This window comes from Flavobacterium sp. F52, from assembly GCF_000278705.1.
GTDB lineage: Bacteria > Bacteroidota > Bacteroidia > Flavobacteriales > Flavobacteriaceae > Flavobacterium > Flavobacterium anhuiense.
The window spans coordinates 1-57,671 of the sequence record NZ_AKZQ01000043.1 but is presented as its reverse complement, the minus strand read 5'-3'; the positions used below and the strand labels follow the sequence as shown (position 1 = coordinate 57,671).

At 37.3% G+C, this 57,671-nt stretch carries 32 protein-coding genes (1 of these 32 running past the window's edge); 28 read left to right on the top strand and 4 right to left on the bottom strand.

The window, feature by feature from the left end:
* Positions 1–553 carry the 5' portion of a helix-turn-helix transcriptional regulator gene (locus FF52_RS22760; RefSeq protein WP_035692295.1) on the bottom strand. Its footprint begins 182 nt before the window's first position, so 553 of the gene's 735 nt are visible here — the first part of the coding sequence; the start codon lies at positions 551–553; the stop codon falls past the left edge of the window.
* A 289-nt stretch (positions 554–842) separates the two neighbouring features.
* On the opposite strand from FF52_RS22760, the gene FF52_RS22755 reads away from it, so the two are divergent.
* The 16 genes from FF52_RS22755 (at position 843) to FF52_RS22680 (ending at position 35,032) form a co-directional block, all read left to right on the top strand.
* Complete coding sequence (locus FF52_RS22755; RefSeq protein WP_008469285.1) at positions 843–3,011, top strand: alpha-N-acetylglucosaminidase; 2,169 nt, start codon at positions 843–845, stop codon at positions 3,009–3,011.
* 278 nt (positions 3,012–3,289) lie between these two features.
* A complete protein-coding gene (locus tag FF52_RS22750; protein ID WP_008469284.1) occupies positions 3,290–6,301 on the top strand; it encodes a SusC/RagA family TonB-linked outer membrane protein in 3,012 nt (1,003 codons plus the stop codon).
* Positions 6,302–6,320: 19 nt separating this feature from the next.
* The gene (locus FF52_RS22745; protein ID WP_035692310.1) at positions 6,321–7,934 is read left to right on the top strand and encodes a RagB/SusD family nutrient uptake outer membrane protein; all 1,614 of its coding nucleotides are present in this window, start codon (positions 6,321–6,323) and stop codon (positions 7,932–7,934) included.
* A 269-nt stretch (positions 7,935–8,203) separates the two neighbouring features.
* Positions 8,204–10,516, top strand: coding sequence for a GH92 family glycosyl hydrolase (locus FF52_RS22740; RefSeq protein ID WP_008469280.1), 2,313 nt, complete (start codon positions 8,204–8,206; stop codon positions 10,514–10,516).
* 21 nt (positions 10,517–10,537) lie between these two features.
* Positions 10,538–12,811, top strand: coding sequence for a GH92 family glycosyl hydrolase (locus FF52_RS22735; RefSeq protein WP_008469279.1), 2,274 nt, complete (start codon positions 10,538–10,540; stop codon positions 12,809–12,811).
* Between the two features lie 15 nt (positions 12,812–12,826).
* Complete coding sequence (locus tag FF52_RS22730) at positions 12,827–13,387, top strand: hypothetical protein (protein WP_008469277.1); 561 nt, start codon at positions 12,827–12,829, stop codon at positions 13,385–13,387.
* A gap of 228 nt (positions 13,388–13,615) precedes the next feature.
* Positions 13,616–15,451, top strand: coding sequence for a metallophosphoesterase family protein (locus FF52_RS22725; RefSeq protein WP_008469275.1), 1,836 nt, complete (start codon positions 13,616–13,618; stop codon positions 15,449–15,451).
* A gap of 52 nt (positions 15,452–15,503) precedes the next feature.
* Positions 15,504–19,535 carry a hybrid sensor histidine kinase/response regulator transcription factor gene (locus FF52_RS22720; RefSeq protein WP_035692293.1) on the top strand — a complete coding sequence of 1,344 codons (4,032 nt, stop codon included), beginning with the start codon at positions 15,504–15,506 and terminating at the stop codon, positions 19,533–19,535.
* A gap of 495 nt (positions 19,536–20,030) precedes the next feature.
* Positions 20,031–20,912: an inositol oxygenase family protein gene (locus tag FF52_RS22715; RefSeq protein WP_008469272.1), complete on the top strand. Its 882-nt coding sequence runs from the start codon at positions 20,031–20,033 to the stop codon at positions 20,910–20,912.
* 174 nt (positions 20,913–21,086) lie between these two features.
* The gene (locus tag FF52_RS22710) at positions 21,087–24,224 is read left to right on the top strand and encodes a glycoside hydrolase family 2 TIM barrel-domain containing protein (protein WP_008469271.1); all 3,138 of its coding nucleotides are present in this window, start codon (positions 21,087–21,089) and stop codon (positions 24,222–24,224) included.
* A gap of 104 nt (positions 24,225–24,328) precedes the next feature.
* Positions 24,329–25,471 (top strand): acyltransferase family protein, encoded by a 1,143-nt coding sequence (locus FF52_RS22705; protein WP_008469270.1) that lies wholly within the window; start codon positions 24,329–24,331, stop codon positions 25,469–25,471.
* 55 nt (positions 25,472–25,526) lie between these two features.
* A complete protein-coding gene (locus tag FF52_RS22700) occupies positions 25,527–27,164 on the top strand; it encodes a sodium/sugar symporter (protein WP_008469269.1) in 1,638 nt (545 codons plus the stop codon).
* 152 nt (positions 27,165–27,316) lie between these two features.
* A complete protein-coding gene (locus FF52_RS22695) occupies positions 27,317–28,846 on the top strand; it encodes a glycoside hydrolase family 28 protein (protein WP_008469267.1) in 1,530 nt (509 codons plus the stop codon).
* Positions 28,847–29,026: 180 nt separating this feature from the next.
* Positions 29,027–30,466, top strand: coding sequence for a glycoside hydrolase family 28 protein (locus tag FF52_RS22690; protein ID WP_008469265.1), 1,440 nt, complete (start codon positions 29,027–29,029; stop codon positions 30,464–30,466).
* An 89-nt stretch (positions 30,467–30,555) separates the two neighbouring features.
* Positions 30,556–32,535: an alpha-L-arabinofuranosidase C-terminal domain-containing protein gene (locus FF52_RS22685; RefSeq protein ID WP_008469264.1), complete on the top strand. Its 1,980-nt coding sequence runs from the start codon at positions 30,556–30,558 to the stop codon at positions 32,533–32,535.
* 25 nt (positions 32,536–32,560) lie between these two features.
* The gene (locus FF52_RS22680) at positions 32,561–35,032 is read left to right on the top strand and encodes a glycosyl hydrolase family 95 catalytic domain-containing protein (RefSeq protein ID WP_008469261.1); all 2,472 of its coding nucleotides are present in this window, start codon (positions 32,561–32,563) and stop codon (positions 35,030–35,032) included.
* A gap of 482 nt (positions 35,033–35,514) precedes the next feature.
* On the opposite strand, the gene FF52_RS22670 is transcribed toward FF52_RS22680, so the two are convergent.
* Both FF52_RS22670 and FF52_RS22665 read right to left on the bottom strand, forming a co-directional pair.
* Positions 35,515–36,327, bottom strand: a complete 813-nt coding sequence (locus FF52_RS22670) for a ferritin-like domain-containing protein (RefSeq protein ID WP_008469259.1) — start codon at positions 36,325–36,327, stop codon at positions 35,515–35,517.
* Positions 36,328–36,350: 23 nt separating this feature from the next.
* Positions 36,351–37,097: a ferritin-like domain-containing protein gene (locus FF52_RS22665; protein ID WP_008469258.1), complete on the bottom strand. Its 747-nt coding sequence runs from the start codon at positions 37,095–37,097 to the stop codon at positions 36,351–36,353.
* 276 nt (positions 37,098–37,373) lie between these two features.
* Between FF52_RS22665 and FF52_RS22660 the strand changes: the two genes are divergently transcribed.
* Positions 37,374–39,566, top strand: a complete 2,193-nt coding sequence (locus FF52_RS22660) for a hypothetical protein (RefSeq protein WP_008469257.1) — start codon at positions 37,374–37,376, stop codon at positions 39,564–39,566.
* A gap of 1 nt (position 39,567) precedes the next feature.
* Positions 39,568–40,770, top strand: a complete 1,203-nt coding sequence (locus FF52_RS23295; protein WP_008469256.1) for a Gfo/Idh/MocA family protein — start codon at positions 39,568–39,570, stop codon at positions 40,768–40,770.
* 98 nt (positions 40,771–40,868) lie between these two features.
* On the opposite strand, the gene FF52_RS22650 is transcribed toward FF52_RS23295, so the two are convergent.
* Positions 40,869–42,155, bottom strand: a complete 1,287-nt coding sequence (locus tag FF52_RS22650; protein ID WP_008469255.1) for a hypothetical protein — start codon at positions 42,153–42,155, stop codon at positions 40,869–40,871.
* 379 nt (positions 42,156–42,534) lie between these two features.
* Here FF52_RS22650 and FF52_RS22645 point away from each other — a divergent pair, with 379 nt between their 5' ends.
* The 10 genes from FF52_RS22645 to FF52_RS23285 all read left to right on the top strand — a co-directional run.
* Positions 42,535–44,148 (top strand): arylsulfatase, encoded by a 1,614-nt coding sequence (locus FF52_RS22645; protein ID WP_035692290.1) that lies wholly within the window; start codon positions 42,535–42,537, stop codon positions 44,146–44,148.
* 167 nt (positions 44,149–44,315) lie between these two features.
* The gene (locus tag FF52_RS22640; protein WP_008469252.1) at positions 44,316–45,131 is read left to right on the top strand and encodes a helix-turn-helix domain-containing protein; all 816 of its coding nucleotides are present in this window, start codon (positions 44,316–44,318) and stop codon (positions 45,129–45,131) included.
* Between the two features lie 72 nt (positions 45,132–45,203).
* Complete coding sequence (locus FF52_RS22635; protein ID WP_008469250.1) at positions 45,204–45,794, top strand: NAD(P)H-dependent oxidoreductase; 591 nt, start codon at positions 45,204–45,206, stop codon at positions 45,792–45,794.
* Positions 45,743–46,381, top strand: coding sequence for a DUF2652 domain-containing protein (locus FF52_RS22630; protein ID WP_083847523.1), 639 nt, complete (start codon positions 45,743–45,745; stop codon positions 46,379–46,381). The genes FF52_RS22635 and FF52_RS22630 overlap by 52 nt, the downstream gene beginning before the upstream one ends.
* Before the next feature lie 229 nt (positions 46,382–46,610).
* Positions 46,611–47,063: an Hsp20/alpha crystallin family protein gene (locus FF52_RS22625; protein ID WP_008469248.1), complete on the top strand. Its 453-nt coding sequence runs from the start codon at positions 46,611–46,613 to the stop codon at positions 47,061–47,063.
* A gap of 80 nt (positions 47,064–47,143) precedes the next feature.
* Positions 47,144–48,313 carry a cation:proton antiporter gene (locus FF52_RS22620; RefSeq protein WP_008469247.1) on the top strand — a complete coding sequence of 390 codons (1,170 nt, stop codon included), beginning with the start codon at positions 47,144–47,146 and terminating at the stop codon, positions 48,311–48,313.
* Positions 48,314–48,443: 130 nt separating this feature from the next.
* Positions 48,444–49,421: a fasciclin domain-containing protein gene (locus tag FF52_RS22615; RefSeq protein ID WP_008469246.1), complete on the top strand. Its 978-nt coding sequence runs from the start codon at positions 48,444–48,446 to the stop codon at positions 49,419–49,421.
* Between the two features lie 158 nt (positions 49,422–49,579).
* The gene (locus FF52_RS22610) at positions 49,580–50,032 is read left to right on the top strand and encodes a response regulator (protein ID WP_008469245.1); all 453 of its coding nucleotides are present in this window, start codon (positions 49,580–49,582) and stop codon (positions 50,030–50,032) included.
* 573 nt (positions 50,033–50,605) lie between these two features.
* Positions 50,606–54,301, top strand: a complete 3,696-nt coding sequence (locus tag FF52_RS23290; protein ID WP_008469244.1) for a family 10 glycosylhydrolase — start codon at positions 50,606–50,608, stop codon at positions 54,299–54,301.
* 129 nt (positions 54,302–54,430) lie between these two features.
* On the top strand, positions 54,431–57,671 hold a 3,241-nt coding region (locus FF52_RS23285; RefSeq protein ID WP_008469243.1), incomplete at its 3' end, for a PKD domain-containing protein.

Genomic DNA, 57,671 nt, shown 5'->3' with positions numbered 1-57,671 from the left:
TGTATTTTTTAAAATTACGCTCCAACTGTTTCACCGTTGTGCAATTCTTTTTAGCTAATTCGTAAATGCTGATTTGTCCGTTTGTTAAATCTATATCCCTAATAACAGATTGCAGAGGAATGTTTTTGTTGTTTATTCTATCCAAATAGAAGCGGTTAAAATAATCGAATGGTTTTTCAAATATCTTATCAGCATGAAATGAATTAGATTTTTCAAATTCAACAGTATTATTAATCAATATATTTTGCGGGTCGTAGCTATAGAAATTAGCAAAAGCGGCAGGTTTTAGACATGCGCCAGCTAAATGAGTATCCATATCAATTAAACTGTCTTTATAGGAATTCATAGCACCAACAGCGTAAGTTTTTCCGAATTCCAGATGTAGAGATCCGTTATCTGTCAAACAGTTGCTTCCTAAATTTATAATAATTCCACTGCATCCGTCTGGATAAACCCGTTCCCACTGCGCTTCGTATGGGTTTCCTTTTAGTTCCCAAAAGAAATGAATATAAGGTTCTAATTCCTTGCAGGGTTTTATTTTTATGTATTCCATACGCATCTATATTAGTTACAAAAGTAGCTAACCTTCAATTTGAACGAATAAAAAGACTGTTAAATATGTCTATGCTTTTGACCGATAAATCCATCTTATGGGATAGCATTATATATAATTTTATTTTCAGTTCAGATCTTACTTCGTTGTTATGGTTTTTTGGGTAAGACTGCTAATGTTAGTAAAATTTGTTAGGTTTTGTTTGTGCAGGGGAGATTAATAGTTATTTAATCTCCTTTGTTTTGTTAAGCCAAAGTGATTAAGACAATTTAATAAATATGTGATTTATATGAAAAGCGAGAATTTTAAAATTAAAAAGAGCAGTTCCCTAAAATTGGCTGTCATAGCTTTTATGCTATTGTTTTTTGGTCCAGTAAAAGGATATTGCCAAAATGAAGAAAAGACAAAAAGTGCTTTTGGAGTTATTGAAAGACTTGTGGGAAGTCGCGCCAACGAATTTCAGTTAAGTCTTGATGAAAACAAAAAAAGTAACTCGGAATGGTTTGAAATTGAGACAGAGAATAATTTGGTCAAGATAAAAGGTTCGACTAATACCGCAATCTGTTATGCCGCATACAATTTCTTAAGAGACATAGGAGCAGTTTTGACCAGTTGGGAGGGAAACAGAATTGATTTGCCTAAAACATGGCCGAAATATTCAAAAAAAGGAGAAACGCCTTTTCAGTACAGAGAATATCTGAATGCCTGTACTTTTGGCTATACAACTCCGTGGTGGGACTGGAAACGTTGGGAACAGGAAATTGATTGGATGGCATTGCACGGAATCAATCTGCCGACAGCAATGGAAGGTCAAGAAGCGGTTTGGCAGGAATTATGGAAAGAATATGGCTTAACCAGCTCGCAGTTAGAATCTCATTTTGCAGGACCAGCTTATCTTCCTTGGCAGCGTATGGGCAATATTAATAGTTTGGAAGGTCCATTGCCACAAGAATGGTTTGTTAAAAAAGAAGCACTTCAGAAGAAAATCTTAGAAAGAATGAAAGCGTTGGACATGCATCCTGTCGTACCGGCTTTTAGCGGTTATGTGCCAAAGGCTTTCGCCGAAAAGCATCCCGAAGCTAAAATCACAGAACTTAAATCATGGTCAGGCGGTGGATTTGCGAGTACTTTTCTATTAGATTCCAAAGATCCATTATTCAAACAAATTGGAAAGCGTTTTATTGAAATTTATACCAAAATGTATGGAAAGTCTAATTTTTATTTAGCCGATTCCTTCAATGAAATCGAGCCTCCTGTTTCTGAGCACAATAAATATGAAGAACTTTCCAATTATGGAAGCGCTGTTTATGAAACTATAGATGAAGCCGCTCCTGGTGCTGTTTGGGTTATGCAGGGATGGCTTTTTGGTGATAACAAAGAATTTTGGACTAAGGAAGCAACGAAGGCATTTTTAAGCAAAGTTCCAAATGAGAAAGTGATGGTTCAAGATTACGCCAACGATAGATATAAGGTGTGGGAAAATCAGGAAGCTTTTTATGGCAAACAATGGACATACGGGTATGTACATAATTACGGAGGATCAAACCCAGTTTATGGAGATTTGAATTTTTATAAAGATGAATTGGCAAGCTTGCTTAAAAATCCAAATAGAGGAAATATTGTAGGCTACGGAGCAATGCCAGAAGGATTAAACAATAATTCGATAGTTTACGAATATATATATGATCTGCCATGGACTAAAGCAGAACAGCCTTTAAATGATTGGATGGCTAAATATTTAAATGCAAGGTATGGACAGACTTCAGAATCTGTTTTTCATGCTTGGGAATTATTGCTCAAATCGGTTTATAATGTTAAATATTGGGAAACACGTTGGTGGAACGACTGGGCTGGAGCATATCTATTATTCAAACGTCCTACAGTGAAAATTACGGAGTTTAAAGGAAATCCGGGAGATAAAATCAAATTAAAAGAAGCTTTGGATATTTTAAAAAAAGAAGCTAAAAAGTACAATAAGAACAATCTTATTCAATACGATTTAATAGATGTTTCGAGACATTATAATTCACTTTCTATTGACGAAGAATTGATTGAATGCATAAAAGCGTATCAGGAGAAAAACATTGCAAAAGGAGATCAATTGTTTAAACAGATCGAAAAACAAGTTTTAGAAACAGATAAGATGATGTCTGGACAGCCTTTAAATAATTTAAATCAATGGGTGAAATCGGCCTCAGATTATGGAAGTTCACCAGAAGTTTCTTCATTGTATGCTAAAAATGCCAAAACATTAATTACCCTATGGGGTGGAGAAGGCCATTTGAATGACTATGCTTCAAGGTCATGGAAAGGAATGTACAAAGGATTTTACTGGCCAAGATGGAAAATGTTTTTGGAGGCTCTAAAAAAAGCAGCCGTTACTAATACTTCTTTTGATGAAAATAAAGAAAGAGAATCAATTAAAAATTGGGAAATTAATTGGACAGAAAGCAAATAAATTTATTCTTATGTGATAATAACTCGTATATATACATATTTTAACCCAATATTAATAACATAACATAAAGCCACACCATCAGTATGCAGAAGAAAAATTTCCGAAATCGATTTATTAGTCAGTTTTTCATTATATAATTGTATAAAAAAAACGTCGCTAAACCTTACTATCATTGACTTTATAGAAATTATCCATGTTTATGAATAACTTGTCCATTTGTTAACATTTCTTTAGCACTAATTTCGTCAATACTTTAACTAAAATAACCAACATTTACAATGGAAAAACTTAAACTATTATTATTAGCCTTTTTCTTTGGCTTCTCAATTAATACTTGGGCACAAAAGACAGAAGTGTCCGGTGTTGTATTGGATGACAAAGGTATTCCTATGCCAGCAGTTAATGTACTTGAGAAAGGTACAACTAATACTGTTACAACAGATTTTGACGGAAAATTTAAATTTACGGCTTCAAACAAAAATGCAACACTTGTGTTTTCATTTATGGGGTTTGAAGATCAAGCCGTAAAATTAGACGGGACAAAAAACAATTATTCGATTAAAATGATGTCTACCACAACCAACTTAGAGCAAGTTGTTGTTGTTGGTTACGGTAAAGGATCTCGTAAAAACTTAACCACTGCAGTTTCATCTGTTAAGGCTGAAGATTTGAACAGAGGAGCAATCAGCGACGTTGGACAGCTTTTGCAAGGAAAAGTTTCTGGTTTGAATATTTCTTCAAGCGGCGATCCAACAAAAACGGCTTCTGTGGTTTTGCGTGGAGCTTCAACGTTAAATAGTTCTCAAGGACCATTTTATGTAATTGACGGTATTCCTGGTGTAGACATTTCTGTGATTTCTCCAGATGATATTGCTACTATTGACGTTTTGAAAGATGCTGCAGCAACGGCAATTTATGGTAACCGTGCTGCAAATGGGGTTATTATGGTAACAACAAAAAAAGGAAGCAAGGGTAGAACGCAAGTGGCATACAATGGATATGTTGGATGGGAAGAAGTTTCAAACAATCTGGATATGATGAATGCAGATCAGTTGAGAGATTTTACAACAAAAAACAATCTAAACTTTACTCCAGAAAATGACAAAGGTGCCAACACGAACTGGCAAAAAGAAATTTTAAGACCTGGACGTGCCAAATCAAGCAGCCATAATCTTTCTATGAGTGGTGGAGGAGATCACGGAAGCTATACTGCAAGCATCACTTCGATTAATAAAGAAGGAGTTATGTTAAAAAGTGATTTCTCTCGTATTATTGCCCGCTTGTCTGTTGAGCAATATGCTTTTGATGATAAAGTTAAATTTGGTTTGAATGTTACTAATTCAAATACAAAATATCAAAATGTACCACAACGTAATACGGTACTTTTGCAAGCAGCAAGTTATCTTCCTGTGTCTCCAGTAAGAAATCCTGATGGAAGTTTATTTGAAAATTTTGTGAGCCCAGGATATTTTAACCCTGTAGCTTTAATTGAACATGGTACTGACGAAACTAGAACAGATAACCTTGTAGGGAATCTTACTGCAGAAGTAAAACTTCCTTTTGGAATTACGTATAATTTGAATTTAGCACATCAGAGATTAACGGCTTCACACGGAGAGTTTTATGACAGTTATTATTCTCAATACAATAGTGCGAACTTTTACAACAACCCAGATCCACCTTTGACAAAAACTTTGGTTAACTTTGGTGTAAATGGCTCTGCATTGAGAAATTCTTATGAAACTAGAAATAATATTATTGAGAGTTTCTTTACATGGGATAAAACATTTGGAGATCATAAAATAAAAGCTGTTTTGGGGTACTCATGGCAGGAAAATACTTTAGGAGATGGTTTTCAGGCTACAACGACAAACTTTCCTGTAGACAATGTTGGATACAATAACTTAGCTTTAAGTAATTACACTTCAGTTAATGGTTATGTAGTAAATTTTGGAGATAGCAAAGCCTATCAAAAAACACGTTTAATCTCATACTTCGGACGTTTAAACTATAATTATAAAGACAAATATCTTTTGCAAGGATCTCTAAGAAGAGACGGTGGATCTATGTTTGGTGCAAATAATCAATGGGGATATTTTCCATCTGTAGGAGGTGCATGGAGATTGGACAAGGAAAGTTTTATGCAGAACCAGAATATTTTTAGCGATTTGAAACTGCGTGCAAGCTGGGGGGTAACAGGAAATTCTTCTGGGTTTAATGCTTATACGGCTCAATTTATATCTGGAAGTTTAGGAACTTTTTATTATAACGGACAGCAGATTGGGGCTTATGGACCTAACCAGGCTGCAAATCCTGATTTGAAATGGGAAAAAACAGCGACAGCAAATATTGGACTTGATTTCTCTATTGCGAAAGGAAAAGTAACAGGTTCTGTTGATGTTTACAACAAGAAGACAACAGATATGATCTTCAACTATAATGTTAATCCAGTATTGGTGCCAGTAGGAACAATTGTAGCAAACGGAGGTACAATGTCTAACAAAGGTATTGAGCTTAGCTTAAGCACAACTCCAGTTAAAACAGCAAATTTCAGCTGGAATTCTAACCTGAACTTGGCTCATAACAAAAATGAGATCGTGAAATTAACTAGTCCGTTTTTTGTTGGAGGTGACTCTATCCGTCGTGTACAGCCAGACGGAGGCGGACAAACAGGAAGTACTTTGCAAATTTTTAAAGAAGGAAAACCTCTTGGACAGTTCTTTACCTTGAAATATGCAGGGAAAAATGCAGCTGGGGTTTCTCAGTATTATGACAAAAATGGAGATTTGACAACAACACCGCAAATCGGAGTAGATTATCATTATGCAGGAAGTGCACAGCCAAAATTATTGATGGGATGGGCAAATAATTTTCAATACAAAAAATTTGATTTAAGTATTTTCTTCAGAGGAGTTTTCGGGAATAAAATTTTCAACGCAACTCGTGCCGATTTGTTTAGACCAAGTACGGCAATGACCAATAATATTTTGGTTGATGCAGGAAATGAATCTCCAAATGATTTAAACTCATTTAAATATTCAGATCGTTTTATCGAAGACGGCAGCTATATAAGATTGGACAACATGACATTAGGATATAATTTTGGTAAAGTAGGCAGGTTCATAAGCAGTCTTCGCCTTTATCACACGGTAAATAATGTATTTGTGATTACTAAATATACTGGAATTGATCCTGAGGTAGAACAAGGAGGAACAGCTCCTGGTGTAGATTCAAATAACTTCTATCCAAAAACAAGAACGTATTTGTTCGGTTTAAATGTGACCTTCTAAAAATTAAATGCTAAAAATTATGAAAAAGATATTAAAATATTTAGGACTCCCAGTACTTATGGCTGGTTTAGTATGGTCTTGCAGTGACCTTGATGTGCCTATTACAACACAATTGACACCTGATGTGTTTCCTCAAAATTCAACGCAATACGTTCAGGCCACGGGTCCAGTTTATGTAGCTTTCAGAGGAGAATTTTCTTTTGCTTGGTGGTGGGCTCAATCTTTAAGTACAGATGAATCTATTTTGCCTGCAAGAGGAGGAAACTGGTTCGATAACAGAAATTATATTGCCATGCATTACCATGACTGGAATGCCGATAATGGTATCATTGGAAGTCTTTGGGACTGGACATCTAAAGTGATTGGAACATGCAATCAGACGATATCTATTTTAAGACAGACAATGCCAGAAGGAACAGAGAAAAAGACTCTGATTTCAGAGATCAAAACAATGCGTGCTATTTCTTATTTCATGTTAATGGATAGTTATGGAGATGTGCCTTTGGATACTTTGTATGGAGATTTTACTGCTCATGCTAAAACACCAAGAAAAGAAGTTTTTAATTTTATTGAAAAAGAATTAAAAAGTGCCGTTCCTAATTTGAATCCTGCATCTGGGGTTAGCACTTATGGACGACCAAACAAGCAGACTGCCAATGCAATGCTGGCTAAATTATATCTGAATGCTGAAGTGTACGCAGGAACCTCACGTTATACAGATTGTATTGCAGCTTGCGATGAGGTAATTAATTCAGGATTATATGCTGTTGAGCCAAGAGCAACTTACCTGCAGATGTTTTACCCAACCAATGGGCCGCAAATGAAAGAGTTTATTTTTGCAGTTCCTTATGATCCAGCAGCAGTTACAGTTGGCTACAACGGACAAATGTATCACGCACGTTATGATGTGCCACGTTCTGAGAGAGCTAAATTTGGTCTTTCTTTTACGCCAAGTGCGCCTAGAAGTACGCTTCCTGAATTTTATGCTTATTTTAATGATCCTAACGATATTCGTAACAAACAGTGGTTGAGTGGTCTTCAGTACATGAATGATGGCGTGACTCCAGTTATGGTTACAACAACAAAAAAAGGATATGACCAGTTTTACACAGGATCTGATGGAGGTGCGTCATATACTTATCAAGTAAATTTAACGCCAAATATTATACCTCGTCAGAGTGAAGCTTTATTTGATCTTGGAAACGATGAAATTGCTTGGAACATGGGGTATAGAAATATTAAATTTTACCCAGATGCTACTTCAACAAATCGTAACCAAAAGAATGATGTTCCTTTCTTACGCTATTCAGATGTGCTGTTAATGAAAGCAGAATCAATACTTCGCGGAGGCGCTGTAACTTTAGGTCAAAGCGCAGATGCATTGGTAAACATGGTTCGTTCTAACCGTACAACATCTGCACCTGTAAGCGGTGTTACTTTAGAAGAGCTTTACAAAGAAAGAAGCCGTGAGTTTGCTTGGGAAGCTTGGCATAGAAACGATATGATCCGTTTTGGAAAATATGAAGGATCATGGGGCTATAAAACTAATACAGATGTTTATCGTCGTGTATTCCCGATTCCAACCAATGCTATGGTTTTAAATCCAGCTTTAATTCAAAATGACGGATATTAAAAATAAGGGTTTTAAATAGGTACGCATTGTGTAACCCGATTTAATTTTGAAAGGAGAAGAGCGTAAAATTCTTCTCCTTTTTACTAAAAGTAACATTGGTTTTTGCTACTTATAATAACCAATTCATTTTTGTTTCATTTTTAGAATGCTTGCAAAGCCTAATCAAATGTGTTTTTTGAAGATAAATGAGAGATTAAGCTTTGTAACATTCTTTTAATTTTTAGAAAAATCATTATCAGCCCAATTTGTCCCATCAATACACAGCATAAATGAAACTAAGTAAAATCTATAAAATAGGACATATTGCCATAAGTTTGACTTTAGTTTTTTTATTGTCATGCAACGCTCAGAAAGCCATTTCCTTGCAAAAGAAACAAGTATCAGATATGGTTTATCCGTTGTTGGACACCGAAAATTCAAGATGGTTTTACTTTTCATCAGCAAGCCGCCCTTTTGGTATGGTTAATTTAAGTCCCGATACTGAAATTAAAGGCGATTGGGGAGGCGGATATAAATACACTACAGATACAGTTAAAGGTTTCAGCCACATTCACGAATGGCAGATGTCTGGTGTATCTATAATGCCAGTTACGATTTCTGACACGAATAAATCAACCGTTTTTAAAGATTTTTATTCCAAATTTAGCCATCAGACCGAAATCATAACACCAGGATACCATTCGTTGAAATTAGATAGATATCAGATTACAGCAGAATTGACCAGCACACCAAGAGTTGGATTTCATCAATATGCTTTTCCCAAAAATGCACAAAAAGCCATTCTTTTTAACCTCAATACGATTTTAGGCCCTTGCGAAAATACCAATGGGAAATTAGAAAAAAACAATGATTATGAACTTTCTGGATCATTAGTTTTAAGCACTAATTTCAGACGTCCAAAACCATTGACCGTATTTTTTAAAGTTAAAACCAATGAGCCAATTTCTTCTATAGAAAGAGATAATACGACAGGAAATTATTTAATACATTTTGGTGAAGCTAAAGATAAAATACTGATAAAAGTAGGCATTTCGTATACCTCTATAGAAAATGCCTCTATGAATATTGAAACTGAATTGCCTCATTGGAATTTTAACCAAACAGTTGCTGATTCAAGAAAAGAATGGAGTGCTTTATTAGGAAGAATAAAAATAGAAGGAGGCACTGAAAACGATCAAAGAAGATTTTATACTGATTTATGGCATGCCTTACAAGGAAGAAAAATGATTAGCGATGCAAATGGAGCTTATCCTGATAATACAGGAGAAAAATTTAGGGTGGGACAGCTGCCGGTAAATGCTGATGGAAAACCGAAATTCAACCATTATAATTCTGATGCCTTTTGGGGAGCCCAATGGACCATCAATAATCTTTGGGGATTGGTTTATCCTGAAATCATGGAAGAATTTGTGCATTCGCTAATGCAGTATTATAAAGATGGAGGTATTATTCCTCGGGGTCCTGCTGGCGGAAATGATACGTATGTAATGACAGGAGCATCGACAACTCCATTTATAGTGAGCGCAATCCAAAAAGGAATTGTAAAAGACAATCTTGAAGAGATTTATACTGCACTCAAAAAAAATCATATGCCAGGCGGTATTATGGGAAAAGCTGGATATGAACACAATACCAATATTGGAGGCGGACTAAAATATTATTTGCAAAAAGGATATGTGCCGTATCCGCTTCCTGATGGGGATTTTGGCAGCCACCAAGACGGAGCAAGCCAAACTTTAGAATATGCCTATCAGGATTGGACTTTGGCACAGCTGGCAAAAAAACTGAACCATGAAGATGATTATTTATATTTCATGAAAAGATCCGAGAATTATAAAAACATATTTGATTCGTCAATCGGTTGGATGCGTCCGAGAAATGCGCAAGGAGAATGGCGAGAAAATTATGATCCTTATCAGTATGAAAACGGATTTATTGAATCTAACGGAGCACAGTCAACTTGGCTTGTTCCTCATGATATTGAAGGTTTAGCATCATTAATGGGCGGAAAAGAAAAGGCGGTAGAAAAATTGAATATTCAATTTGAAACAGCTAAAAAACAAAATTATACCTCAGGAACTTCACATGACGCAGAATTGCATCCAGAATTCAGCAGGATTCCTGTAAATTTCGGAAATCAGCCATCAATCCAAACTTCCAATATATTTACTCTTTTAGGAAGAGCCGATTTAACGCAGTTCTGGACTAGAAACGTAGTGAAAACGACTTTCAGCGGATTATCTCCTGCAACTGGATATAACGGAGATGAAGACCAAGGTCTAATGGGAAGTTTAAACGTTTTGCTTAAAATAGGCTTGTTTCAAATGAATGGGGGAACAGACAAGGATGCAGTTTACCAAATAGGGAGCCCAATTTTCAACAAAATTACGATAGATTTGAATCCGGCATATTATTCAGGAAAGACATTTGTAATTAGAGCCCAGAATAATAGCTCAGAAAATGTATATATAAAAAATATCAGATACAATAATAAAGCAGTAGAAGACTTTACGCTTTCGCATCAACAGATTACAAATGGAGGTGAGTTAATCTTAGAAATGTCAGATCAGCCAAAATCTTAATACTAAAGAAATAATTAGGGAATGAAAAATACAAAGTCGCTCATTTTTTTAGCAGCAAGTTTTCTTCTTGCCATAAATAGCAGTGCTCAGCAGAATGTACATCAATATGTTGATCCAATGATAGGTTCAGAAGGCGTGGGAAGAGTTTTTATCGGGCCTTCTTGTCCTTATGGAATGGTAAAACCAAGTCCAGATTGTACTTCTAGTCCAAACAGCGGTTGGCTTCCAGAACCAAAAGAAGTGACAGGATTCAGTCAAGTGCATGTGAGTGGAACGGGTGGAGGACCAAAGTACGGCAACATCCTGATTATGCCTTTTTCTGGTGCTTTGGATAAAATGGATCAGACTTCTTTTAGAGCTGAAGAAAATGTAAAATTGGGTTACTACGAAACCATTTTCAAAGAAAATAACATTAAAACTGAAATTACGACTGGAGAGAAAGTTTCATTTTATAGAATTACCTATCCTAAAAAAAGTTCAAAAGAATTAAAGATAGACCCAGGATTTTTTCTGGGAGAAGAAAAAATTCCTGATGCTAGAGAAGCCCAGCAGTTTGTTGGCTCACAAATTGAAATAGTTTCAGATACAGAAGTGAGAGGCTATAGCAGAATTAGAGGCGGATGGAATAATGGAAGAGCTTACACGGTTTATTTCTGTGCCGTTTTCGATCAGCCAATAGCGAAATACGTGACTTTCAAAGACGGGAAATTCTATAATAATCAGAAAACCCAATTTGATTCGGGAAAGAAAACAGCCGCATTATTGTCTTTCGGAAATGGAGGAAAAGAAGAGCTGAACGTCAAAATCGGAATTTCGTTTTTGAGCGAATTAAAAGCGAAGAATAATATAGATGCTGAAATTCCGCATTGGGATTTTAATGTAGTATTGGGCGCACTGCAAAATAAATGGGAGAATTTATTAAGCCGTATTCAGCTTTCAAAAGACACTTCAGACGAGTATAAAAGAATGTTTTATACAGGTTTGTATCACACTATGATTATGCCTGTGGACAGAACAGGAGAGAATCCTTTATGGACAAATGATGAGCCGTATTACGATGATTTTTATACGATTTGGGACACATTTAGAACTTCAAGTCCGTTAATCACGCTAATTGATAGCAAACGAAAAGTAGATATCATCAACGCGATGCTTAATATTTACAAACGTGAAGGATATATGCCAGAAGGAAGAAGCGGAAATGATAATGGAAGAACTCAAGGCGGATCAAATGCTGAGGTGGTTATCGCTGATGCTTTTGTGAAAAACTTAAAAGGAATTGACTACGAATTGGCTTTGCAAGCCATGATTAAGGACGCTACGGTGCCTCCGGGAGGAAATGAAGAAAGAGAAGGACGCGGCGGACTTTTGGATTACCTTAAATTAGGTTACGTTCCTTATGGCACTGACCGCGCAGGAAACCGAACAATCGATTATTCGTACAACGATTATAATATTGCCACAGTGGCCAAAGGTTTAGGCAAAACAGAATTGTATAATCAATACATGAAACAAGCTGAAAGCTGGCAGAATTTATGGCGTGCCGATTACGAAAATAACGGAGCAAAAGGATTTATCATGCCAAAAGACAAAGACGGAAATTGGCTGGATGATGTCGTTTTTGGAGAATCCAAAATCCAGAAACCTACTTTTAAATATACGCCTGTTATTATCGAATCCCCTTGGTACGTTTGCCATTGGTGCGTGTTTTTCTACGAAGGAACTTCTTGGGAATATTCATTCAGTATTCCGCACGACGTTCCAGAACTGATCAAAAAATCAGGTGGTGAAAAAGCGTTTGAAAACCGTCTGGATATTTTCTTTGATCAAAATTTATATAATGTGGCCAATGAACCTTCATTTTTAACGCCTTGTTTGTACCATTGGATCGGAAAACCTTATTTGAGCAGTGACAGGATTAGAAGCATTATAAAGAATAATTTTAATACTTCGAGAGAAGGTTTGCCAGGAAATGATGATTCTGGCGCTATGTCTTCCTGGCTGGCTTTCCACATGATGGGATTATACCCAAATGCTGGACAGCCTTATTATCTGATTAATACGCCTTTAATTAAAGAAACAGCAATACAGTTGGAAAATGGCAAAAAGTTTACCATCTCAGCTAAAAAAATGACGGATAAAAACAGATACATAAAAAGTGCGCTACTAAATGGAAAACCATACAACAAAGCATGGATTACGTATGATGATATTAATAACGGTGGCGAATTGGTTTTAGAAATGGATTCAAAACCATCAGCTTGGGGAACGACAATTTTACCGCCAAATAAATAAAAAATGATAAACAGGATGAAAAATATATTTTTAATGCTTCTTTTCTGCATCGTTTATCAGAAAGGAATATCTCAGAATTACATTCCAACATTAAAAAATAATACCCAACTGCATTATGTCTGCAAACTGCACGGACAAACGAGAACTTTACAGCTCATAGCAGAAACAGCAACTGATAAATTAGCTTTTAAATTAGAAACCAGAGGCGTGAAAAGTAAAATAGTAATGCTTCCCGAAGCCGTAAAAAACGGAACTGAATTAAGTTTTAATCAAGGAGAATATGAGCCAGTTTTAAACTTAAAACCAACAGAAACGTTTTTTATGATTTCGCAGTCGGCTTATCAAGATTTAGTCAAAAAAGGTTCCTTTGTTTATAATAATACAACATATGTTCTAGATAAAAAAAATGCAGAAAGTGTTCAAATTGAAGGCAAACCAATTGATGCTCTGCATGTAAAAGCGAAGATTGATGAAACTGAAATGTGGATTGTAAAAAATCCAGATTTCCCCTTAATCTGTAAAATCACAAATAATCCATTAGGAATCAACCCAACGTTGGTAAAAGTTGTGGATTAATAAAGTAAACTGTGGGTGAAGCAGAACAAAATTTAACTTTAACACATAGAAACATAGATTATTTTACTGCTTTTGTTTAAGAGTAGCAAAAAAAAGCAAGCTTTAACACATAGCTATGTGTTTTCAAATAAGTGAAACGCCTTTTCTAAAGTTTACAAAGCTATGTTTCTATGTGTTAAAATTAATTTCACCCAAAGGGTTAAAGTTTCTGAGTTATAATAATAAACCATGGCATTTAAAAATTTCTGTTGGGTATTGATTTTTGCAGTTCTAATTTCTTGTAAAACAGAACAGCATTCGCACGATCAAAAAATAAAGATTGCTTTTATAGCCGATGCACATTTACAGGATATTTTTGCCAAATTTGAAGACAGCAATTATCAAGGCATTCAAAACCCTGTAACGGGCGAATACGCCAATATTAGGACCATGAATGCGCAACTGCATTCAACTCGAATTTTTAATGAAAACTACTTTGCTTTTTTAGAAGCGCTAAATGACATCGTAAAAAGGGGCATAAAACAGGTTGTGCTTCCAGGTGATTTTAGTGATGATGGACAGCCCGTTCATGTTCGCGGATTACGAAAAATTCTTAACGAATATTCTCAGAAATACGGCATTTCGTTTTATGTAACCACAGGAAATCACGATGTTGTAAGACCTTTTTTGCAAGATGCTGTTAAAACCGATTTTTTAGGAAAAGATGGAAAAGAACAGATTATTAGCAGTTCTGAAAACAATTTTAATGCAAGTAAAAGCGAGCTAGTTCCAATTATAACTGCCGATATAAAAAATTGGGGTTATAAAGAGACGATTGAAGAAATGCGTGATTTTGGTTTCTTTCCTAAAAAGACCGATTTGTATTGGGAAACACCTTTTTCAAACTACACTTACCAAGAATATAATTTTGAAGAAGCCCAAAAAGAATCCGCTTTAGAAAAAAGAACGTATACAATTAAAAACACCAATTTGTTTCTGCCAGATGCAAGTTATTTGGTCGAACCCATACAAGGAATCTGGCTTTTGGCTATAGATGCCAATGCGTATGTTCCGAATGAAAAATTATCAGGAAAACCAAATGATCCTCATGACTTTTCTGGAGCCAATACAGGGTACAATAATGTTCTGATTTATAAAAGCCATTTGCTAAAGTGGGTAAAAAAAGTGGCAGAGCAAGCAAAAGCAAAAGGAAAAATACTAATTGCTTTTAGCCATTACCCAATGGTGGAATTTAATAATAATGCTTCAGCTGAATTGAAACAGCTTTTCGGTGCCGATAAAATGCAATTACAGCGTGTTCCCAATGAAGATGTCGCACAGCAATTTGCAGATGCGGGAATTCAGGTTCATTTTGGGGGACACATGCACATAAACGATACAGGCGTTAGAACGACAGCAAAAGGAAACACGCTGTTTAATATTCAAACTCCATCGCTTGCCGCTTATATGCCAGCTTATAAAATTTTGACCATTGATTCAGATTCTGAACTCGAAGTTGAAACTGTTGTAATTGGAAAAGTACATAAATTCAATAGTCTATTTCCTTTTTATGAAGAAGAATACTCGCACTTAAAAGAAATAAAAAGTAAAGACGTTTGGGATAAAGAAATTCTAAAGGCAAAAGATTACGAAGAATTTACCAATTGGCATTTAAAAGAGTTGGTTCGTTTAAGATTCTTGCCCGAAGATTTTCCGACTGAATTTCTAAAATCTATTGTAAATCTATCAGGAAGAGATTTATTAGAAAAGAACAAAAATAAGGAAGAAGTGGCTAAAGATTTGAAAGTGAATTCTCTGACCCTTTCCGATTTTGAATCATGGAATGGTTTTGATATGATTTTCGATTTTTACCGTTTAAAAAGTGCTGACGAATTAGCATTTTCAAAAATTGGAAAAGAAAGATTAAAACAATATGAAGTCATATGCAGACAGTTAAAAAAAGCAGATGATCCCAAACTGATTTTATGGTCAGAAATATTTCATAAAACGATGAATGGAGAGCCTTCCGATCATTTTAAGATTGATTTGAAAAATGGTAAAATTCATAACTTATCTGTTAAATAATTTTAATATTTATTAAATCAAAAAGATTAAATTGCATTTATAATTTATTTTCATGAGATTAAAATTCCTTATAGTATTCTTATTATCTGCCAGTTTTTATTATTCGTATTCACAGAATATAAAATTTGCGCATTATAACGACAATAACGGACTGTCTCATAATTCGGTACGCCATATTGTACAGGATAAAAAAGGTTTTATGTGGTTTGGAACATTCTCTGGATTAAACCGTTTCGACGGTTATCAGTTCAAGAATTACATGAGTTCTACTCCTGGAAAAAATAAATTGTACAATGATGATATTACAGCTTTAGAATTAGACGAAGCTTCTAATAATTTGTGGATTGGAACCCGAAAAGGATTGACGCTTTTTAAAATGGACACCCATGTCTTCACGACTTTTTTTCATAAAAAAAACGATCCAAACAGTTTGCCTGATGATGAAGTGAGATCGGTTTATGCAGATAAATACAATAGAGTTTGGGTAGGCACAAAAACCAAAGGAGTTTATTTGTTTTTTCTGAAAGAGAACCGATTCGAGAAAATCCAGCTTAAAGGTTTTGATTATGTCAAAGAGATTTTTGAAGATAAAAAAGGCAATGTTTGGGTTGGTAGTTATGAAAAATCAGGTGTGGCCAAAATTACAATGGATGCAAAAGGGGCAATTGTTAGGATTATGACCTATACGCTCTCTGTACCAAATTCAAATGTCAAAAATCCATATCTTAATTTTATTTACGAAGATGCCAAATCGGATATTTTTATAGGAACTCGAGAAGGACTATACAAATTGGATAAAGCAAGAAATCAGTTCATTAATCTTTATATTGAGAATAAACAGATTCGAGGAGCTTTAGGTCCATATTTTCTATCTGTTGCAAAAGCCCCAGACGGGAAATATTGGGTAGGAACGTTAGGAGGATTGCTGGTTTGCAATGAATTGGAAGATATCCAAAAAGGAAATTATAAATGGTATTATTCTATTTTGTCAGATGATAGTTCGCTGGTTGATAATTTAATAGCATCACTTTATTTTGATAAATCTGGGGTACTATGGATTGGAACCGAAGATGGTCTGGATAAATATGATCCTTATGAAAATCAGTTTACTTTAAACAAAGACATATCGCGTTCTATTGGAAATCAGGCGCCAAGAATAAGAGGTTTTGCCAAAACATACGATGAAAAAGTAATTGTAGCGACTTATCATAACGGACTTTTTATTTCCAATACAAAAGGCTCAGTTCCTTTGCATAATACAGGAAAAGATATTGCCAGCATTTATTCCGATGATGGAAAGATATTTTACTGCGGTCTTTGGGGTGGAAATATTTTGGTGTACAATTATTTGACAAATTCTTCCAGAGAAATACATACGGGATTTGATAATTCGCCTGTTTTTGCTTTTTCTAAAATTGATGGAGAGTCTCTCATTGCGGGTTCATTTGGAGAAGGTGCTTTAATTTTAAATACTAAAACCCTGCAAGTGCAGACCTCAAGCAAGCTTTTGCCAAACTTTCAAATCAATGCGATTGACAGAGATGCCAAAAATAATATATGGTTTGCTACAGAAACGGGAGTGGTAAAATACAATATCAATTCAGGGAAAATAGAAACCTATTCATCGCTTTTTATCAAAGAAAAAGGAGTGCCGCATGATGAGAATGTAAGTGATGTTTTAGTTGACGTAAAAGGCAAGATATGGGCTTCAACACGTTTTGGACTATGTTTATACAATCCGAAAAAGAACGAATTTGAGCCGATAAAACAACTGAAAGAACTTTCAGGAAAATGGATTACCGATATCCTTTCAGATGCGAAAGGAAATTTATGGCTGAACATCAATAACAACAACATTGCTTTTGTTAGAGCAGATTTGAAAGATATCAGCATTTACCACGTAAACAGCGGTAACAGGCTCGATGTTTTCAGCTCCAGTGGCTTCTTTTATTTTAATAATTCGAATATTTTTCTGGGCGGTAAAAACGGAATCATTTCTTTTTCACCACCAGCAATGAAAAGAAACAAATGGTCGCCATTGCCCGTTATTTCCGAATTTAAGATTCAGAACGAAGAAGTTTTTCCAGAAATGGAAATCAATGGAGAAATTCCGCTTTCAAAAGATCTGAATTATGGTAAAGAAATTGAGCTGAGCCATAAAAACCGAAATTTTTCGATTCAGTTTTCGACTCCTTCCTTTGCAAATGAAAAATTGAATAGATTTCAGTATATGCTCGAAGGTTTTGACAAACATTGGATTACTGCTAACAGCACTTCAAGAATAGTGCAGTATACGAATTTGTATCCTGGTAATTACACTTTTAAAATACGATCAAGCAATAGTGACGGATATTGGAGTAAAACGGTTTCTTATAAAATAAAAATCCTGCCTCCGTTCTGGCTTACGCCGACTTCATTTTTAATGTTTTTTGCGATTCTGTTTGGAGTTTTCTATTTCATCAGAAGAGAGATTAAAAACCGAATAAGGCTAAAACAAGAACTGCTTACCGAAAAAGTAAATAGAGAACATGATATAAAACTCAATAATGAAAAGCTGCGTTTCTTTACGAATATTTCGCATGAACTAAGAACGCCATTAACATTAATTTTAGGGCCAGCAAAACAGCTTTTGGAAGAAAACAGCAATGCAACCGATTATGAAAAAAGCAGATATAATCTAATTTATCAAAATGCTAGCCGATTGTTGAATTTGGTAAATCAGGTTTTAGATTTTAGAAAAGCGCAATCAGGCGAATTAAAACTGAAAGTGACTAAAACAGATATTCTGTCATATTCTAAGAATATTTTCGATTCGTTTAAAGAAATGGCTTTTAACAAAAAGATTAAACTCAATTTTATCACAGAGGATCAGCAAATAATTGGATGGCTGGATAATGACAAGTATGATAAAATACTGTATAATCTTTTATCGAATGCTTTGAAGTTTACCAATAAAAACGGAAATGTTGATTTGTATGTAAGGCTTAAAGATGCCGTTGAAGATATTTTGGTAATTGAGGTAACTGATGACGGAATCGGGATTCCGCTAAAAAGCCAGAATAAAATTTTTAAACGTTTTTATCAGGCATCGAACAGTCAGGAAAATAACACCGGATCGGGAATTGGTTTATCGCTGGTGAAATCTTTGGTATCTATTCACAAAGGAGCTATTTCTGTTGAAAGCACACCGGGAAAAGGAAGTACATTTAGAGTTGAAATTCCAATAGACCGTGCTTCTTATGAAGATAAAGAAGTCTTTGAATATGCTCTTAAAAATGATAATCTAAGCATGCTTATTCCAGAAAAAGCAGCGAAGAAAATCATTCAAAATACAGATTTAAAAGAAAAAATCTTGGTTATTGAAGACAATAGTGAACTCAGAAAATATCTGGTTGATTATCTGTCTGATTATTACAAAGTTTATGATGCCGAAAATGGACAAGAAGGTTTGAAAATCTGCCGACAAATTAAGCCGATCTTATGTGTTACAGATGTCATGATGCCTGTTATGGACGGATTGGAATTTTGTAGAGAACTTAAAAATGATGAATTTATAAGTCATATTCCCGTTATAATGCTGACTGCACTTTCTGAAAATATGGATAAGGTAAAGGGTTACGACACTGGAGCTGATGGTTATCTGGTAAAACCTTTTGAGCCATTGTTGTTGAAAACTGTTATTGAGAATATGATCAAATCGAGATTGGAGCTCAAACAGAAATTTTCTGGAGAAGTGGAAAGCAAAGTAAGTATGCTGACACATTCGCCAGTAGATGAAGAATTTATGGAAAAAGTGACCAATCTGATCAATGATAATTTAAGTGAAGTAGATCTGTCTACCGATTTCTTGTGTGATAAATTGGGAGTAAGTTCGTCTAAACTCTACAGAAAAATTAAAGAACTTACCGACTTGGCTCCAAACGAATTTATTAGAACGATCCGTTTGAAAAAATCAGCAGAATTGCTTAAAACTAAAAAATATAATGTTTCAGAAGTAACCAATCTCGTTGGTTTCAATGACCCGTTATATTTCAGCAGATGCTTCAAAAAACAATTTGGTTTCCCGCCAAGTAAACTGATATAATTAAGTTTTTTCTGCCACGAATTCACGAATTTTTTTAGCTCATATTAGATCGGATTTTTGTTCTAATTGCTCTAATTTCTACAAATCGCTTATTTTCATTCCGAGGAGAACTTGAGTGATAGCGAATAGGTGAAGCAAATTTCCATAAGTAACTCCGCAAAGATTTTAACTCCATTAAAAACGTAGACCAAGATTTCAACCTTGGGTACAAAATATATTTCCATTTGCGGTATTCTGCGCTTAAGCAATTATAAATATTCATCTAAATAATTTAGAAAAAATCCGTGTAATTTTTACTTAAAAAAGAAGTAGCATCTGTCTTCAAATAAAAATTCGTGAATTCGTGGCGAAAAACACATTGCCATAGCTTTTCGTTTGTTTAGTATGAAAAAATCCTACAATAATCAATTTTATCCATGTTTTTGATGTATTAGTCCATTTTGAAAGAAGGATGTAATTCTATTTTTGTCTTGTAACTTTTAACTATTAAGCATTATGAAAAAGCATATAGATACAGATAATCCTTTAAAAAATTTAGATGAGTGGGAAGATGATTTGCTAATGCGATATCCTGATCCTTCTGAAAAAAATGTAAAAGAAAAGCAGAAAGAAGAGTTCAGGAATTATGTCGATTCAGAAAGGGTAGAAACAGTTAAAGAGTTTTATAGAATAAACCACACGTATCAAACCTATGATTTTGTTTGCAGTAAAGAACAGGAATTTCTGCAATTCAACAAAAAAGAAATGTCAATCTGGGAGGCTGTTGATTTTTTAAACACACTTGTAGACGACAGCGATCCAGATATTGATTTAGATCAGACGCAACATCTTTTACAGACTTCAGAAGCAATTAGAGCTGATGGCCATCCTGATTGGTTTGTCTTGACGGGTTTTATTCATGATTTGGGTAAAATATTATGCTTGTTTGGAGAACCCCAATGGGCAGTTGTGGGAGATACATTTCCTGTTGGATGTGCGTATTCGGATAAAATCGTGTATTCAGAATTTTTTAAAGAAAACCCAGATTATACAGATCCAAGATTCAATACCAAATTTGGAATCTACACAGAAAATTGTGGATTGGATAAGGTAAAGATGAGTTGGGGGCATGACGAATATTTATATCAGATTATGAAAGATTATCTGCCAGAACCAGCATTATACATGATTCGTTATCATTCATTCTATTCTCAGCACAAAGAAAATGCTTACGCACATTTAATGAATGAAAAAGACATTGAAATGTTTGACTGGGTTAGAAAGTTCAATCCGTACGATTTGTACACAAAAGCTCCAGTTAAGCCCGATGTACAAGCATTGCTTCCTTATTATAAAGAATTAGCGGCTAAATATCTGCCTGAGAAATTGAAGTTTTAAAAGGCCAGATAGATACATAGAAACATAGTTTTTTGAGCTAAAGATGTATTATAAGAACTAGTTTTCCACACATAGCTTGATATTTTATAATAAGTCAAACGCCTTTGAATAAAGAAAAAACTATGTCTCTATGTGTTTAAAAAAAATAATGTCAGCTATCTAAAACCAAAACAAATGCAGAAAACCAAAACCAAAATACTTTTATTCAGCCTGCTTATACTTTGTGGTGCAGCTGTTTTGGCACAGGAAAAAAATCGCAACGATTGGGAAAATCCTCTTGTGTTTCAAATCAACAGAGAACCCGCAAGAGCAGCTTTTCTTCCTTATGCAGATGAAACTTCCGTAATCATTGATAAATATGAAAATTCGCCTTGGTATTTTTCTTTGAATGGCAAATGGAAATTTTCATGGTCGCCAACACCAGACGAGCGTCCAAAGGATTTTTATAAAACAGATTTCAGCACTATACACTGGAAAGAACTTCAAGTGCCTTCGAATTGGGAATTAAACGGATATGGAGTTCCGATTTACACCAACATAACGTATCCTTTCGAAAAAAATCCGCCTTTTATCAATCATTGGGATAATCCTGTTGGGTCTTATAAAAAAGATTTTGTGCTACCTGAAAATTGGAAAGGCCGACATGTTTTTCTTCATTTCGAAGCAGGAACTTCAGCAATGTACATATGGGTAAATGGAGAAAAAGTGGGTTACACAGAAAATACTAAAAGCCCCGCAGAATTTGATATTTCGAAGTATTTGAAACCGGGTAAAAATAATTTAGCTATTGAAGTTTACAGATGGAGCGATGGTTCTTATTTAGAAGATCAAGATATGTGGCGACTTTCTGGAATTGACAGAAATGTGTATTTGTATAGTACTGACAATGTTCGCATTTCGGATTTCTTTGCAAAACCAGATTTAGATGCAAAGTATAAAAACGGAAGTTTAAATGTTGATGTGAGTTTAAAAAATCTGACTTCAAAAGCGGTAAACAACCAAAAGCTGGTTGCAAAATTGGTTGACGCCTGGGGTAAAAATATTTTTAGCAAAGAGTTTAATGTCAATTTTGAAGCTTCAAAAATTCAGAATCTTAATTTTTCTCAAAGTATTTCAAGTCCGAAATTGTGGAGTAGTGAAACGCCGAATTTGTACACTTTGCTTTTGACTTTAAAAAATACAAAAGGAGAAATTGTAGAAACCGTTGGAACCCAAATCGGATTCAGAAAAGTGGAACTAAAAGGCGGACAATTATTGGTAAACGGTGTCCGATTAATGGTTCATGGCGTAAACATTCACGAACATAATCCAGAAACTGGACATTATCAGGATGAAGCCACGATGTTGAAAGACATTCAGATGATGAAACAGCTCAATATCAATTCTGTACGTTGCAGCCATTATCCAAACAATATTCTGTGGGTAAAATTATGTAACAAATACGGTTTGTTTTTGGTGGATGAAGCCAATATTGAAAGCCATGGAATGGGAGTAGAAGGACAGCCTCTAAAGTGGATGAATCCAAAAACGAATCCGGGTCATCTTCCAGAATGGAGAGAAGCACATTTAGACCGAATTTATAGTCTTGTTGAAAGAGATAAAAATATGCCATCGGTAATTATATGGTCATTAGGAAACGAAAGTGCTAATGGACCTGTATTTCATGAAGCTTACAAATGGATCAAAAAAAGAGACAATACCAGATTGGTTCAGTTTGAACAGGCAAAAGAAAATGAGAATACAGATATCGTCTGCCCAATGTATCCAACAATTGAATACATGAAAGAATATGCTGCGAGAAAAGAAGCGACCCGTCCGTTTATTATGTGTGAGTATTCGCATGCCATGGGGAACAGTAGCGGAAACTTTCAGGAATATTGGGACATCATTCGTGGCAGCAGAAATATGCAGGGCGGATTTATTTGGGATTGGGTAGATCAGGGATTTTATGGAATTGATGAAGCGGGTCGTAAGTATTGGACTTATGGTGGCGATATGGGAAGCCAAAACTATCTAAACGACGAAAATTTCTGCCATAACGGATTAGTTTATGCTGATAGAACACCGCATCCTGGAGCATTTGAAGTGAAGAAAGTCTATCAGAATATTTTATTCAAAGCAGTCGATATCAAAAATGGTATAATCGAAATTAATAATGATTTTGGATTCACAAACCTGAACAAGTACAACTTTAGATATGAAGTTTTAGAAAATGGTAAAGTAATCAAAGAAGGAAATTTGAATGTTGCTTTAGATCCAAAGACTAAAAAACAATTCAAACTTGATTTACCAAAATTAGAATCAAAAGAAGGAATAGAATATTTGCTGAATGTTTTTGCCTACACTAAAACGGGATCAGATTTACTGCCTCAGAATTTTGAGGTTGCGAAAGAACAATTTGTAATCGAAGACGGTAAATATTTCCAAAAATCTGAAAAAGCAAACAATTCGAAAGTTCAAGATGAGAAAGATCAGTTTGTTTTAACTTCTGATAATGTTACAGTTAAAATCAGCAAATCGACCGGATTGATTTCCTATTACAGTATAAAAGGCGAAGAATATTTTAAGCAATATCCTGAACCTAACTTCTGGAGAGCGCCAACCGATAATGATTTTGGAAACAAAATGCAGGTTAGAACCAATGTCTGGAGAACGGCAGGAAAAAATACATCACTAGAAAATATTCAGCAAATTGAAGAAAACGGTAAGCAATATATTGTTGCTAAATTGAAGTTGAATGATGTTGCTTCAGACTACACTATTAAATATGCATTAGGAAATGACGGTGCTTTGGAAATTCAGGCTTCTTATAAAAAAGGAAATAATCCAGTGCCAGAGCTGCCGCGTTTCGGAATGATTTTCACCTTGAAAAATACTTTGGAGAATCTGGATTATTACGGAAGAGGTCCTTTAGAAAATTATCCAGATAGGAAAACTTCTTCATTCAAAGGAATTTATAACAGTAAAGTTGCAGACCAATATGTGCCTTATACGCGCCCGCAGGAAAATGGATATAAGACCGATATACGCTGGTTTAAATTGTCAAGCAATACAGGAAATGGCTTGGAAGTAAAAGGTCTGCAGCCTTTATGTATGAGTACTTTGAATAATTATCCGAGCGATTTTGATGGCGGGATTTCTAAAAAGAACCTTCATTCCAGTGACATCACTCCAAGAGATGAAGTAGTTGTTTGTGTAGACTTAACCCAGCGAGGTTTAGGAGGCGACAATAGCTGGGGACAACCGCCACACGAACAATATGTATTAAGCCAAAGCGAATACAGCTACGGATTTATTATTAAACCACTTTAAATAACCTGTTGTTTAGTTCCAGTCACAGTTTTCAGTCACATAAACACTGAATACTGCGGCTGTGACTGAATACTGCGATAGAAAATTAAAACTAGAACTAAAAAATGAGTAACCCTACAAACGGAAGATTAATTTCTTTAGATGCGCTGCGCGGATTTGTAATGTTTTGGATTATGAGTGGCGAACATATAATTCATGCTCTAGCCAAGGCGGCCCCAATTCCTATTTTTCTCTGGATGTCATCGCAATTGCATCATGCGGAATGGAATGGCATTACATTCTATGACATGATTTTCCCTGTGTTTTTGTTTGTAGCAGGCGTTTCTATGCCATATTCTTTTGAGAAGAAAATGAATTTAGCGGGAGTATCAACACCGCAGGAATTGCCCTCAAAAGAAAAACGAAAAATATACCTTTCTATGCTGAGGAGAACCATTATTTTAGTGGTTTTAGGTTTTGTAGTAAATGGATTATTGCGTTTTGATGGCTTTGACCATACCCGTTTTGCGAGTGTTTTAGGAAGAATTGGAATAGCTTGGTTTTTTGCCGGAATGATTTATTTGAATTTTGATTTCAAAAAACAGTTCATATGGTTTTTAGGCATTTTGATGGGCTATTATGCGGCCATGAAATGGATACCAGTTCCTGAGTTTGGAGCGGGAGTTTTAACCAAAGAGGGATCATTAGAAGGATATATTGACCGCCTATTTTTACCGGGCAGACTTCACAGTACCGTTTATGATCCAGAAGGCATTTTTTCGACTCTTCCCGCTATTTCTACGGCATTATTAGGAGTTTTTACAGGAACATTTTTAAAAGCAAAAAATCAGTTTTCAATAAATGCAAAGTTAATTTTGATGGCCTTGACAGCTGTTTTGTTAATTATTGCAGGCTTAATTTGGGACATTGATTTTCCAATCAACAAGCATTTATGGACAAGCTCTTTTGTCTGTTTTGTCGGCGGATTTAGTATTTTATTTTTTATCTTTTTCTATTTGATAATTGATTTGTCTGGCTTTCATAAATGGGCATTTCCGTTGATTTTAATTGGTTCAAATTCGATTTTAATATATATCGCAGCCGAAGGCTCTGTAGATTTTAAACATACTGCTGATTACTTTTTTGGAGGTATGATACAGTATTTGCCAATGATATGGCAGCCAGTATTTGTTGCTCTCTCAGTAACTGGTGTACAGCTTCTTTTACTTTATTTTCTGTATAAAAGAAAATGGTTTCTCAAGATTTGATGCGATCAGATCTTACAATACATTTTACTATCTAACCACACAATAACCACACATTATGAATGTATTACAAACCGCAGATTACATTGTTTTCTTTATTTACTTTATCATAGTCACTGCCTATGGAATGTACATTTATAGAAGCAAGAAAACTGCAGCAACCAGTTCCAAAGAATATTTTTTAGCAGAGGGTTCGCTTACTTGGTGGGCAATTGGAGCTTCTTTGATTGCGTCTAATATTTCAGCAGAACATTTTATCGGGATGAGCGGTTCGGGTTTTGCCATTGGGCTCGCTATTGCTTCTTACGAATGGATGTCTGCGGCCACTCTGATTATCGTGGCCATGTTTATTCTTCCCGTTTATTTGAAGAATAAAATATTTACCATGCCGCAGTTCCTAGCCAAAAGATATAGTGGAACCGTAAGCACGATCATGGCCATAATTTGGCTTTTAATTTATGTATTTGTAAATCTTACTTCGATTATCTATTTAGGGGCTTTGGCCATTTCATCCATTGCACCGATAAGTTTTCAGTTTTGTGTGATTGGATTGAGTCTGTTTGCTGTAATTGTGACTTTGGGCGGTATGAAAGTAATCGGATATACGGATATGTTTCAGGTAATTGTTTTAATTCTGGGTGGACTGGTAACAACTTATTTGGCCTTGACACTATTGTCAGACCAATTCGGTTTTGGAAAGGATATCTTAAAAGGATTGTCTGTAATTGCCGATCAAGCTCCAGGACATTTGCATATGATCTTAGATAAGTCCAATCCGCATTATAATGAATTGCCAGGAATGTCGGTTTTAGTTGGGGGAATGTTAATTAACAATCTGGCCTATTGGGGGTGCAATCAATATATCGTTCAACGAGCTTTAGGAGCCGATTTAAAAACAGCGCGCAAAGGAATTTTATTTGCCGCTTTTCTAAAATTATTGGTTCCAATTATTGCCGTTTTACCGGGTATTGCCATGTTTGTCATGCATGAAAACGGAACGTTTCAGCAGGAAATGGTTGATGCGGCTGGAGTTTTAAAACCAGATCATGCGTACCCGACTTTAATGAATCTGCTTCCCGCAGGATTAAAAGGAGTGGCATTGGCGGCTTTAACAGCGGCAATTGTGGCTTCTTTGGCTGGAAAAGCCAATAGTATTTCAACTATTTTTTCGCTAGATATTTATAAAAAATATTTCAACTCACAAGCATCAGAAAAAAAATTGGTTCGTATAGGAAAGTGGTGTGTGGTGGTTTGTATGATCATTGCAGCTTTTGTAGCTCCTGCATTAAAATCATTAGATCAGGCGTATCAATTTATACAAGAATATGTGGGATTCTTTTCGCCAGGAGTTTTAGCAATTTTCTTGTTGGGAATGTTTTGGAAAAAAACAACTCCAGCTGCAGGATTGGCAGGGGCATTGTTAACGGTGCCTATTGCAGCGGTCTTAAAATTCTTGCCGATGTGGACAGAAGGCGCTTTTCCTGATTATCCTTTCTTAGACAGAATGACTATTGTTTTCTTTATCATTGTATTGATAATGGTGGGAATCAGTTTAGCCAAACCAGTATCAGAAGAGGAAGCTGAAATTCATAAAATTGAAGTTGATAAATCGATGTTTAAAGTATCATCAGAGTTTATAGTTGGATCTTTTATTATCTGTGGAATTTTAGTGGCTTTGTACACTGTTTTCTGGTAATTTCTGTTTTGCCACGAAGGCACAAAGACTCAAAGTTTATTTAAAAGGATTAAATTGAAAATTGCTCGCAAAAGCGTAAAGTTTATTAAGGAGAGAAGGTTTAAAAAAAAACTTAGCGACTTAGTGTCTTTGTGGCATAAAAAAAAATAGAAATGAAAAGAAATTTTGTAATCATACTGGTTGTTTTTTGTGTTTGCTTAACTGTTTCAGCGCAAAAAGTATTTGATATTAAAAAATACGGCGCTGTGGGAGATGGTAAAACTTTAAATACAAAAGCAATCCAAAAAGCCATTGATGCAGCTAATAAAAGTAAAGGCGGTAGAATTCTTTTTTCTAAAGGGACGTTTTTATCGGGAAGTATTGTTTTAAAAAGTAATGTAGAATTATTTTTTGAAGAAGATGCCGTTTTGTTAGGAAGCACCAACCCAGATGATTATCCGAAATATGAAGGAATAAGAGCTTTGATTATCGCAGCTGAATCTAAAAATATGGCGGTAAAAGGAAAAGGCATTATAAATGGACAGGGAAGAGAACTGGCTTTAGCAATTGATTCGCTGCATCACACGGGAGTTCGAATAGATCCGAAATATAATTACAGAAGAATGCGTCCTGAAGATGGAAGAGGAAAACTAATTTCGTTTGTAAAATGCGATTCGATCACAATGACTGATATTACTTTGAAAAATAGTCCAGGCTGGACACAATGTTTTAGAGAATGCAAGAATATTGTCATTGATTTTATGAAAGTAGAAAGCAGAGCGTATTGGAACAATGACGGAATTGACGTTGATGGTTGCGAAAATGTCCGAATAACCAATTGCAATGTGAACACTGCCGATGATGGAATCTGCTTGAAATCGGAAGTTCCGGGACTTCACAATAACAATATTTACATTGGAAACTGTACAATAAGATCGAGCGCCAATGCTGTGAAATTTGGAACAGGTTCTTACGGTAGTTTCAAAAATGTAACCATCGAAAATATCAAAGTTTTTGACACGTTTAGATCCGCAGTAGCGATTGAATCTGTTGACGGAGCCGAAATTGAGAATATCAAAGTTTCAGATATTACAGCTGTTAATACAGGAAATGCAATATTGATTCGTTTGGGGCATAGAAACGGAGATAAACCAGGATCTATTAAAAATGTATCGGTAAAAAACGTAAAAGTGCAAGTACCGTTTGGTCGTCCTGATATTGACTACGATATGCGCGGGCCTGAGGTTGATTATTTCCATAATCCGTTTCCATCTTCTATTGCTGGAATTCCGGGGCATTTAATTGAAAATGTGACATTAGAAAATATTGAAATCATTTATCCAGGAAGGGCATCCAAAGGAATGGCATATCATCCACTAAGCCGATTAAAAGATGTAAAAGAAAACATCAACGGTTATCCTGAATTTAACATGTTTGGAGAACTGCCTTCTTGGGGATTTTATGTCCGTCACGTAAACGGAATCGAAATGAAGAATATAAAACTGATTTTGGATAAAGAAGATTTCCGTCCAGCTTTTGTTTTTGATGATGTTAAAAATCTAACGATGAAGGCAATTGATATTCCTTCAGATAAAAACAATCAGATTGTTTTCAAAGATGTTTTGGAAAGCAATTTGGATAGCGAAGCTGCAAAAAGAAAAATAGAACCAGAACAGAATAAATTTGAATTGCCTGCCCATTAAGAGTTGGCCGCAAAGACGCTAAGAAGCAAAGTATTTTTGTTTCACGCAGATTGAAAAAATCTAAGCAGATTTAACAGATATTTTATAAAAAAAATCTAATTAAATCTGCCTAAATCTGAAAAATCTGCGTGAAAAAAACTTAGCGCCTTTGTGCCTTTGTGGCAAAAAAAAATAAAAAATATGAAAAAGAAATCGATCATCACGCTGCTAATTTTCTGCCTTTCGTTAACCGTTTCTGCGCAGAAAATCTACGACGTTAAAAAATATGGAGCAAAAGGAGACGGTAAAACCAATGATGCTGCAGCTATTCAAAAAGCAATCGACGCTTGCAGCAAAACGGGTGGAAGAGTTTTAATTCCAGCACCATTTACCTTTTTAGCAGGACCAATTGACGTCAAATCAAAAGTAGATTTGCATATCGAAGCGGGTGCGAAACTATTGGCAAGTCCAGATGAAAAACTCTATACAAAAAGTGCTTTCAGAACCAATCCGGGAGAAGGGACGATTTGGATTGGAGGAGAAAACGTGGAAGATTTCACCATTAGCGGAAGCGGGAAAATAGATGGAAACGGAGTTTCTTTTATGGGAGCAGAAGAAGATGACGCATATGTTTTAAAACCATTCAATGTTCTTGATCCAAGACCTCACGTATTGACGATTATCGGTGGTAAAAATATCAGAATTAAAGATGTTCATATCGGAAACTCAGCTTATTGGACAGTTCATTTGGTAGGCTGTAACGATGTAGTAATCAGTGGTATTACTTTATTGAACAGCTTGAAAGTCCGCAACAGCGACGGAATTGATTTGGACCATTCTAAAAATGTCAGAATCAGTGATTGTTATATTGAGAGCGGAGACGATTGCATCTGTTTGAAAAACAGAAGAGAATTTGAAGAATTTGGAGCTTGCGAAAATATTACAGTTACCAATTGTACTATGACCAGCAGCAGCTGTGCTATTAAAATTGGTTCAGAAAATATGGATGCTATTAGACAGGTTGTTTTCAATAATTGTATTATTAAAAACAGCAATCGCGCATTAGGGATTCAGAATCGTGACGAGGGAACGGTAAGCGATGTTATTTTCTCTAACATCATTATAGAAAGTAAATTAAACACGGATACTTGGTGGGGAAAAGCAGAACCGATTTATATAACAGCTTTCAGCAGAGCAAAAATAAATCATAAAGATGCCAATTGGCGTTTCCCGAAAGGAGCAACAGAAGGAAAAGTGGGCGAAATCAAGAATATTTATTTTTCTAATATCCAATGCACAGGAGAAAACGGTGTTTTTGTAAGCGGAGAATCTAAAGATAAAATCAAGAATATTGTTTTTGATAATGTGAGTGTTTTTATAGATAAAATTACATCCTTTCCAGGCGGATTGTACGACAGACGCCCTGCTAATGTAGAAGGTTTTGTAAAAGGAACCACTTCTGGTTTCTATTTTGATTCGGCAGAAAGCATTAAGGTTCAGAATTGTACCGTTCAATGGGGCAAAAATAAGCCAGATTATTTTAAATATGCAGTTGAAAGTAAAAACGTTGATGTTTTGAAAGTAATCAATTTAGATGGAGAAGCCGCTTTCCCAGATAAGTATGAGGCAGTTAAAAAGTAATTTATTCTTGAAAAAATAAGTGTAAAAATTACAATAAAGAGATGCTTTAAAAAGATTAATTAATAAATTGCAGATATAAAAACAATACAATGAAAATAAATTTAATTTCAACATTATTCATAGGAGGTTTGCTATTTAGCACTATTTATGGAAATGCTCAAAAAGCGGTTCTAGAGGTTGATGCTTCCAAAACGATAACTAAAATTCAGCCGACCATGTTCGGTTTGTTTTTTGAAGACATAAATTTTGCTGCTGATGGTGGACTTTATGCTGAAATGATTAAAAACAGATCTTTTGAATTTGAGAAACCTTTAATGGGATGGGAACAACCTAAAAGCAGTAGATCTTCCATGAATAAGGAATCCGGTATGGCTCTGCCCATCAACGTAGCGGCAAATAATACTAATTTTTGCAGGGTTGAAATTAATAATGACAAAGGTTATGCTTTAATAAATGAAGGTTTTAGAGGAATGGGAGTGAAGAAAGATGCGAGATACAATCTTTCGTTTAAGGCAGCTAATCATAAAGGAGCCATCAGAAAGATTATTTTCCAACTGATTGACAAAGATCAAAAAGTACTTGGAGAAACCAGTGTAGTTCCAAAATCTGATGAATGGACCAATTATACAGCACAATTTGCGGCAACTGAAACAGAAGCCAAAGCAAAGCTGAAAATCACTTTTGAAGGAACAGGAACAATTGATTTGGACATGATTTCATTATTTCCTGAAGATACTTGGAAGAATAGAAAAAATGGACTTCGTAAAGATTTAGTTCAGCTTTTATACGATGTAAAACCAGGATTTTTACGTTTTCCAGGTGGTTGTATTGTGGAAGGAAGAACTTTGTCAGATCGTTACCAATGGAAAAAATCTATTGGGAATGTTGAGGATAGAAAAACCATGATGAACAGATGGAATGTTGAATTCAATCATAAATTAACGCCAGATTATTTTCAAAGTTTTGGTTTAGGATTTTTTGAATATTTTCAGCTTTCAGAAGATATAGGGGCAGAACCGCTTCCAATTTTGAGCTGCGGAATGGCGTGCCAGTACAACACTGGAGAATTAGCATCCATAGACGAACTGAATCCGTACGTACAAGATGCTTTAGATTTGATTGAATTTGCAAACGGCGCTGTTACGACAGCTTGGGGAAAAGTTCGTTCAGATATGGGACATCCAAAACCGTTTAACTTAAAATATATCGGAGTTGGAAACGAGCAGTGGGGCGCTGATTATATTGAAAGATATAAAGTTTTTGAAAAAGCTATAAAAGCAAAATATCCAAATATCATTATTGTGTCAGGGAGCGGGCCTTCACCAGATGGTGAACATTTTGATTATGCAATGAAAGAACTGAAAAAGCTGAATGCAGAATTGGTTGATGAACATTATTACCAAAGCCCAAAATGGTTTAGGGAAAATGCTGGCCGTTACGATAATTATGATCGCAAAGGCCCAAAAATATTTGCTGGAGAATATGCGGCACAAAGTGTTTCTGGGGCAAATCCAAACAATAGAAATAATTGGGAATGCGCCTTTTCTGAGGCTGCTTTTATGACAGGATTGGAGAGAAATGCAGAAGTAGTGCAATTAACTTCTTATGCACCTTTAATGGCTCACGAAGATGCTTGGCAATGGACACCAGATATGATTTGGTTCAATAATCTTCAGTCTTATGGTTCGGCAAACTATTATGTACAGCAATTGTTTTCGACTAATAAAGGAACCGATTTATTAAGCATTACGCAAGATGGAAAAGCGTTAATTGGTCAGCATAATTTATACGCATCGGCTGTAAAAGACGTGAACAGTAAGGAAATTATTGTGAAATTGGTTAATACAGCTTCAACACCATCCGACATAAGTATTGATTTGAAAGGAGCGAAATTGGGGGCAAAAGGAAGTTTGATTAGACTGGTAAGTGCAAATTTACAGGATGAAAACACTTTTGCAGATCCCAAAAAAATCACGCCAAAACAAAGCGAATATAAGATTACGAAAGGGAGTCAGCAATTGAATCTTCCTCCGTATTCAGTAACAGTGTTAAAATTGAAAACGATTTAATTAATTTCATCAAAAAGTAAAATTCATGCTGCATCATTCTTTAAAAAAAAGCTTTTTTCTGCTCATTGCATTAGCAGGAGTTTCTGCTTCTGCGCAAAAAGATTTAAAACTGCAATACAAACAGCCCGCTGTTGAATGGACAGAGGCACTGCCTGTAGGAAATGGTACTCTGGGCGCAATGGTTTTTGGAAGGGTTGAAGCAGAGTTTATTCAGTTAAATGAAGCTACTTTATGGAGTGGAGGACCAGTTCATAAAAATGTAAATCCAGATGCTTTTAAAAACTTAGCTTTAATTAGAGAAGCGCTTAAAAATGAAGATTTTGAAAAAGCTAATGTTTTGACCAAAAACATGCAAGGACCATATAGCGAAAGTTTTATGCCTTTAGGAGATCTTATTTTAAAGCAGGATTTTGGCGGGCAAAAAGCGGCATCATACGATAGAAGCTTAGATATACAAACCGGATTAGCCGTAACAAGTTTTAATGCTGGCGGAGTAAATTACAAACGAGAAATCTTTGCTTCGGCTCCGGCACAATGTATTGTAATTAAGCTTTCGGCAGACCAGCTGAAAAAACTTTCTGTGACCATTGATGCGGCAAGTCTTTTAAAAAATCAGAAAGCAGTACAGAATCAAACATTAGTTTTAAAGGGAAAAGCACCTTCGCACGCCGATCCTAACTATATCGATTATAATAAGGAACCCGTTATTTATGAGGATGTAACTGGATGTAGAGGTATGCGCTTCGAATTGATTATAAAACCGGTTGTAAAAGACGGCCAAATAAGCTCTGAGGGAGATAAATTAGTTATCAAAAATGCCAGCGAAATTCTACTTTTCGTTTCCGCAGCGACAAGTTTTAACGGATTTGATAAATGTCCAGACAGTCAAGGAAAAGACGAACATAAATTTGCTGAAGCTCCAATAAAAAAAGTTGCTGGTAAAAAATATGATTCTCTATTAAAAGAACATATTGCTGATTTTCAAAAATTCTTCAATAGGGTTTCATTAATGCTAAACGAAAAAGAAACATCCAAGTCTGATCTTCCAACTGACATACGATTAGAACAATATGCAAAAGGTGAAAAAGATGCGGGTCTAGAAGCTTTGTTTTTTCAATTTGGACGATATTTACTGATTTCTTCTTCGCGTACGCATAATGCGCCAGCAAACCTGCAAGGAATTTGGAACAATAAGCTTCGTGCACCTTGGAGCAGTAATTATACGACCAATATTAATTTGCAGATGAATTATTGGCCCGTAGAATCGGGAAGTTTATCAGAATTGTTTTTTTCGCTCGACGAATTCATTAAAAATGCTTCTGCAACAGGAGCAGAAACAGCTAAAAGTTATTATCATGCCAACGGTTGGGTTTTGCATCATAACTCTGATATTTGGGCTATGACTAATCCGGTTGGAGATTTTGGAAAAGGAGATCCAATGTGGGCCAACTGGTACATGGGAGCCAATTGGCTGAGCAGACATTTATGGGAACATTATCAATATACTGGCGATAAAAATTACCTAAAAAAAGTATATCCCATTATAAAAGGTGCGGCAGAATTTAGTTTAGACTGGCTACAAAAAGATAAAAATGGCCATCTGGTAACAATGCCTTCAACCTCTCCAGAAAATATATTTTATTATGACGGCAAGAAACAGGGAACTGTAACAACAGCTTCGACAATGGATATCGCAATCATAAAAGATTTATTTGAAAATACCATTGAAGCTTCTAAGGTTTTATATGCCGATTTAGAGTTTAGACAGAAAGTCAACAGTGCGAGAGAGGAATTACTTCCTTTTCAAATTGGAAGTAAAGGGCAATTACAGGAATGGTATAAAGATTTTGAAGAAGAAGATCCGCACCACAGGCACACTTCACATCTGTATGCTTTGCATCCAGCCAATTTAATTTCTCCTCTTCAAACCCCAGAATTGGCTGCTGCGGCAAAGAAAACACTAGAACTTCGAGGAGATGATGGAACAGGTTGGAGTTTGGCATGGAAAGTAAATATGTGGGCGAGACTTTTGGATGGAAATCATGCCTATCAGTTATTCAAAAATCAATTGCGATTAACTAAAGATAATGATCCTAACTACAGCAGACACGGAGGCTGTTATCCAAATCTTTTTGATGCGCATCCACCATTTCAGATTGATGGAAATTTTGCAGGAACTGCTGGTGTAATCGAAATGCTGATGCAGAGTCAAAATAAAGAGATACATCTGCTTCCTGCTTTGCCAGATTCATGGAAAGATGGAGAAATTAAGGGAATTACAGCAAAAGGCAATTTTACTGTAGATATAAAATGGAATGAAGGTAAAATGAGCCAGACCACAATTGTGTCTAATATCGGAGGAACTTGCTCTATACGATCAGCACAACCATTTATAATTGAAAAGTTGAATGTCAAAAGTGAAAAATCGTCTATTGGTTACACTGCGGTTTTTGAGACTAAAAAGGGGACTTCTTATAGCATTACACCTTTAAAATAAGATTGTAATTTAATAAAAACAACAAAAACGAATTATAGTGAAAAGCAAATAAAATCTTTTGCCCAAACAGACAACAATGTCATTTAGAATAATAGCACATTAAGAAGCTGTAATTTCTAAGTGATATTCTGTAAGAAACGCCAGAGATGTTTTTGTTAATTTTGATATACATTGGTGTGGCAAAATGCTGTACAATCTGTCAGAAAAGAAACAGGGGACCGACGGGGTTCGTCTGAAGGTTCTGTACAATGATTTAGTTAATTTGCCCCATACCTTTTCAGGCACCCGTCGGCTGCCAAGAAGCTCCTTAATTTTTGAGGGGCTTTTTTGTTGAGAGGATTAAAGAAATCCTTAATTTCAATCAGGTTACGCGCAACTATATGATTGAGCGGTAGCACGTTTTCTGGTACTATCTGCTTGGCTATAAAGAAAACCGCCTGCATCTTTAGAACACAGGCGGCGGTTATTATTGTTTAAATTATTTAGACGATAAAGATGTTGGCTATATCCACTACTTGCTGGGTATTTAAAGGCTCATCGTAGGCTTCTGATCCTGCTGCAGCTCCAAACGCGGCAGCGGTATTAAATCCAGCTTGCACCGTTACGCCTTCTCCGTCATAGACGGCCTGAGTGGCAGCTGGCATTCCAGCACCTCTCTCGGCATTTGAAATCCAGCCTTTAAGACCTCTTAGTCTTCTAACCTCTGACGCATGGCGCGCTTCTACCGAATGGATCTGCAGAGCAGCTGTAAGCAGGTCCGGTGTTGTAATCAAGTTGGCGGCCTGTCCCTTGTAAGCTCTTACGCCAGTATCTTCAAAAGCTTGTGCCAAAGCTAGAAAAGTAGGATAGTCATTAAAAGGATCAAAAGCGCCTCCAACTGTAAAGTCAAAGGTCGGCTTAGCGACAAAATTGGCACTTGCTGTTCCTCCAAGTCCCGCAATAAGAAATTTAACATGGTCGGACTCGTGAGCTGAGATCTGCTGGAATACCTTTAAATCCCTACCGCCGTTCTCAGATGCTGGGATGACACCTGAATCCAGTGCCATAGCATAAAATTCATCTTCTAAGTATTCAAGGGTGAGAGCGAACTGCAGTGCACCTATTGGCGTTGCAGGAGTAGCTGTTATATCTTTGGCAAAAGCTTTGCTGCTCAAGGCAGAAAGCCCGAAAGGTATTGAGGCCATAGCCAGATTTTTTCCGATATTTCCAAACTGAGCAAAACTTTCTCTTCTGGTGCCCATGCTTTGCATTATGCGCTCATCGGCGAAGGATTCTATAAATTTTAGGATGTTCATAATTTCCAGTTTTTAAGTTAGCATTAAGGCAGGTATTTAGCGGTAAATTTAGTGGAGATAAATCCTCCAGCAATCGGAAGTATCTTTGAAGGATCCTTCGCATCATCTAGTCCTGTTGACATATTCACGATATCATCTCCTGCAAAATCCTTTGAATTAGGATTGATTAGGCTTCGGATAGCCGATGCGTGGCGAGCTTCTACCGAGACAATTTTTCCTGCCAGCAACAGATAATCGGCTGTTTTAATCAATCTCCCAGCTCCGTTATATGCGGCAACTCCCGTGTCTTCAAGCGCTTTGGCTGTAGCAAGGACTTCAGTGCGGCTGTTAAAGTTTAGAGAACCGTAGTTAAAAGAAAGTGTTGGCAGTAGTTGTGTGGACGGATTAGGAAGCGCTCCGGTTAAGGCAGCTTTAAAGAAATCTCTGTGCACCACCTCATGATGATAAAGATCAGTCAGTACTTCACGTTCTAAAGAACTGAACGCGCTGTTGAAGCTAGAGGCGTTAACGACTTTCGTGTAAAAGTCGGCTTCTAGCTGCTCTAGGGCATAGGCATAGGTGAGCACCCCGAAATCTCCCGAGCCTAAATCGAATACGCCATTGCGGACGCCCGGAAGGGTATCCTCCTGCATGGGTTGGTCATCATCACTGTCGCTGCATCCTGCGATAAGAAGACTTGCGGAGGCAAGTGCCAAACCGCTGAGCTTCAAAAAACTTCTTCTGCTGTCCAGGGACGGGTTTACTGCCTGGATTTTAACTTCGTTTTTCATAATCTAGTTTTTATTAGGTTAAACAACACTGGTTTAGTTCGCTGGTATTTAGGTATTAACGAAATTTTAGCAAGTACGGTTTTAAAATGAAACTCTTTTTTTTAAAACGTCCGCTACGCTTATGAAAAATGAAGATAAAGGAGTCTGAAACTCTGTTTATATTTTTAGAGCTAACGAAAAAAGGAGATTAAATTTATGTAAGGTTTCACAGGTATTATATAAGCAACAGCGTCATTTATGAGACAAATTTGATTTATTAATTTAAACATTATCGATATGCTTCATCCTGTTACGCCTTGGACAGCTACTGTTCAGGCAGATATTGTAAATGCCGAGTTGCTGCATGAAACCGCGCTTTTCGAGTACCAACTTCAGATATATAATGCTGGCGATTCCCTATGGCTTGCTGTGCAGTGGCCTAAATCTGGAAGAATGGCATTTAGACTGGCCTTTGGCATGAACAGCAATTTTTATAAAGTTCAGGTTAAGAAGCGGGAAAATGATTTGCTAATAGAAGCTTGGACTAGACTGGGACATTATACGGTCAGGCTTTGTTTTCCAGAAGCAGATTCAGCGCTGTTTCGTTATACTACCTCATTCACAGCGGCTTTTTCTCTACTGATTCCATTCTGGCCTCGAGATATTGTGCCACTAACCTATGACGGCAGGGTAGAGAATACCTCAGGGATCATCCATTCACATCAGCAGGGGGCGCGCTCAGGGCATATCTTTTTTAGCATGACTCGACCTGAAACAGGATCGGTCTTCTATTTCCAAAATCTAAGCGCCATGTCTGCCTACTGCGAGACATCGCAGACTTCGCTTTCGGAAACAGTCGGAGGAAGCTGGCCAGAAATAGGATTTGAATTTCCCGTAAACCGCGAGAAGCCTATCCCTGAGGGGATAGAATTTATTATATCGGATGCTTTGGTTTTGCTCGATGAAAAGATTATGAAGGAAGAAAGTCAGATGACCTCTGCGTTTTTAAATCATCTTAGCGTCATTTACAATCATATTGAAAAGCCTGAACCTGTTTATCAGGACTGGTTTGGTATCGCGGAGAAAGTTCTGGGGCAACTGCACCTGAATAAGGGGTGTTGGACAATGGCCAATAGTTCGCCTTTCTTGAATGCTTATGTATGCGATTATAAAACCCCTGCTGAAATTATGGTGCAGTTGGCTGTGAAGCTGCCTCTTCATGAATATTTAGCCTGGTCTGAAAGTTCCCATCCCATGTATGATGATCTGGATATGGGACTTGAGGACTTCTATGATGAGCGTGTTAAAAGCATCGTCCGCTGGCATCCCGCTCTTGTAGACCAGCTAGACAAATCTGAAGAGCAGAAACGTGAGATGGTGATGGATTCTTGGTATCTCCATCATCCGCTTTTAAATTTGGCGCGTCTAGCCCTTAGAGGGGATAAAATTGCAGAGAAGCTCTTTCTGGATTCCGTAGATTATGCCGTAAAGACCGCACGGCATTTTGACTATAATTGGCCAGTTTTTTATAAGATGACAACCTATGAGGTAATTAAGGCAGAAACCCAGCCAGGAGAGGGAGGGGAGAAGGATGTGCCAGGCTCATATGCTCATGTGATGTTGATGGCGTACAAGCTCACAGATGAAAAGCGTTTTTTAAATGAAGCCCTGCGTGCACTTAAAAGTTTAGAAGGGCTAGGATTTGACATTTTCTATCAGGCCAATAATACAGCTTTTACCGCCGGTGCATTGGCAGAGCTCTATCTCGAAACCAATGATGAGAAGTTCCTCAAGCTGAGCTATAGCTGTATAGCTGGCCTACTTAAAAACATGCAGATCTGGAGTTGCGGCTACGGTTACGGAAAGCATTTCCCCAGTTTCTTTTCGGTATTTCCCTTAGATGATGCGCCCTATACAGCAGCTTACGAAGAGTTTGAAGTCTATGCTGCTCTTCATCATTATATGGAAGTGACACAAAATATTGACATACTCCCAGCATTAAAAGTATTAATTCCTGAGTTCATCAAATATGCTTCAGCAAGGCTTGCCTATTATTATCCGCCATTATTGCCTCAGGATATGATTGCTCAAGACATTAAAACAGGGGAAGTGCAGAAAGAGCTATGGGTGCCTTTGGAAGACATTCACGATGGGTGGGAGAAATCTGGAGAAGTCGGACAGGAAGTTTATGGGGCAGGCCTCGCTTTCGGAGTGGTGCCCCGACAGTATTTTAGGCTAAAGGATCTTAATGCAATAGGCTTTATCAATTATCCTGCAGTAAAGTTCCGCTTCGCAAAAAAAAAGATCACCTTTATAGTAGCTGGAAGTCCAAAGTTTAGGGCTCTAATGAAAGTCAGCGGGCTTTCCAAAACTGCCGTATCAAAAATTAAGGTAGAGGTTAAAGAGAATTCCAAATATACCGAAATTAAAGCCGTCAATGGGAATGAATTTGAATTTCCTGGTGATGCGGCAGTAAGAATCAGCTGGTAATTTGGCTCATGCAAAAGATGGAACATTATTTTTAGAACAGATGCCCACTTGGGACTTAAATTTAAAAGATATGAAAACATATAAAGTAGGTATCATAGGCTATGGTGGATTTGGCCAATTTCTGCACCATTGGTGGGACAGGCTGGAGCAAATCGAGATAGTGGCTATCGCTGATACCACGGCAGGTCTTAAGACTGAAGGGAATTGTAAGTTGTATGGGAGTTGGAAGGAGTTGCTTGCAGATCCCCAAATAGATATTGTAAGCATTGTAACACCTCCTGCGCTGCATGCTGAAATGGCCTGCGCTGCCATGCAAGCTGGAAAGCACGTATTGCTTGAAAAGCCTGTTGCCATTAATCTGCTCCAAGCTGAGCGTATTCTGAAGGTCCAGGCAGAGACGGAAAAGATTATTACTGTTGACCATATGATCCGATATAATCCCATTATCCACTCTTTGATGGCACTCTCGGAAATCGGAGCGCTTGGAAAGTTGCGGCATGCCGCTGTACACAATTATGCACAGGATCAAGCTCTACCTGCGGAGCACTGGTTTTGGGATGAAAAAGTCTCAGGTGGCATTATGGTGGAGCATGGAGTACACTTTTTTGACATAGTAAGCGCACTTAGCCGTCAGAAGCCCGTAGAGGTTTATGGCACTTCTGATCAGCGCAATCAAAGGCAGAGAGACCGCATGTCAGCAATTGTCAAATATGATGATGGACTCCTAGGGGAATATCATCATGCTTTTTCCGGCCCTGGTTTTTTTGAACAGACTACTCTTCATTTGGCATATGATCTTGCAAGAATTGAAATCGAAGGCTGGATGCCAATGAAAGGCACTCTGAAGGCTCTTACCAATTCTTCAACTCGAAAAGCTTTTACTTCTCTGCCAGATTGGAAAGAAATTTCAGCAGAAGCGATTGGCTGTGGTTCTGATGACTCGAGGCCAGAAGGCTGGGGAGCAGCAGAGGCATTATCAGAGGAGAAAGATTCTGTAAAGGCTGGCGGAATATTTTATAAAGTAGACCATATAGTTTCGGGCAGTTTTGAAATTCAGAGGACCAAGGCAGAAGTGTACGGTAGATGCGTGCAGGAGCTTTTACTTGATGTCATTGCAAAGATTGAAAACAAAGAGCATGAGCTTGCCGTTACGCTCCAAGATGGAGTGCAGGCGTTGCGAACTGCACTTCTAGCTTCAAGATAGCTTAAGAGCAACCTTTAAAAGATGATTCTACGGAAATAAAAAAAGGAAACAGTGTGTTTTGCTGTTTCCTTTTTTATAATTGTTAAGATTAATGGTAATTATCTGCCGCTAGATGCGGTAATTTTTCCCAACTGTAGCCTGTAGTCCGGTCTTTTTGCATTGTAGATATCCACAAAGGTTTCTTTATTATCAGTTTGGGAATATACATTAGAAAAAATACTGTTGCCATACCAGTTTTCCAGATCTGAATTATCAGTATTGTTTTCTGTAAAGATGTTGCCAGTGCACTGGTTGAAAAACATCTCTTCAAATTTGATTTTTTTCAAATTATCAGCATTCATTTCAGTTTTGCTATCCAACAACACTGCTGGATTAAATCCTGATACAACGCTTCTTTTTAGTTCTAGAGCAGTGTTTTCGCCGACATAGATTGCTTCTTTTACTAAACCTGACTGAACATCAGCCTTAATATTCTCGCTGTCATTAAGCAGGGTAAGATTGGAAGCAGAAACGAAGGTCGATTTTTTTGTGAAGTCAGTTTCGTTTTTCTTTTCATAAGCTTTAACCTCTAGGCATCTAGAACCATCTTTGTTGCTTGAAAGGTATGAAGATCTCACTGCAAGAGAATTGAAAAGGCGACATTGTGCTCCTTGAGTAATTTTAAAGTCGTCATTGATAGATTTATAAGAAACCAACTGCGATGCATTTACATCTCCGCCATAAAAGGCAAAAGAATCGCCTCCTGAAAAGCTCACCATAATGTTTTCTAAGACTGTTTTATTTCCAGCTCCTGCAACTGTAAGGCCGTTAAAGGCATCTGCTCCCTTTACTTTTCTTCCAGCAAATTCAATACGAACATATTTTAAGATTCCTGAGGAGCTAGCAACATTGTTGCCACCATATACGGTAAGGGCAGGATCAAGATCCATGTTATAGGAGCCCACGCTTCCAAATTTATTGATAGGCGCATCACCCAAAATAACTAGGCCGCCCCAGTCACCTGCTTTTTTCATGCTGGCATTTGAGGTAAATATGATAGGGTCTGTTTCCTGACCTTCAGCCATAATTTTGGATCCTTTTGTAATAATAAGAGTGCCTTTGGTTGCGGCATCTCCAATAATTACTGTACCCGGATCAATAGTTAGAACTGAATTATTGGTTACATATACATTGCCATGAAGAATGTATACGTTTTTTTTCATCAATTTAGTATTCTCGGTAATGTTTCCAGCCAGTATTTGGTTTGCATCTTTGGATTCGGTTTTCTGTGGCTTGAATTCTGTCCAGTTGTCCAACCAGTTTGCATATCCAATTATTCCTTTTTCTTGCTGTGCATTTGCTGCCACTGCTAGTAGTAGACAAATCGTTAAAGTAATTTTTTTCATAGTCTTGGGGCTATTGTTATTATTACATGTTTTTGGTACTCAAATAGTTTACTTATTTTTATTTTATAGCAGATATAAAAATGATCGCCAGTATTTAAAAACAAAAATCTCTACTTTTCGGATGACCTACTACAAATATACTAAAAAGATTAGACTCTGCGGGGCTTTGCTTATATTTAACATTTGTTGAAGCAAACTTAGCTGAGAAAAGTTTTTCAGAGGCTTTTTATCTGTTTTTGAATTACCAGAATAGGTTTCATTTTTTAAATATTTGGTTTCATCTTATAAAATGAAACCAGATTGATATACGAATAGATATCCATTTAAATTTTAAGGCTTTAATTTTAGTAAGATATTAATTCCAATAAATTATAGCTCTATGAAAAAGAAAACACTATTAATGGCATTGATCAGTTTATGTGCTTTGGCATATTTAAGCTCAGAGGCTCAAACTAAAAAAAAGCCTAATATCATAATGGTTATCTCAGACGATACAGGCTGGGGAGACCTAGGAGTCTACGGAGGAGGAGTAGGTCGAGGCATGCCGACACCCAATCTCGACAGAATGGCAAAAGAAGGCATGCAATTTTGGTCATTTTACGGACAGCCAAGCTGTACCCCAGGAAGAGCCGCGATGCTTACAGGACGCATTCCGAATAGAAGCGGTATGACCACAGTTGCTTTTCAAGGACAGGGAGGCGGACTGCCTAAAGAAGAATGGACGTTGGCTTCGGTGCTTAAAAAAGCCAATTACAAAACGTATTTTTCTGGAAAATGGCACCTTGGAGAAGCAGACTATGCAATGCCTATAGCGCATGGTTTTGACAAAATGCAGAATGTGGTGCTTTACCATTTGAATGCTTATACTTATGCTTTCCAGTCTTGGAATCCAGAGATGTCTCCAGAGATGCTGGAGCTTTTCAAAAAAGTAACTACAGGTATACTTGAAGGCGAAGCAGGTGGAAAAGCTAGAGAGGTTAGTAAGGTTACTGAAGAAAATATAGCTGAACTGGATATGATGATGGTAGAAAATAACTTAAAGCAGCTTGATGAATATGGAAAAAGCAAAGATCCGTTTTTTATGTGTATCAATTTTGCTAAAAACCATCAGCCAAACCTTCCTTCTAAACAGTTTGCAGGCAAATCTCCAGGTAGGAGCAAATATTCAGATGCTGTAGTAGAGATGGATTACAATGTAGGCCGTATTATGGATAAAATTCGTTCTTTGGGCATAGCAGAAAATACAATTGTCATTTATACAGTAGATAATGGCGCTTGGCAAGATGTGCATCCTGATTCTGGATATACTCCTTTTAGAGGTACCAAAGGAACAGATAGAGAAGGTGGCAGCCGCGTGCCTGCAATTGCTTGGTGGCCAGGACAGATTGAGGCAGGAAGCCAAAGCCATGATATCGTAGGCGGACTTGATCTTATGGCTACTTTTGCAAGCCTTGCTGGAGTGGAGCTTCCTAAAAAAGACAGAGCAGGTGCTGACATGGTTTTTGATAGCTATGATATGTCAAATGTATTGTTTAAAAAAGGAACGCCGCTTCGTGATAGATGGTTCTATTTTACAGAGGCCGAATTGTCGCCAGGAGCTGTACGAATAGGAAAATTCAAAGCGGTATTTAATACGCGAGGAGATAATGGTGCTATTGCAGGAAGTGACGCCCCTGGGCAGCAACTAGGCTGGAGAGGAGATGAAACCTATGTAGCAACAGTTCCCGCTATTTACAATCTGTGGCAAGATCCTCAAGAGCGTTATGATTTGTTCATGAACAGCTGGACAGAGAAAACATGGACAGCTATAATTTTTAACCAGGCCATTGCAGATCTGATGAAAACCTATGCCCAGATACCTCCAAGAGCACCTCAGAGCGAAACTTTTACAGGCGAGATGCAGATAGAGCGTTTTAGGACTATTGAACAGGTGAAAAAAATGATGAACGAAAAGAAAACCACTCTGCCACCATTAAGCGTGGATCCAAAATAGCTTGGATATAGAACTTTAACAATCAAAGAGACAGCGTGCTGTCTCTTTTTATTTTTTGGCTAAAATATGTTTTCCTTAATTATAGAATGTTGGGCTACGAAGCTCTGAAAAGAAGATCAACATTCAGCAATGCCATGATGGATTTTTTTATAATTTAGCTTCTTATAATGGGAAACGATAAAATTTTAAGCGGAAGAATTCCTGTTCCTGAAGAATTTCAGGAGGTATTTTCGCATTTTTATTTTGCAGAGAACAATTCGGAAGGGACGATCACACAAACACTTCTGCCTTCCTATCAGACTATTATGATCTTCATTTTTGGAGAAAAGGCTTTGATCCACACGCAGAACGATGCCAGCTTGGAAGTGGAGAAGTCTATTGTTCTGGGGCCCGTAAAAAAAGCATTTGACTATTCTCTACCCGCGGGAAGCAAAATTTTAGCAGCAAACTTTAAAGACGATGCCTTTTATCGTTTTTTTGGACCGGCGGCCATTTCAGAGAATCTACCCGTTGATTCTGATTCGTTGCTAGATGAAAACTGCTTTACTGCTCTTTGGAACAGACTTGCAGGGATTGAAGATCAAGAACGGCAGGTAGAGTGTATCCTTGAATTTTGCAGGCCTTATCTGAGAAATCGAAACCCGGTGGTCCAGCAACTAATAGAACTAAATACTACAGCTTACAGTCCCATAAAGGAAGTGGCAGGAGATAAAAACCAAACTGAGCGCGCCATACAGCTTACCCATAAAAAACATTTGGGCTATTCAGCCAAAGAGATTATGCGCTTTCAGCGTTTTCTTAAAGCTGTCCAGATCATGCAGACTATTGCAGGGAGAGCTTCAAAAGAGGATTGGTTTGAAATCATTGAGCAGTGCGGGTATTATGCTCAGAGCCAGCTTATTAACGATTTTAAACATTATATAAATCTAAGCCCATCCAGATATCTTAAGCTGCAATGCAGCATATGCAGTCCTTTGGAGTAATTTTCGTTTTCTTACAATTTTATGGCATGTGCCAAGTCTAAATTTGTCCTATCAATTTAAAATTATAGAACAATGAGACATTTAATTATTTATGCCCATCCTAATGGGGAAAGCTTGAACGGAAGATTTAAAGATGCCTTGCAAGGTTATTTGTTGCAAAAAGGCAATGAGGTTATAGTTAGAGATTTATATGAATTGCAATTTGATCCTGTACTTTCACTTCAAGATATGGAAGGCCAAAGAAAAGGCCAGGTGGAAGATGATGTAAGACTAGAGCAGGAATTCATAAGCTGGGCAGAGCACATAACGTTTATTCATCCGATCTGGTGGACAGGAATGCCCGCTGTTATGAAGGGCTATATTGATCGAGTATTTAGCTATGGATTTGCTTACCGCTATGATCAGGGCGTTCAGAAGGGGCTTCTTAAGGGGAAGCAGGCTGTGATCATTAATACGCATGGCAAATCGCATGATGAATACCGTGAAATTAGAATGGATAGGGCATTAAGGCTTACTTCCGACAAAGGAATCTACAACTACTGTGGATTTGAGATCAGCCAACATTTCTTTTTTGAAAAGGCAGACCGTGTGGATGCCGAAACTGTGGAATCATGGATTACAGAAATATTGGCCTTGTACAAAAACACGGCTGTCGCATTATGAATATCTCGCATTCAGCGCAGGATATTCTGCACAGATATCGCAATGAGGCTGGAGCAATAAAAGCAGAGCAGGGACTTATTCTTATTCCAGATGTGAGTGGCTTCACCGATTTTGTCCCAAGTATATGTATCGAAGCAGGAAGCTATATTTTGCGTGAGCTTCTTATGGCTATTATGGATAGTAACCGTCTAGGGATGAAGGTTTCTGAAGTAGAAGGAGATGCTGTCCTTTTCTATAAATTTGGTCTGCCTCCTCACATTGATCTTATTATTGAGCAGTACGAAATCATGCTGAAGAATTTCAGGGAAAAGCTGGACGCCATAGAATCCCTTATCGACAGAAAGCTTAATTTATCCCTGAAGTTGATCGCGCATTACGGGCTTTTTGCCGAATATGCTGTGGGCGGTTTCAGTAAGCTTTATGGCAATGCAGTAGTGCAGTCGCATTGTTTGCTCAAAAATGCAATTCAGAGTAGCACTTATTTGTTATTCACTTCTGAATTGTTGAATTGTAGTGGCTCGGATCGCAGCTTTGCCTCAGAAGAAAACTATAGCTATATAGATTATAAAAATAGAAATCTTGCTTAAATTTAAATCCTGACAAATTAAAACTCTTTTGTTTCAAGTGTCAGAAATTAGTAAGGCACATGGAGAAGGTTTTTTTTAGTTAAAACCAAGATAAAACTGACATTTTTTCGCTTGAAAAACTGAAAAAATGTCATTTTTTTCTACTGGCATAATTTTGGTTTTTTTCTCGTCGGCACTGCTAGCCAGTGCATGTTCACAAATATTGTCTAACAATTAAAAGTAAAATGTTATGAATCTTATCAAAAGAAATGCAGACCAACGCACTGGTTTGCCTCGTATGTTTTTTGATGATGTTTTTGGCCGCGAGCTTTTCAATTGGGAAAACAGCAATTTTTCTGCAACAAGCACCACGCTGCCATCGGTAAACATCAAAGAGACAGCAGACCATTATGAAGTCGAAGTTGCCGCTCCTGGGCTAGATAAGAACGACTTCAAAGTAACCCTTGACGGAAACCTGCTCACAATTTCTTCAGAGAAAGAAAACAATCAAACTATCGAGCAAGAGAATTTTACCCGCAGGGAATTCAGCTATCAATCTTTCCAAAGAAGTTTTGAGCTACCTAAAAATGTGGTGGACGAAGAAAAAATCAGCGCCCGCTATGAAAACGGTCTTCTTTATCTGTCCATCCCTAAAAAGGAGGAAGCCAAACAGAAACCTCCAAGAAGGATTGAAATCGCGTAATTTTCAATCTGTTATTTTACCTTGTTTTTAGTTAAAGCTGTCCATTTGGACAGCTTTTTATTGTTGTTAAAACCAGAATTATGTCTTCACAATTATTCTCAGGGATAGCTGTGCTGTCCTGTGTTGTCTTATTTTTAATTTTATTGTTGCGTCGATTTAGACAGCCCTATTTTACCGCATACATTATAGCGGGCGTTCTTCTGGGACCAAAACTATTAAACGTGATCCACGATCCCGCAGTAGCTGTGGAATTAGGAGAGATAGGAATTGTGTTGCTTATGTTTTCTATCGGGGCTGAGATAGATCTGCATCATTTAGGCAGGAATTTCTATAAACCCTTTGCAATAGTTCTAGTACAGATTCTGATGAGCTTTTTATGCATGTATGCTTTGGGGGTCTATTTGGACTGGTCGGCCAGCAGGATTATGCTGATGTCCTTTATCATAAGCCTTAGCAGTTCTGCTATAGTGTTTCAGTATCTGGAGAAATCTGGAGAAATTAGAAGTTCATTGGGTATTATAACCTGTGGTGTGCTGCTGATGCAGGATATTCTTGTTGTTCCAATGATCCTCTCACTCAATTTCATTTCAGGTAGTAATGCATCTTTTTTTGAACTTATTAAAGTATGTGCGGGAGGCATACTAATACTAGTGTTTTTAAGGGCTGCAATCAAAAAAAAGATTTTGAAGATTCCCATGAGAAGAGAAATCATTGCCGATCATGACCTGCAGGTGTTTATCGGTTTCTGCATTTGCTTTGGAATGGCTTGGGTGAGTTCTTGGTTTGGACTGTCGCCTGCTTTTGGAGCATTTGCTGCTGGAATAGTAATTGGCCAAGATAAAGCTACACGTTGGCTTGAAAAATCTTTGATTCCCTTGAGGGTTTTCTTCATGGCATTCTTTTTTCTCGCCATTGGATTGCAGCTTGATTTACATTTTTTTGCTGCAAATGCAGGCACAATTATAATTGTTGCTGTAAGTGTTCTGTTGATCAGCAGCCTTATTAATAGCCTGCTTTTTAGGTTAACGGGTAGCAGCTGGAGAGATAGTATATATGCTGGTGGACTGCTGTCGCAGATAGGTGAATTCAGTTTTGTTTTGCTTACCCTTGCCGCCTCACTTGGTCTTGTCGAGGATTACATCTATCAGATCACTCTTGCAGTCATAACTTCTACCATGCTACTATCTAGTATCTGGCTTACTATAATCCGAAGGTTGATCTATACGTTGCCGCCTGTTGGAAAATCTTAGTATTTAGATTTTTATGTTTTTTTTAGGAATGTTAAAATTGTATTAAATTTTATTTTGTTTAATATTTTTTGATTTTTGTTAAACAAAATTGTTGTAAATTTAATCTAGCTAATCATAAAAAAGACACACTATGAAAACTATTAAAATGAAATTCGCAGCCGCATTGGCTTTATTTGTTTTGACACTGAGTTCATGCAGCAGTGATGATAATGGCCCTTCACAGGATAATATGAGTATTTATGCAACCGCGAAAGCGAATGCCCAATTAAGCGTTTTGGCATCAGCTTTGGAAAAAGCAGGTCTTGCTAGCACATTGAGTTCTTCAGGATCTTTAACCGTATTTGCTCCAACTAACGAAGCTTTTAACGCATTTTTGTCTAAAAATGGATATGCAGATCTTAATGCAGTTCCCGTAGCTGCCTTAAAAGAAATTTTACTTAATCATGTTCTAAGCACAAAAGTTAAGTCTAGTGCTATAGTAACGGGATATGTTAAAACCCTCGCAAAGGGAAGCGCCTCTACAAGCAACACCCTTAGCATGTACATAGAAAAAAATACTGCTGTGGATATTAACGGAGGAAAAGCCAATGGAGGAGCAACTGTAACCACTGCCGATATAGAGGCAACAAACGGTGTGGTACATATAGTCGATGGCGTTATCGGTCTGCCTACTATAGTGACTCATGCTATAGCAAACAAAAACTTTACTACTCTTGTGTCGGCACTAACCTATAATCCTGCTTCGGGATTTGCAGCCATGCTTTCGGGAACCACAGGTTCTCCATTTACCGTTTTCGCTCCCACAAACACTGCTTTTGCAAGTTTTTTAACGGAGACTGGATTTTCTGGACTCTCAGCCATTCCAGCGAATGTTCTGGAAACAACCTTAAAATATCATGTTGTGGCTGGTGCAAATGTCCAGTCTTCAGCATTGACTAATGGGCAGACGGTAAATACTGCCGCAAGCCAAAGTTTTACAATTAATACGGCTGGAGGAGCAAAGATAACCGATGCAAACGGAAGAATAAGCAACATCATTATTACCGATGTACAGTGCTCCAATGGTATTATTCATGCTATAGATAAGGTTCTCCTGCCTAAATTGTAATTTCTTGTTTGTAATTTTTTGTGGGCAATTGTTTTTAATGGCGGTTAAAAGCTTTTTTAACCGCTTTTTTTTTAAATAAATCTTGATTGGTTAGGAACTACAAGATTATTTCTGACTTGATTTATTTTGCCAGACAATAAACATCAATACGTTTTAAAATGAAAACTAGAATAATTTTACTCATTGACGATGACTGCGATGATATTGCATTTTTTAAGGAGGCATTCGCGGAGATGGATGATCGTTTTACGCTTATCTGCGTAGATGGCGGTGCGAAAGCCATTCAAATGCTTAATGAAATGGATAGTGCCCCTGCGCTTATATTCCTTGATGCGGGCATGCCCATGATTAATGGATGGGAATGCCTGAAGCTTCTCAAAGCTGAGAGCCGTTTTACATCCTATCCTATCATTATGGCTTCAACCTCTCAATTGTCTTCAGGAATAGAAAAAGCCCGTGATTTAGGGGCACTGGCCTATATGATTAAACCTTGGGATTTTAAAGAATTGGTATTTATGATCAAGTTGATTTGCGCAGGATTGGATGGGGCCCTGCAGCAGAATCTGTTAGATCTTGAGCTGGCGATGCCAAATCATTTTTTTGTCTTTTGAGCAACACAGGACCAGCCAGATGCAGATTGGCTTAAAAGAAGGACGGGTTCATCTTATCAAAATAACATCATAACTTTCCCTAAAAATAAAGTTGTGTATCCTAAAAGAGCTATGACGGATATATGATGAAATCGGACTGCCTTTTTTGGCAGAATTAGCACGGACTTTTTATAGGCTAAATTTAGAGAAACTTTAGTTTTTTTTACCTTGCATTTTTTTGCATGTTTTAACCTTTGGGCATTTGGGAATTTTAAAACGAAAATTCATTTTGTTTTGAATAATGTTTCTACAATTTTCATCTTAATTTTCTTTTCTATATTCTATTTAATATTATAAAGTAGTAATTTTCTTTAATATTGTTCTCTTTTAAATTTACTGCGTAAATATTTTATTAACAATTGTTAAAGTATTTTTAAAAGAAAAAGCTTTGTGTTTGCTAGAGTTTGCGCATTATTTTGTGATTTAAAATGAATTATTTTGCGTTTTTAAGTTAAAATTTTAAGTATAGTTGCATGTTTTTGCGTTTTTATTTGTAATATATTTACGGTTATTAACCAAAAAACTGCCCAACTTATGAATCAAAAACTACTCAATCTATTCTTTTTAATAGCTATAAACGGCTTTATTTTAGGTCAGGGAACTAATATAACTCCAGGCTGTTCTAATAGCGGACCTGAAATAAGTGCAAGCCCTAAAGCAGATTTAAGAGGGACTTATTTAACATCAGTCTATAATTTGGACTGGCCAAGCAATAGGACTGCAACTCCTGCAGTTCAGCAAGCCGAGCTAATTACAATTTTGGATAAATTGGTTCTTACAGGAATCAATACGGTTTATTTTCAGGTTAGACCGGAATGCGATGCTCTTTATAACTCATCAATAGAACCTTGGTCGTATTGGCTGACAGGAACTCAAGGTGCGCCGCCAAACCCAATGTGGGATCCTTTAAGTTTTGCCATAACAGAATGCAGAAAACGAGGATTGGATCTGCATGCATGGCTGAACCCTTATCGTGCAAGTGTTGGCGGTTATACATTGGCAAACAATCATGTTTCTAAATTAAATCCGTCTTGGGTTTTTACAGCTTCAAATAATGCCAATCTTAAAATTTTGAATCCGGGTTTGCCAGCGGTACGAAATTATATTATCAGTATTGTAGAAGATATTGCTTCGCGATATGATATTGACGGAATTGTTTTTGACGATTATTTTTATCCAGATCAGGGTATGGCAAATAATCAAGATGCCACGACTTATGCCAATAACAATCCGACAGGAATAAGTAATATTGATGACTGGCGCCGTGATAACGTGAATCGAATGATTGCAGGTGTTTATGATGCTTTGCAGGTTATTAATGCCAATTATAATAAAAATATTGTTTTTGGAGTTGCTCCGTTTGGCATCTGGAAAAGTGGAGTTCCGACAGGAATTGTTGGAAATCCTTCTTATAGCGCATTATATTGTGATCCAATAAATTGGCTTCAAAATGGGAAAGTAGATTTTATTTCTCCTCAATTATATTGGAAAATTGGCGGTTCTCAAGATTATATCAAACTTTCGCAATGGTGGAATGATCAGGCCGCGACTTATGGCAGACATCTATATGTTAGTCAAGGGTATGATCGCTTGCCGAGTACTTCATCTCAAAATTGGCCTGCTTCAGAGATTCAGAATCAGATAGATCAAAACCGAATTGCGGGAATGACCAATACTTTTGGACAGACTTCTTATTCTACGCGATATATTATGAGCGACGAAAAAGGAATTGCAACAGCTTTACAAAATAATCAGTATAAGTATAAATCATTTCCGCCTTCGATGCCATGGAAGGACAATATTTGTCCATTAGAACCAACAAATATTAGATTTGAAGGCAATATTCTAAAATGGGATGCTCCAGTTGCAGCCACTGATGGCGATTTGGCAATAAAATATGTGGTGTATGCATTTGCAACACAGGCCGATATTCCAAATTTTAAACAAGATGGAACCAAAGTTTTGGATATTGTAAATGCAACTCAGATTGTATTGACTACAGCTCAATTGACTGCTCCAAATAATTATTTTCTGGTGACGGCTTTGGATAAAAATAATAACGAAAGTGCTAATATTACAGGTATTCCATATAGTAGCTTGCCAGCCGCTCCAGTAGCTTTAAGTCCGACCGAAGGAGAGTTGTATGTAAATTCTCCTGTAAATTTTTCTTGGAATTCTACAGTTAGTAATGCAGATTACCGCATTCAAGTTTCGAAATCTGCAACAGGATGGACAGAAACGAACGGATTTACGACTGCAACGACCCCAAATGCTACAGTTGTTGTAAATGCTGTCGTAAATACAACCATGAGTTATGTTTGGGATCAAGCTAACGCTGCAGTTTATGAAGCTCCAATAGGAGGAACAACTTATTATTACACTATAAGAAGTTATAGTGCTGCAACAGGAACTTCAAAATATTCTACTCCTGTAAGTTTTACTCCAAAAAGTGTCAATTGTACTGTGCCAGGAACAACTGTTATTACTGTTGATAACATTGATGCAACTTTAGTAGGATCATGGACAGCAACATCTGCCACTGCTGGCTATGTTGGGGCAAATTATATTCATGATGGCGATACGGGAAAAGGAACCAAAACAGCAACTTTTACTCCAACAATTACGCAAAGAGGCAAGTATGAAGTTTTTATCAATCATACTGCTGGAACCAATCGCGCCAATAATGTTCCTGTCGATATCATTCACGAAAGTGGAACGACAACTGTTCCTGTAAATCAGCAGATTAATAATGGAACATGGGTTTCATTGGGAACTTATAATTTTAGCGCAGGTACTAATAATAAGGTTGTAATTCGGACAACTGGCACTTCAGGCGTTGTTATTGCTGATGCTGTTCGATTTTATTTCATAGATTGTTTGCCTGATGCTACACCGCCAGTAGCTGATTTTACACCGGTGTCGGCTACAATTTGTGCAGGACAAACGGTTTCATATACGAATGCATCTACTAATGCAACTTCCTACAGTTGGTCGTTTCCAGGAGGAACTCCGAGTACGAGCACTGCTACGAATCCAGTTGTAACTTATAATACTGCAGGAACTTATAATGTTGTTTTAACCGCTACAAATGGAGCAGGTTCAAATACGAAAACATTGACGAGTGTAATTACTGTAAATCCTTCAGGAGCAGTTACAGCAGGATTTACAGCTCCTTATTCAGAATTGGCAACAGGCGAAAATATGACTTTTACCAATACTTCTACAGGCGCTACAACTTATGCATGGACCTTTCCTAATGGTTCTCCAGCAACGAGTACAGCTGCAAACCCTACAGTAAATTTTACGACAACAGGCAGTAAGACTATTACTTTGGTAGCTTCAAATGCTTGTGGTAGTAATACTTACACAATGACAATCTGCGTTGGAACAAATACCAAAACTACATTGGAAACTTTCGAAAGTTCGGCAGGAAGATTTACAAGTGTTCCTACTGCGTCAGGTTCGACTGTTGGAATTGCCACTACATCAACATTGGCAAGAGCTACAGATAGTTTTAAAAACGGGACAGCAAGCTTAAAAGCAGTTTTGTATGATAATACAACGGTAACAACAAATTGGTTAGTGCGTTTGCTTTCGGGCGGAGGTACACCTGCGAATAATCAGGCTTTTGTTGGGAATCAGGGATCTTTTGGATTTTGGATGAAAACGAGCACGGCAAATGCAGGAGCAACGGTAACGGCTTGGATTGATGATACGGATGGTTTAGAAGAATTGCCTCCACAAACAATCATCAACAACGGAGCTTGGAACTATTACGAATGGTTTTTGCCAACTGCCGTTGGAACCACTATTACTACTGGAAATGGAATCGTTGGCGGAGCATCTGTAACTTTGGATGCTATTGTAATCAAACAAAATAATACCGCGTCTACCATGACAGTTTGGATTGATGATATTCAGCACAATTATATTTCTGCTTGCTCTGGAACTAGAAAAATGTTGGATGTAGAAGAGGCTGAAGATCTTAAAGTTTCTAATGAATTAATTGTGTATCCTAATCCAACCAATGGAATATTGAATTTGAAATTGGATAGCAACATAAAGTCCGATGTCAGATTATTTAATATTACAGGACAGCAATTGTTGAGCACCACTTTTGAAGGTACAGAACAACAGCTTGATTTGAACAATTTTACAAAAGGAATTTACCTTCTTCAGGTTTCAACTGATGGGAAGATAACTACTAAAAAGATCATTTTAAATAAGTAATTTTTGTTTTTAGGTTAAGGCCGCCAATTCAATTGGCGGTTCTTTTTGTGCTAAAAAAATAATTTTAAAAGTGTTTTCTTATTAATAATCATAACCACGTAAACTATTTATTAACAAAAAGCAAAAAACATGAGGAAAAACAAACTTATCGATTTGCGAAACCAAATTGCTTCAATTATGGTTTTGTTTAGTATTGCAACCGGTTTGGCGCAAACGACGCCAGACTCCAAAAAACCAAGTGATGAGCAGCTCTATTCTTTGGCAGACAAATACTTGAAATCTTCTATTAAAAAAGAAGTCAAACCTGATGGAAAGGTATTTCTACAAAGAGAAATGGGCGACTATCTGGCATTAGCGAATAAAAAAAATGCAGTAACCAGCAAGCCAGATTTAGTAGAAAAACACGATGAATTAGAATGCGAGCACAATGGGGAACTTTTGAAAGAGTATCTAAATAGGCCACATCCTTCGGTTAAAACAATGGTAAAATATTTTACTGAAGCTAGTAAAGAATTTGATGTTCCTGTAGAAATTTTAATGGCAGCTGGACAAGTGCAAAGCAATTGGGCGCAAGTGTCTTCTTCTTTCTACGGGTCTTGGGGAGTAATGGGATTGATTGAAAGCGATTTTAACAATCAAATTGCTGTAGCGTCTAAATTAATCAAATCTACTCCAGAGGCTATTAAAACGGATGCTAAAACTAATATCAGGGCAGCAGCAGCCTTATTAAAAAGTTATCAAAAAAAAACGAATCCAAAAGGATTGGAAGATTGGTTTGATGCGACACGAGAATTAACAGGTTTGAAAGATGAAGAAATGAAAACTTCATTGGCAGAACGTTTTTTTAAAGTAATAAAAGAAGGGTCCAAAACAGTTACACTTTGGAAAGAAATCATAGATATAAAAGGAAATTCAGTAACAATTCCATCAAACAAAAACTCCAAAAGTTCTACGGCAAAAATAAGCGCCGTTCAAGCAACAGCAGCGGTCGATTATCCTGATGCTTTGTCAAGAATTACCTCTTGCAATTATGGAGTTGGGCGAAATGGCTACGGTATAGATTACTATTTTGTCCATTATATGGCAACAGGCACGTATGAAGGTGCTATTTCTTATTTTAATGATTGCAGCAGAACAACACCAACTTCTGCACACTATTGTATACGCAACTCAGATGGCCAGATTTCGCAAGTTGTGCGCGAGGCTGATCGTGCTTATTCGCAAGGAGTTTCAGGATATCCGCAATGGAATGGAGCCGGAGTAAGTACAGAACACGAAGTTTTAGCAACCAATTTATCTATGTGGGACAGCCAACCTATGCTTAATGCAGCGGCAGCTTTGGCAATTGATGTCTGCGATAGAAATGGTGTTCCGAAAACAAGACGTGTTACCAATGGTAATCGCGGAATTTATGGCCATAACGATGTAAATACGGGAACAGATTGTCCTAATCTTACAACAGCTCGCTGGAATGTTTTATTGGCGAAAATTGCAGCGGGCAGTTCAACAAATGTTCCAGTTCCAACAGCACCTACTGCGGGTCAGATGTATGTAAGTACTCCCGTAAACTTTACATGGGATTCTACAGTTTCAAATGCCGATTACCGCATTCAGGTTTCCAAATCGAATGCAGGGTGGAACGATACGGACGGATTTACATCTGCAGCAGCGCCAAACAGCACCGTAGTTGTAAATGATGTTGTCAATACGGTAAAAACGTATTCCTGGAATGCTACAAGCGCAGCAGTTGCCGAATCTCCGATAGGCGGAACGGTTTACTATTACACAATCAGAAGCTATAGCGCAGCAACGGGCACTTCAAAATATTCGGCTCCCGTGAGCTTTACTCCAAAAAGCGCCGGCTGCACACTGCCGGGCTCAACTTCGATTACGGTTGACAATCTAGCGGCGACTTTGGCAGGGGCCTGGACCTCCACTTCAGCAACAGCAGGATATATAGGTACGGATTATATTCATGATGGCGATACTGGAAAAGGGGCAAAATCGGCGACTTTCACCCCTTCAATTCCTCAAAGAGGGAAGTATGAGGTATTCATCAACTTTACGGCTGGCACAAACCGCCCTACAAACGTTCCGGTTGATATCATTCATGAAAACGGAACAAGTACAGTTACGGTAAACCAGCAGATCAATAATGGAACTTGGGTTTCATTGGGCAGATACAATTTCAGCGCCGGTTCTGCGGGAAAAGCTGTGATCCGCACAGCTGGCACGACAGGAGTGGTTATTGCAGATGCCTTTAAATTCACCTTTATTGACTGCCTGCCTGAAAATACGGCTCCAGCAGCCAGTTTTATGCCAACAGCTGCCGCAGTTTGTGAAGGGCAAACGGTAGCCTATACCAGCACTTCTGCAAATGCAACTTCATACAGCTGGTCATTTCCGGGAGGAACGCCAAGCACAAGCACTGCCGCAAATCCAGTAGTCACTTACAGCACGGCAGGAACTTATGATGCAAGCTTGACTGCTACAAATAGTGTAGGTTCTGACACTAAAACAATAACAGGATTGGTGACTGTAAATCCTGCAGCAACTGTCGTAGCTGGATTCACAGCCCCTTTGACAGAATTGGCAATTGGAGAGAGCATAACGCTGACAAATACTTCTACAGGGGCAACTGCTTACGCTTGGACTTTCCCTAACGGATCTCCTTCGGCAAGTACAGCTGCAAATCCGTCAGTAAGCTTTACATCTGCAGGTTCAAAGACTGTTACATTAGTAGCTTCAAACGCCTGCGGAAGCAATACCTACACAATGACATTTTGTGTGGGGTCAAATACTACAACAGCTTTGGAAACTTTTGAAGCTTCTGCCGGAAGATTCACGCAAGTTCCAACTACTTCTGGCTCTACTGTTGGTATTGCCACAACTTCAACTTTAGCACGAGCTACAGATAGCTATAAAAGCGGAACAGCAAGTTTAAAAGCAGTTTTATATGACAATACATCAGTTGCTACAGATTGGCTGGTGCGTCTGCTTTCAGGCGGAGGAACTCCTGCAAACAATCAGGCGTTTGTCGGGAACCAGGGCTCTTTCGGCTTTTGGCTGAAGACCAGCACTGCAAATGCAGGAGCAACAGTAACGGCTTGGATTGATGATGCTGACGGATTGGAAGAACTGCCTCCACAAGCCATTATAAACAACGGAGCTTGGAATTACTATGAGTGGTTTTTGCCAACTGCGGCAGGAACAACAATTACGACAGGAAACGGAACCGTTAATGGGGCTTCTGTAACTTTGGATGCCATAGTAATCAAACAGGGCAATACGGCCAACACCATGACAGTTTGGATCGATGATATCCAGCACAATTATATTTCTGGATGTTCCGGAACCAGAAAAATGCTGG

Coding starts and splice junctions, on each gene's coding strand:
- FF52_RS22755 (WP_008469285.1), top strand. CDS start 843: ATGAAAAGCGAGAATTTTAAAATTAAAAAGAGCAGTTCCCTAAAATTG.
- FF52_RS22750 (WP_008469284.1), top strand. CDS start 3,290: ATGGAAAAACTTAAACTATTATTATTAGCCTTTTTCTTTGGCTTCTCA.
- FF52_RS22745 (WP_035692310.1), top strand. CDS start 6,321: ATGAAAAAGATATTAAAATATTTAGGACTCCCAGTACTTATGGCTGGT.
- FF52_RS22740 (WP_008469280.1), top strand. CDS start 8,204: ATGAAACTAAGTAAAATCTATAAAATAGGACATATTGCCATAAGTTTG.
- FF52_RS22735 (WP_008469279.1), top strand. CDS start 10,538: ATGAAAAATACAAAGTCGCTCATTTTTTTAGCAGCAAGTTTTCTTCTT.
- FF52_RS22730 (WP_008469277.1), top strand. CDS start 12,827: ATGAAAAATATATTTTTAATGCTTCTTTTCTGCATCGTTTATCAGAAA.
- FF52_RS22725 (WP_008469275.1), top strand. CDS start 13,616: ATGGCATTTAAAAATTTCTGTTGGGTATTGATTTTTGCAGTTCTAATT.
- FF52_RS22720 (WP_035692293.1), top strand. CDS start 15,504: ATGAGATTAAAATTCCTTATAGTATTCTTATTATCTGCCAGTTTTTAT.
- FF52_RS22715 (WP_008469272.1), top strand. CDS start 20,031: ATGAAAAAGCATATAGATACAGATAATCCTTTAAAAAATTTAGATGAG.
- FF52_RS22710 (WP_008469271.1), top strand. CDS start 21,087: ATGCAGAAAACCAAAACCAAAATACTTTTATTCAGCCTGCTTATACTT.
- FF52_RS22705 (WP_008469270.1), top strand. CDS start 24,329: ATGAGTAACCCTACAAACGGAAGATTAATTTCTTTAGATGCGCTGCGC.
- FF52_RS22700 (WP_008469269.1), top strand. CDS start 25,527: ATGAATGTATTACAAACCGCAGATTACATTGTTTTCTTTATTTACTTT.
- FF52_RS22695 (WP_008469267.1), top strand. CDS start 27,317: ATGAAAAGAAATTTTGTAATCATACTGGTTGTTTTTTGTGTTTGCTTA.
- FF52_RS22690 (WP_008469265.1), top strand. CDS start 29,027: ATGAAAAAGAAATCGATCATCACGCTGCTAATTTTCTGCCTTTCGTTA.
- FF52_RS22685 (WP_008469264.1), top strand. CDS start 30,556: ATGAAAATAAATTTAATTTCAACATTATTCATAGGAGGTTTGCTATTT.
- FF52_RS22680 (WP_008469261.1), top strand. CDS start 32,561: ATGCTGCATCATTCTTTAAAAAAAAGCTTTTTTCTGCTCATTGCATTA.
- FF52_RS22670 (WP_008469259.1), bottom strand. CDS start 36,327: ATGAACATCCTAAAATTTATAGAATCCTTCGCCGATGAGCGCATAATG.
- FF52_RS22665 (WP_008469258.1), bottom strand. CDS start 37,097: ATGAAAAACGAAGTTAAAATCCAGGCAGTAAACCCGTCCCTGGACAGC.
- FF52_RS22660 (WP_008469257.1), top strand. CDS start 37,374: ATGCTTCATCCTGTTACGCCTTGGACAGCTACTGTTCAGGCAGATATT.
- FF52_RS22650 (WP_008469255.1), bottom strand. CDS start 42,155: ATGAAAAAAATTACTTTAACGATTTGTCTACTACTAGCAGTGGCAGCA.
- FF52_RS22645 (WP_035692290.1), top strand. CDS start 42,535: ATGAAAAAGAAAACACTATTAATGGCATTGATCAGTTTATGTGCTTTG.
- FF52_RS22640 (WP_008469252.1), top strand. CDS start 44,316: ATGGGAAACGATAAAATTTTAAGCGGAAGAATTCCTGTTCCTGAAGAA.
- FF52_RS22635 (WP_008469250.1), top strand. CDS start 45,204: ATGAGACATTTAATTATTTATGCCCATCCTAATGGGGAAAGCTTGAAC.
- FF52_RS22630 (WP_083847523.1), top strand. CDS start 45,743: ATGGATTACAGAAATATTGGCCTTGTACAAAAACACGGCTGTCGCATT.
- FF52_RS22625 (WP_008469248.1), top strand. CDS start 46,611: ATGAATCTTATCAAAAGAAATGCAGACCAACGCACTGGTTTGCCTCGT.
- FF52_RS22620 (WP_008469247.1), top strand. CDS start 47,144: ATGTCTTCACAATTATTCTCAGGGATAGCTGTGCTGTCCTGTGTTGTC.
- FF52_RS22615 (WP_008469246.1), top strand. CDS start 48,444: ATGAAAACTATTAAAATGAAATTCGCAGCCGCATTGGCTTTATTTGTT.
- FF52_RS22610 (WP_008469245.1), top strand. CDS start 49,580: ATGAAAACTAGAATAATTTTACTCATTGACGATGACTGCGATGATATT.
- FF52_RS23290 (WP_008469244.1), top strand. CDS start 50,606: ATGAATCAAAAACTACTCAATCTATTCTTTTTAATAGCTATAAACGGC.